The sequence below is a fragment of the Stutzerimonas tarimensis genome, assembly GCF_042648805.1.
In the GTDB taxonomy this organism is placed as follows: domain Bacteria; phylum Pseudomonadota; class Gammaproteobacteria; order Pseudomonadales; family Pseudomonadaceae; genus Azomonas; species Azomonas tarimensis.
In genome coordinates this window covers 1-54,119 of the sequence record NZ_JBHRXZ010000002.1, presented here as the reverse complement: position 1 = coordinate 54,119, position 54,119 = coordinate 1, and the positions used below count along the sequence as shown (strand labels likewise).

Here is a 54,119-nt window from a genome sequence, read left to right as displayed (position 1 = left end):
CGCCTATGAGGACACTGCGCTGCCGATCGGCCACAACCAGACGATTTCCCAGCCCTACATGGTCGGGAGAATGACCGAGCTCCTGCTCGCTGGTGGTCCGCTGGACAAGGTTCTGGAAGTGGGGACCGGCTCGGGTTACCAGACCGCGGTATTGGCGCAACTGGTCGAGCGGGTGTTCTCGGTCGAGCGCATCCAGGCACTGCAGGACAGGGCCAAGGAGCGACTCGCCGAACTGAAAATCCGAAACGTGGTCTTTCGCTGGGGTGATGGCTGGGAAGGGTGGCCCGCATTGGCGCCGTACAACGGGATCATCGTCACCGCGGCAGCCACGGACGTGCCACAGGCCCTGCTCGATCAACTGGTCCCTGGCGGCCGGTTGGTCATTCCGGTAGGCGCTGGCGAGGTCCAGCAGCTGTTGCTGATCATTCGCGAGGAGTCCGGTTTCACGCGGCATGTGCTCGACGCCGTGCGTTTCGTTCCACTGCTGAATGGCCCTGTCATCTAAATTAGCTACTTCATCAGCGGAAGGAACCATGAAAGACACCATTCTCCTGTACGCCAAGGGCTTGGCGATGGGCGCGGCCGACGTGGTGCCTGGCGTATCGGGCGGCACCATCGCCTTCATCACCGGTATCTACGACCGTCTGCTGGCTGCCATCGCGGCAGTGCCCCAGGCCGTCATGCACCTTGCCCGCGGCCGGATCGGGCAGGCCTGGAAGGCAGCTGACGCGACCTTTCTGATCACGCTGTTGGCCGGTGTACTCACCAGCATCTTCAGCCTCGCGCGCATCATCACTTATCTGCTTGAAGAGCACCCGATACCGGTCTGGTCGTTCTTTTTCGGCCTCATTCTGGTTTCGGTCTATCTGGTCGGCCGGGAGGTGGAGCAGAGGCGGCTATCGCGATTGGTCTGCTTCGCTGCCGGCCTGCTCTTCGCCTACTGGATCACGGTGATGGCGCCGATGCAGATGGGTAGCGGTCCGCTGAGCATCTTCATGGCCGGTGCCATTGCTATCTGCGCAATGATTTTGCCGGGTATTTCCGGAAGCTTCATTCTTGTCCTGCTCGGCCTGTACCCTGTGGTACTCGGCGCGGTCCGCAGTCTGGATTTCGGGCTCCTCGGTTTTTTCGCTGCCGGCGCGCTGCTCGGGCTGGTGAGCTTTGCCCGCCTGCTGAGCTGGATGCTCAAGCACTACCGGGACGGTACGCTGGCGTTTCTCACCGGGCTGATGGTGGGCTCGCTGAACAAGGTCTGGCCATGGAAGGAAACCCTGACCTGGCGGACCAACAGCGCAGGTGAGGAGGTGCCCGTGCTGCAGCAGAACCTGCTTCCGGGTGCCTATGGTGAGCTGACCGGGCAGGATCCGCAGATGTTCATCGCTCTGCTGCTCGCGGTGTCCGGGGTCGCGTTGGTACTCGGGCTGGAGTGGGTTGCTGGCAGGGTGCGCCAGCCGGTGGCGTCCTAGCGTCCGCCCCTCTGGCGTCACGAGGTTCAAGCCGGGTCGGTTACCCGGAAGGCGGCCTGCTACAACGGGCTGGACAGTAGGATTACGATCAAGGGAGTAGGCATTGAGCCTTGCAGCCTTCCAGCGGTGGTTCAGTAGTACCCCGGCCAAGGGGCTTTTGTTGTTCTGCAGTCTGGCTGTCACCCTGGCAGGTTGCACCAGTACGCCTGGCGGCAGCGCCCAGGTTGTGGACCGTTCAGCGCATCCGCGGGTTACGTCCGGCCAGTACACGGTGCGCCAGGGCGACACCCTGTGGGCGATCGCCTTCCGCTTTGGCTGGGATTGGCAGGACCTGGCACGTCACAACGGTATCGCTTCGCCTTATGTGATCTATCCGGGTCAGCGAATTCGTTTCGATGGCAGCGCGTCACGCTCCGTCCAGGCTCCCGCACCTGCTCGGCCATCCAGTCCGGCGGCCACCCAGTCCACTGTGCCGCAGCCGGTGGTGCGGGCGCCCGCACCGCAACAGCCGGCGGTTGTCAGCCCGAGTACCCCGGCTACTACCCCGGTCACGCCTGTTGCGCGTTCCGCTTCAGGATGGTCCTGGCCTCACAATGGCACGCTGATCAGTCGCTTCTCGTCAAACAGTAGCTTGAACAAGGGCATTGATATCGCCGGCGAATTGGGACAGCCTATCCTTGCTGCTTCGAATGGCACGGTCGTCTATGCAGGTAGCGGTCTGCGTGGTTATGGCGAGCTGGTGATCATCAAGCACAACGACACTTATGTGAGCGCTTACGGTCATAACCGCAGGCTGCTGGTACGTGAAGGTCAGGAGGTCAAGGCAGGGCAGGCCATTGCAGAGATGGGTTCCACCGGTGCCGACCGGGTGAAGTTGCATTTCGAGATCCGGCGTCAGGGCAAACCCGTCGACCCGTTGCAGTACCTGCCACGTCGCTGATCCCCCGGCGAACGTCCCGGCATACAAGTGTTCGGCGGTGTCCTGTTGTTGCACAGGGCCTGCCGGGCCTGTCGAACTCAGCAGGGGACAAGAATAATGGCACTCGAAAAAGAAGCGCCGGAGTTTGACCAAGACGATACGGTTCTACTGACGGAATATGGCGAGGCGGATCGCTCGCCGAACCCCATTGGTGACGAACCCATCGGCAGCCGTCCGCTCAAGAGCGGCTCACGTGATCGAACGAGCGATTACACGCGGGCGCTGGACGCCACTCAACTCTACCTCAATGAAATAGGCTTCTCGCCACTGTTGACGCCGGAAGAGGAAGTCCACTTCGCCCGTCTTGCTCAACGCGGCGACCCCGCCGGCCGCAAGCGCATGATCGAGAGCAATCTGCGACTGGTGGTCAAGATCGCCAGGCGTTACCTCAATCGGGGGCTTACGCTGCTGGACCTCATCGAAGAGGGCAATCTCGGTCTCATCCGCGCGGTCGAGAAATTCGATCCGGAACGCGGATTCCGCTTTTCGACCTACGCCACCTGGTGGATTCGACAGACCATCGAGCGGGCGATCATGAACCAGACCCGCACTATTCGATTGCCCATCCACGTGGTCAAGGAGCTCAACGTCTACCTTCGAGCAGCTCGCGAGCTGACCCAAAAGCTGGACCACGAGCCTCGCCCGGAAGATATCGCCACCCTGATGGAGAAGCCTGTCGATGAGGTCAAGCGAATGCTCGGCCTCAATGAGCGGGTCACCTCTGTCGACGTGGCCTTTGGCCCTGATTCGGACAAGACGCTGCTCGATACCCTTACCGACGATCGCCCGTCGGACCCCTGCGATCTGCTTCAGGATGATGACCTCTGCGCGAGCATGGACGAGTGGTTGTCCGAACTCTCGGACAAGCAGCGAGACGTGGTGATCCGCCGCTTCGGATTGCGTGGGCACGAGAGCAGCACCCTGGAAGAAGTAGGACAGGAAATTGGTTTGACCAGGGAACGGGTCCGCCAGATACAGGTCGAAGCCCTCAAGCGACTCCGGGGTATCGTGGAGCGTAATGGTCTGTCCAGTGAGGCGCTGTTTCAGTGACCTCCATGCCGGCTCGGCGATGCCAAGCCGGCTTTTCCTGTTTCCCCTTACGCTTTGTGAGCATTCTCTTACAGGTGATGTAAGTCTTTGCTTAAAAGACCGCATATCATGTAGGATTAATTGCTTGCTGATTAGCTAATGCCTTGATTTTAAAGGCATATTATTTCAGTCCTTTGCCTGGCTGGCTTCGGCCACCGTCCTGGGTGCCCTTGCAGCCGGTGGTGAGCCCATTAACATCAACCCTGTGTTCGGGAAGAACGCGGCGGGCAGGACGCTGGTCAGGACCATCGCAGGATGCGATGCATCAGGACGATGCGTTTGGAAACAGGGACTCATGGATGATACCGGGCGGGGGAGCTTCCCCCGCCCCTTATTTTTTTGCGCGCCGATTCTTCCTTTTCTTTTCTCGCTTCCCTCTTTTGCTTCCCGCTCGGCTCGAACTCATTTCATTGCGCACGGCCTAATCGTTCATACACAGCCAGCCATTGGGAGCTCGACTATGAACGACAGACAGCCTGAACAATTGGAAGAGACCGCCTCCGAGGATATCGAGCGCGATCCCAGCGAGGCCGACGAGGATCAACTGGACGAAGCTCTCGAAGAAACATTTCCTGCAAGCGACCCCATCTCCCCATGATCGCTCCGACGGCGGGGCTACAGCTCCGCCGCCGGCACCAGTCAACGGCTTTTTCGATTGCCTCACCGGACTGCAGCCCTTTCCTGACCAGGGTCAGCTTTGTTGTGACTAGCGCTGGCATATTGCGTCGACTCAGCCAAACTATTGTCAAGCTCGAACGACAGAGGAGGCAGGGCGATGCGTACGGTACTGATGGCATACGATGGTTCGGACAGCTCGAAGCGAGCGCTCCAGTATCTGGTCGATTTTGCCAAGGACAATCAAGGGCCCTTGCAGGTCCACGTGCTCAACGTCCAGCAGGAGCCGCTGCTGTTCGGCGAATACGTCACAGGAGACATGATCGACGAGTTGACTCGAAGCCTGATGACCAAGGGTGATCAGGTCTCCGAAGAGGCTATAGCGCGGCTGCGTAGCGCTGGCATCAATGCCGAAGCACACGCGGCCTTGGGTAACGTTCCAGAGCGCGTCCGGGATGCAGTCGCTCAGCTTGGTTGCGACACGGTAGTGATGGGCACGCGCGGGCTGAGCAGCTTCACCGGCTTGCTGTTGGGCTCGGTGGCCACCCGGGTCATTCACGAAGTGCCGGTTCCCGTCTTGCTGGTGAAGTGATCAGCCCTCTACCAGATCACGGAGGAAGTGCTCCAGCGCGGCTCCCGGTTCGTCGTCCTCAGAGGCGATCATCCGGATGCCCCACTGACTGAGTATTTCTTCCTGAACCGGATTGGGTTTGTGCGAGAACACGTAGGAAATCGGTCGGACGCCGAGCGATTCGTGCTTGCTCCAGATCTTGGATAACTTGTGGAACAGCAGCCGGATGTTGGTATCCGACAGGCTATAGCCGATGAAGAGCACCGCTTTGCTCAAGGTCTCCGCGCGCAGCTTGATGTCCAGAGGCGTTTCAAACTGAAGGCGCTCGTAATAGCTGGTCTCGTCCATGACCAGTGAAGCGTCATCGTCGAAATCCCCATGGAACTTGATGATCTGGCGCACGCCGTCGCGGGCCTTGGCCAGGTCACTGGCGTTGGCGATCTTGACGTAGCCTACCTGGTAGGCGTCATGGGCATATTCCAGCCAGCGATCGTAGTTGGTGGTATAGATCGACGGAAACCGCCCCTGGACGATGAGTCGGTGGATTTCCGAGTTGCGAATCTCGATGCCCTGATGCCACTCTCGATCCATCCAGCTGCGCAAAGCGCCGATATTGCCTTTTCTGATCCGGTAGAACTCGGCGAGCGACAGGAAGTTGCCATAGGTTGCAAACACCTCGGGGTCGTAGTCGAGCTGCATCGCGATCTCGTCGATGAGCTGGCGCCAGGGGGGTAGGCCAATGCTCGCGGAGACACCGGAGCCGACGAAGAGGATCAGGCGTTTCTGCCGGTAGGCTTCTTTCAGCTGGTCGATCATCGGTGCTCCCTGAGAAAGGCGACCAGGGCGTCCACGGCCTGCTTGCGCGGCAGGACAGGCGCCTCCGGCCCGGCGAGCTCGGCCAGGGTGCGTTCGCTGCCATCAGGAACGAACACACTGCTCCAGTCCCCGCTGGTACCGGCCGGTTCCGGCGCGATTCGACCTTCGAGGCAGGCCTCGAAATAGTGTCGCTTGCGCCCGTCGCAGTAGCCGATCACAGTGCGCATGCGGGCGCTGGGGTCTTCGAGTCGGCCGATGAAGTGGGCAAAACGATCCTTGAGCAGCGTCTCCCAGAAGAGCCGCGTCAGGCCGGCAGGGAAATCGTTCAGGCTTCGCACTTCCAGGCCGGTGTGCTCGATGAATACCGGCTTGCCGATCAGCTTGAAGGCGGTCAGCAACTGGTCACCCACCAGTCGATGCGGGTCGCCGGTGTGGGGTTCCTGCAAGGGGACACAGCAGGGTACGACAGTGATGTCCCCAGCCGGGAGCAGGGCGCATATCTGCTGGATGACCAAGGTGTCGCTGGAGACGAAGCGGATCTTCATGCCGTTCCTTGTAGCCGGGCGGGATGCCTGCGGTAACCCTTGCGACGTTGGTGGTCTCTGTTCGACGCGGTCAGCACGGCTCAGTTCTGATTGTCGAGCGCGCCCTGGTCCTTCGCCACGAGTCATGCCACTTGGAGCCGGGCCCAGAGGCGGGTAGGCTCGCTTCAGGGAAGCGGAGACCAGCCTTGAATCTTAAATGTAGCATTACGCCCCGGCGCCCCAGCGATTCCGCCTCGCCGGCCGAGCGGTCATTCGATCTGGCCGAGCTGGTACATCAGTTCGAGAGTGACCGAGGCCGCATCATCAATTCCGCGGCTATCCGCCGCCTCCAGCAAAAGACCCAGGTCTTTCCCCTGGAGCGAAACGCAGCGGTTCGTAGCAGGCTGACCCACTCGCTGGAGGTGCAGCAGACGGGCCGCTATATCGTGCGAAGGCTCTACCAGGTCCTGGGTGATGAGGCCCGACGTTATGGGCTGGACGGTTTGGAAGGTCCTGTGGAGACACTGGTGGAAATGGCCTGCCTGAGCCACGACATCGGTAACCCGCCCTTTGGTCATTTTGGCGAGTTCGCCATCGGCCAATGGTTCGAGCGGTCGGTGGACGGGCTTTTCACCACCGCGGTAGCTCGACACCTGGGCGATCCCTCGTTACGCCAGCGAATGCTATTGGACCTCAAATGCTTCGAAGGCAATGCACAGGCGATCCGCCTGGCGGTCAAGCTGCTGCGTCTGAATCTCACCTATACCCAGACAGCCTGTCTGCTCAAGTATGTCCGCCCGGCTTATGTCGAACGCCCACCGCGCGGTTCGGCCGGGGCCTATCTGGGCAAGAAGCCCGGCTACTACCTGTCCGAGGAGGCCTATGTCTCGGACCTGCGCGAGGCCCTGGGCATGGCGCCTGGCTCCCGTCATCCGCTGGTGTACATCGTGGAAGCGGCCGACGACATCGCCTACTGCCTGGCTGATCTGGAGGACTCGGTCGAGAAAGGCATCCTCGATCTGGATCGCCTGGCCGAGCTGCTGCTGAGCAAGTTCGCCGAACATGCCTCGATCGACGAACCTATCCCGGTAGCCGGCAAGAGCTTCTCGGAGCTGGTCGCCAAGGCGAGCGCGAAGGCGCGTAACGAACCGATCAACCGGGTCGGTGAGTTCTTCATCAGTTTGCGGGTCAGCATGATCCATCCGCTGGTACAGCACGCGGCCGAGCAATTTGTCGAGCATATCGATGCGGTGCTGCAGGGCACCCTCGACCGGGCGTTGCTTGAAGACGGCAGTCTCGCCCATGCCATCCTGCTGGCGTTCAAGGGCGTCGCGGCAGCGCATGTGTTCTGTCACCGCGAAGTGGAAACCCTGCATCTGCAGGGCTATCGCATTCTCCAGGGACTACTTGAACTCTACGCGCCGTTGCTGCAGGTCGATCCTGATACCTTCCTCGCACTTAGCCGGGGCCGTGCCCCCGGCGAGCCCCATCTGCAGATGCTGGCCAGGCGACTACCCAGCCAACTGAACAAGGCTTATCACGAGGCGCTCAAGCCCATCGAACGAGACGATCCTGACTGGCCGCTCTGGGAGTTCTACTACCGCTGCCGCCTGCTACAGGATTTCGTCAGCGGCATGACCGACCAGTTGGCCCACGACGAATACCGGACGCTCTCGGTGCGATAGCGGCGATCCGGTTCGGTGGAGCCCAGGGTTTACCGCAATGAAGAGGTCTGCGCTTATGAGCAAGGCCCGGTGGGCGCCGACGCCCACCGCAGTGCCTCGTCGTGAGCTACCTATCGGTGGCGGTTGTCATTCCGTCTCCGTTTCCATCCCCCGAAAGATGCTGCAGCGTTCGAAGACCGCCAGGGTGGGCGCCACCGATTTATGGTTGCAGTACTTCGAGACCAGCTTTGACAAGCCCTTGATGTCTCGTCCGCTGGCTTCGGGGAAGATCACGGCCAGTCGGTCGAGCAGGGCCGGCTCGACTTGCAAGCCGAACTGCTCGGTCATCACCCGCCAGATCCGGCGACGGTCCTCGACCCCGGGCGGGTGATACCTGATCAGTGCGATGCAACGCGAGATGACGGCCTCGTCGATGTCATCGACCCGGTTGGTGGTGAGAAACAACAGCCCATTGAAGTATTCCAGCACCCGCAGGAACACCCCGACCACCGCGTTGGCGGTGATATTGTCGTCGCGTCGCTTGATGTAGACGTCCGCCTCGTCGATCAGCATCACCGCGCCCCAGCGCTGGGCGCGGGTCAGTGTGGCCTTGAGGGTCTGTTCCATTTCCGCCACGCTGAGCCCCAGTTGCCCGGAGTGCACGCGGTACAGCGGGCGCTTGATGATCTCTGAGTACACCTCGGCGGTCAGCGTCTTGCCGACCCCGGGTGGGCCGGCGCAGAGCACCGTGGTGCCGCCGGACTTGCCCTCGACGATGTCATCCATCAGCACGTCCATCTCGGCGGTGAGGATATCGATGAGGTCGGTCTGCTCGGGCGGCAGAATGAGCTTTTGCTTCAGGTCCGGCTGGTACTCGTAGGGCTGCATGTCGTCGACATGGACCCAGAGGTGATGGTGCAGCTCCAGGTGGAACATCAGGATGTAGGCGTGCACCGGCAGTTCCGAAAACGTCCCGGCCGGGATATCGGCCTGGAGGCTTTCCATCGTCTTTTCCACGCCTTCGTCGTAGCGCATGCTGCGTCCGGCCTTGCGCAGGTATTTGCCAAGCAGATCCCCTGAGGCGTCCTGTACCAGCGCCCGCTCCTTGAGGATCTCCTCGTCGTTGACCAGGCGTGCGCTGCCGCCGGAAGAGGAAAGCACCACCAGGTCCTTGCGTGCCCAGTCGTTGCTGCGGTGGGTAGCGGTCGGGTCCTCGGCGAAGACGCCGGTGCCGCTGGCGGAGAACTGTCTTCCGTAGTCGGAGCGCCACTCGAAGAAGTAGCCGGTGGAAAGATCGTAGGCCGTGATCAGCTCGCGGGTTTCCTTCAGAAAGCCTTTCGCCAGGAAGATTTCCGGAACGCTCTTGCCGAGGATGTCGCGCTCGACGATCTGCAGCGTGAGCGAGACGATCCTGGCCATGGCGTTGGCCTTGAGCTCAATGAGGATGCGACCGGCTTCCTCGTCGCCCGGTGGGGTGAAATCGATGCGTGACACCAGATAGGCGATCGGCTTGCCGGCCACATTGAGCTTGAACAGCCAGCCGCGAATCGCGTGCTGGATCAGGAACACGGCCACGTCTGGCACCATGCGCTCTAGGTCGCCTTCCCCATAGCGTTCCCCCTGGGCAGCGAGCACCTTGCCGATGGTGTCGAGCTGCGCCGCGCGCAGCCTCATTGCCGGCCCTGCCGCCTGGTAGAGCTGCTGCAGGTACCCCAACTGATTCTGGGAGATCTGCTCGACCTGAACCTCAGCCTTGTTCCCGAACTTGAGCTGGGCGGACAGGCTGGCCAACTCCGGGAATTTCTCTACCAGCGCTTCGACGTAAGGTCGATCAATCACGAGTTTCATCAGCGATACCCTGCATGGTCGGTGTCGCTGGCGAAGCAAGGCTTGAGCCATTCCTTAAAAGATTGATTTTAAAAGGCTTCCTTGACTGATCATCAGGCCGACACTGGACAATGGCAGGGAGGCTTGTGCGCTTTGCCACAAAGTGTCCTGTGCGCAGGACGACCCGGTTGCCACCGAGTCAACCGCGCGGTTCTATGTCACTTAAGCGCCCTCCAGCTCGACCGGCTCATCGGCGGCGGCGCATGCCCCTCACTCGCCGTTTTTCTTCAATAGATCGCCGAGTCCGGCCAAGGCCTTGAAGGTGGTTTTCGGTCCCGCATCGCTGCCGGGTTTCGCCTCGGCGAAGTACTGGTTGTCGGTATACCGGGAATGCTCATTGTCATGACAATAGAGGCATAGCAGTTCCCAGTTGGAGCCGTCCTCGGGATTGTTGTCGTGGTTGTGGTCCTTGTGATGCACAGTAAGTTCGCTCAGGCGTTTGCCCGAGAACTCACGGGCGCAGCGCCCGCAGACCCAGGGATACATCTTCAGTGCTTTCTCCCGATAGCCCTGTTCGCGCTGGCTGTAGGGAATGGTGGGTTTCTGCGTGCTCATGCGGCGGCCTGTTCCAGTTCGCGAATCGAGAGGGTGGAAGCACAAGTGTGGCCGCTGCTTCCTGAGCTCGCAACTGCAGTGCGCCGGGGGGCCTGGTGGCAAAAAGCATCCGCTCTGGCGGAAGCCTCATGCTACTCTCGCGCGATTCCGTCCAGCAGTACGTAACATGACTGAGTTCACGCTTCTCATCTGCGACGATTCGAGCATGGCGCGCAAGCAACTGCTGCGCGCGCTACCCTCCGGCTGGCCGGCGCAGGTGTTTCACGCTGCAGACGGTCAGGTGGGGCTCGAACTGTTGCGGCAGAAGTCGATCGACCTGGTGCTGCTGGATCTGACCATGCCGGTGCTCGATGGCTACGGCATGCTCGCGGCCATCCGCCGCGAAGGGCTGTCCTGCCAGGTCGTCGTGGTCTCCGGGGACATCCAGGACGAAGCGGTGCGCCGGGTCACCGAGCTGGGGGCGCTGGCGTTTCTGCAGAAGCCGGTCGATCCGGCGATCCTCATGCGAACGCTGGTCGATGTCGGGCTGTACGATCCGGCTGCGCGGTCGGGCTTGGCACAGGGCGCCGAGGAACCACAGCCCTCGTTTCGTGATTCCTTCCAAGAGGTGGTCAACGTCGCCATGGGGCAGGCAGCCGCGCTACTGGCCAAGGTGCTTGGGGTCTACGTGCGCTTGCCAGTGCCCAACGTCAATCTGATGGAGGTTGGCGAGCTGCAGATGGCGCTGGCCCAGGCGGGCAACGAAAAGCGGCTGGTCACTGTCAGTCAGGGTTACATTGCCGGGGGCATCAGTGGGGAGGCGTTGCTGATCTTTCACGACTCCGAGATCGCCGATGTCGCTCGTCTGATGCACTGGCAGCCGGACCAGTCCTCGCCCATGGAGCTTTTGCTGGATCTGTCCTGCGTGCTCATCGGTGCCTGTCTGCGTGGTATCGCCGCGCAGCTCAACCTGCCGTTCTCCCAGGGGCACCCGCAGATCCTCAGTCATGACGGCGAGCTGGCCCAGTGTGCGCAACTGGAAGGGGTGCGCTGGCAGAGAACGCTGGCGGTCGAATTGTGTTACGGCATCGAAGGCTACGACATCCACTTCGACCTGCTGCTTTTGTTCAGCGAAGATTCGGTGCCGCTGATCCAGCGGAACATCGCCTACCTGATGGAGTGATGCCTTGGACGAGAGCGACCTGAACGAACTTCATCGCTTGCTGGCGATCCTGCAAGGCATCGACGTGGGCGTGGTGATGCTCGACCTCGACCTGCGGGTCAAGGCCTGGAACAGCTTCATGGAAAACCATTCCGGACGCAGCGCGGCGCAAGCCTCCGGCCAGTCATTCTTCGAGCTGTTTCCAGAAGTGCCGCAGCTGTGGTTCCGACGCAAGGTAGAGAGCGTGTTGACGCTCGGCACGCCGGCGTTCACCGTCTGGGAGCAGCGACCCTATGTGGTTCGTTTCAAGAACTACCAGCCGATCCTCGGGCAGGAACCGCTGATGTTCCAGAACACCACGCTGATGCCTGTGGTGTCGATCAACAGCGAGACGCAGCACGTCTGCCTGATCATCTATGACGTCACCAGCGTGGCGGTCAACCGGCGTCAGCTACTCGAAGCGAACGCCCAGCTGGAACAGCTTTCGCGCACCGATCGCCTGACCGGCCTGAGCAATCGTGGGCACTGGGAAGAAGAGCTCAAGCGTCAGTACGCGCGCCACCGACGCTACGGCAGCATGGCCTCGTTGATCATGTTCGACATTGATCACTTCAAGCGCATCAACGACACCTATGGCCACCAGGCCGGCGACCGGGTGATACAGACACTGGCGCGTATCACCGCCGACTCCATTCGCGACGCCGACCTGGCTGGCCGCTACGGAGGAGAGGAGTTCGCCGTATTGCTGCCGGATGTCAGTGCGCCGGGCGCGCGCCTGCTGGCCGAGCGTTTGCGCAAGACAGCCGAGGCCACCGAGGTGATGCACGAGGGCCAGTCGATCCGATTCACCATCAGCATCGGCGTGGCCGATCTGAGCGAACCCTGCGCCAGCCACGAACACCTTATCCAGCGTGCCGACCATGCGCTCTACGCGTCTAAGCACGCTGGCCGCAACCGGATCACCGTACACGGCTGTTGATCGTCGGCTGGAACCGCCGCGGCAACCCGGGCCTCTATCCTTACAGACCATAACGTTTGAGGAGGTAACCGTGGAAATCATCAACAAGGATCTCACCACCCTGTTCGATCAGCTCGGGCTCGATTCGGACCAGGAAAGCATCGATGCCTTTGTTGCCAGCCATACCCTTCCCCAGGGCGTGAAACTGTCAGAGGCGGACTTCTGGAACCCGGCGCAAGCCGCATTGCTCCGCGAAGAACTGGCTGAAGACGCCGATTGGGAGCCGGTGGTCGATGAGTTGAACGTCCTGCTGCATCAGAAAAACGACGTCTGACCCCCAGGTGCCCCCGCCCTGCGGGGGCACCTGCCGTGCCGGATGCCTCAGCCTGCCAGCTCAGGCGGAACGCTTCCGCCATGCTCCACCAGCTTGCGCATGACCTCCGTGTGCAACCACATGTTCATCTGCGCCGAATCGCCCATCTTGTCCGCGGGGCAGCCCAGTTCTGTCGCCAGCTCCTTGCGCGCGCCCAGACTGCTATCGAGGTCCAGCAGCTTCAGCAGATCCACGATCGAGGTGCGCCAGTTCAGTTTTTCCGGGTGGCTGGCGGCCTTTTCGTCCAGCTTGGCGGCGACGTCGAAGACGGTGGTTCGCGCGCTATCGGCAGCCGGAGCCGGAGCCGGAGCCGCAGCCGTTGGCGAGGCGCTGCCCTCGTCCGTCACGGGCCGTCCCGGTCCGGTTGTCGCATTGTTGGTGGTCGAAGGGCGCTCGTCCGGGAATACCGACTCGGGGCCGGCAGTGGCGCCGGCAACCGGCGTGTCCTGCTTTGCGTCCTGATTCATGCCGAGCTTGTCTTTGATCTTGTCGAACAGTCCCATGGGAGATCCTCTGATGCGAATGACAGGGTTTGGACTGCCGATGGGCCTGGAGCATTCACCCCGCAGGTCGGCGAACTGGAGACTCGGCCCACGGTGGCATAGCATGCGGGCAAATCGCCTGAGGAGCATCCCGTGACCACCACCGACGAAGGGCTCGACGCCCGCTACGATTACGCCAGGACCATCGCCCTCGAGGCCGCTCGGATGGGCATGGAGTACTATCGCAATCGCAGCGGGTTGACCATCGAACACAAGGGAAGTGACCGCCAGGATATGGTCAGCATCGCTGACAAGCGTCTGGAAGAATTCATTCGTAGCAGGCTCGCGGAGCGTTTTCCCGAGGACGGCTTCGTTGGCGAGGAGGGCGGCACCTTGGACCTCCAAGCCTGCTGCCTGTGGGTGATCGACCCCATTGACGGCACCGCCTGTTTCCTCAACGGCCTGCACAACTGGTGCGTGTCGATTGGACTGGCGATAGCGGGGGAGCCGGTCATCGGCGTCATCGCCGATCCCAATCACGACGAACTGTTCCACGGCTGCCGGGGGCGCGGCGCCTTCGTCAACGACACGCCGTTGCGCGTCAGCGAGGCGACCCATGTCAGTCAGGGCCTGCTGGGTACCGGCACCTTTCACAAGGAAGGCAAGCACCATTTCATTCCCTTCCTCGAACGGCTGCTCGCCGAGGGCGGCATGTTCTTTCGCAACGGCTCGGGTGCGCTGACCACCGCCTACGTGGCGGCAGGACGTTTGATCGGCTATTACGAGACCCACCTCAAGAGCTGGGACTGCCTGGCTGGGCTGGTGCTGGTGAAAGAAGCCGGCGGGCTGGCCAACGATTTCCTCGCAGGCGACGGGCTGCTTCAGGGCAATCCGTATCTGGTGGCCTGCCCGGGTGTATATGCTCAAGTCGAGGCTCTCATAGGGCCCTCGATTCGGATCGGCCAACCCGAGCGCATTCGTCGGAACTCTTAATCCCTACCGTGCAGAGGCTGCGGGCACTGCTATACCTATGGGTGGGACACGGATGCCATGGACGACATCATTCCAGACCTGCCGCTCGGCGGGAGCCGGCTCTTGCCAGGAGCCTGACGAACCTCCGTCGAACCTGGCCAGCGCCGCCAGATAGTGAGGCTCTTACAATGACAGTAATGCAGTGCAGCTACCGCGACTACACCATCACCACGGAGATCATCGAGCATCCGGGCAACCCGACGCCCTGGGCAGGCGGGTGCCGTCTTACCGATGGCTCGGGCCGAACCACGCGCCGGTTGGCGTTGCCGGTCGATCATGCCTTCATGGCCGACCTGGAAAATGCCCAGAGGGCATCCATTGCGCATGGCAAGTGGCTGGTGGATCAATGCGTCGACCATGGCCGCAATCTGTTTGCAGAAGCGGCCTGATCACCTGAGCGCGTAGAGCGGCCTTGCCCGGGCTGGCCCGCGCGCGTTTGCTCGCCTGCTCCGGCTGTCCACCCGCACGAGTTCTCGACCGCCTCCCGTTGTCCATTGGCAAACCATGACACGAAAGGTAACCCAATGGCCCGCAAACATTTCAGCCAGTTCGAAGCGCTTTCTTCTGCCGTGCCTGCCGGCGACGCCTTCGAAGCGGTCATTGCAATAAAGCGCCGCGACACCGACGAGAGCGCCCGCGTCCATCAGGTGGCCAATGGGCAGCGCTATGATCTGGCCTCCGAGGCCGACGCAGCGGCCGAAGCGGCTTTGACCAAGGTGGTCGAGGTCAGCGATGACGGCAATCTGATCTGGGAAAGCGACCTCGGCTGAGAGTTGCCTCCTGGCTTGGGCGGCCACGGTCTATCCCGGAGTCAGGAGGCGTCACCTCACTCAGATCCCTGTTTTGCGCCGATATCGATGAAGGCGTGCCGTTCGTCGGGTCTGCGGGGTAAAGAGGCAGGTCCCGCGCCTCACCTGGGCGGCGAGGCGCAGATGATCAGTGTGCGTTCAGGTGTTGCTCGAGGTTTTCCCGAACCATCTGGTTGAACTGATCGGTGTACCAGGTCTCGGCCTTTTCCTTGTCCAGCGCCAGATCGCCCGAGCGGCAGGCCGCTTCGTGGGCGCTGAAGCGCGCCGCCGCAAAGCGGATCGCGGCGCTGATATGGCCGAGGTCCTTTCCCTGCTCCTCGAGGAGACGGTTGGCGACGGCGATGAACTCGTCGGCCATATCGAGAATTTCCATTTCTGCCGGATTGTTGGACATAGCCAATTCCTCAAGGATCGTGTGTGTATGGTTGGCCGTTTATACGACGATGGGCCACGCAAGTAAACGCTTTGTCCCTTGGCGGTCCCGGCCGATGATCGACCTCATGTCTCAGCGATCGACGTTTACCACCACACGGCCGCGAACCTGCCCATCCAGCAAGCGGCCGGCCGCGTCGATCGCCTCGCTCAGGCCGATTTCCTCGGTGATGGCGTCGAGCTGGGCCAGGTCGAGATCACGCCCCAGGCGCGCCCAGGCCTCGATGCGCTCGTCATAGGGGCGGGTCACGCTGTTGATCCCTAGCAGGCTCACCCCGCGCAGGATGAACGGGGCAACCGTCGCCGGAAGGTCCATCCCTTGGGCCAGGCCGCAGGCGGCCACTGCGCCGTCGCTTTTGGTACCGGCGCAGACATTGGCCAGGGTGTGGCTGCCGACCGAATCGATCGCGGCGGCCCAGCGTTCCTTGCCGAGAGGTCGGCCCGGTTCGGAGAGTTCAGCACGGTCCAGGATGGTGCCTGCGCCGAGCCGCTTGAGGTACTCGGCTTCCTGCGGGCGGCCGGTGGCGGCGATCACCTCGTAGCCGTTGCGCGCCAGCAGGGCGATCGCAAAACTGCCGACACCACCATTGGCACCAGTGACCAGCACCGGCCCCTTTGTGGAATTCAGGCCGTGCCGTTCCAGCGCGAGCAGGCAGAGCATGGCGGTGTAGCCTGCGGTACCGATGGCCATCGCCTGACGTTCGCTGAAGCGCTCGGGAAGCGGAATCAGCCAGTCGCCGTCCAGACGTGCCTTTTGCGCCAGCCCGCCCCAATGGGTTTCGCCCACGCCCCAGCCGTTGAGCACTACCTTGTCGCCCACCCTGTAGGAGGGGTGGCTGCTCTGCTCCACCGTTCCGGCCAGGTCGATACCCGGCACCATGGGGAATTGCCTGACCACCGGGCCCTTACCGGTGATGGCCAGGCCGTCCTTGTAGTTCAGAGTGCTGAAACCGACCCGCACCGTCACGTTGCCTTCGGGCAACCGGGCCTCGTCGAGCTCAGTCAGGCGAGCCAGGTAGCCGCTGTCGTTCTTGTCGATCAGGATGGCGTTGAACATGCAAATCTCCTGTTTAGACCGGTTGTCTTCAAATGGTGGGTATCAGTTGACTGGGCCGTGGTTGCCATCGGGGCGCCAGACCTCGGGGTTGACCAGGTCGCGGGGGCGGTGGCCTTCGAGGGCAGCGATCATGTTCTCCACCGCGCGGTCTGCCATGGCCAGGCGGGTTTCATCAGTGGCCGAGCCTATGTGCGGAAGGGTCAGGGCGTTGGGCAGGGAGAACAGCGGTGACGCGGACAGGGGTTCGCGTTCGTAGACATCCAGCCCCGCGCCGCGAATACGGCCTTGCTCGAGCGCGGCGATCAGCGCCTGCTCGTCCACCACCGGGCCGCGGGAAACGTTGACCAGGATCGCGCTGGGTTTCATCAGCTGGAGCTCGCGCTCGCCGATCAGATGGCGGGTGTTGGCATTCAGCGGAACCACCAGGCAGACGAAATCGGCGTTGGCCAACAGCTCGTCGAGGGGCACGAAGCGCGCGTCGAGCGCATGTTCGAGTTCCGGTTTCGGAGTGTTGCCGCTGTAGAGAATGTTCATCCCGAACCCCAGGCGACCACGGCGCGCCACCGCCGAGCCGATGTTGCCGAGCCCGACGATACCCAGGGTCTTGCCGAACACGTCGCAGCCGAACTGGGCAGCCTCCAGGGTACGGGTCCAGTTGCCGGCCTTTGTCCATGCGTCGAGTTCGGCGATTCGCCGGGCGCTACCGAGGATCAGGGAAAAGGCAAGGTCGGCGGTGCTTTCGGTGAGCACGTCCGGGGTGTTGGTGAGCATGATGCCGCGCTCGGTGAGGTAGCCCAGGTCGTAGTTGTCGTAGCCCACCGAGACACTGGAGACCACCTCGAGCCGCTCGGCCGTGCATAGCTGCTTGCTGCCCAGCTTGCGTCCGGCACCGATCAGTCCGTGGGCCTCGGGCAAGGCCTTTTCGAACTGCGTGTTCAGGTTGCCCAGGGCGGGCGAGGGGATGATGACTTCGTAATGCTCACGCAGGCGATCGGCCATGGCAGGAGTGATGCGGCTGAAGGCAAGGATGGTCTTTTTCATCGGGGTCCGTCTTGTTGTGGTTGGGAAGACCGGCTAGCGCGGCGTGGCGAAGACCTGGGTCCAGTAGATCGCGGCATCGCTCTGGGGCTCCAGCGCATAGGCGGCGCCCATTTCCTGATAGTTCGGGTTCATGATATTAGCGCAATGCCCCGGGCTGGCCAGCCACCCGGAAATCGCCTGGCTTGGCGAGCCCTGGCCGGCGGCGATGTTTTCCCCCACTTGGCGCCAGGTGTAGTCCTCGCGGTTGATCCGGTCGCTCACCTGCGAGCCGTCCCGCCCTTGGTGGCTGAAGTAATTCTTATCGGCCATGTCCCTGCTATGGGCCAGTGCGGCGTTCGCCAGCTGCTCGTTCCAGCGAAGCGGGGGGGCCGCCTCGAAATGCTCGCCGCCGCACCGCCTGGCCGCGCCGCGCGTCTCATTGACCTGGCGCAGGATCTCCTGTCCCGCCTGCTGCCAGTCGCCGAGGCCGTCCTCCAGCAGGGGGCGAGCGAGCACCAGGTGCCAGCTGTTTCCCTCGCGGGAGACGCCGATGTCGGCAAACTGAGGGTCGAGCAGCAATTGGCAATAGTTCTGGTGTAGCGCGCCCATCGTGGCGCTGGCGTCGCGCAGCCCGGACAGCACGACGGCCTGTGCACTGGCGGCTTGGTAATCGATCTCTTGCAGGGCAGCGCGCCAGTCGTCACCGGAGGCAAGACGTAGCCTGGAAAGGTCGTCGTCAGGCACCAGCGGGCCCATGGACTCGACCCTTCGTCCCTCGCACTCGCCTGGCGCCTCGCGGTAGTCGTTGATCAGGGTGATCAGCTCAAGTGATTCATCGGCGTGCGCCGCGCCTGCCTGCAACAGCCCGCAGTAGGCCAGCAGGCAGGCGGTTCGGAAGATTTGCCTGTTCATCGTCGCTCCCTCGCGTTGGGCTCTCTCACTGCTGACCGCGAATCGCCGCCGTCGGTCCCTGCCGACGCGCCTCAGTCCTCCTCCTCAGGGCAGCGCGCGCGGGCCAGCACCTCCGCGTAGGCGTCGCTCATGTGCAGGGTGTTGTGCCCGCGGTCGGGGATCACAGCGAGGCTGGCCAGCCCATCGCTGAAGCGGCCTAGCAGCGCCTCGGTGCTCTGCCGGGGCACGATGCGGTCGTTTTCGGCCGCCACCAGCAAGGTGGGCGCCGCTACGCCTGGCGCGTCCCGCCAGGTGTGATACCTGTCCCTGAGCAGCCAGTGCACCGGGATGAAGGGAAACTGGCGCGCGGCCAATTCTTCGAGGCTGTTGAAGGGGGTAATCAGAATCAGGCGTGACACCTCGCGCTGGGCGGCCACGTGGGTGGCTATCGCGCTGCCCAGGCTACGGCCCATGACCAGCACGCAGCGGTGATCCCCGGCGATCGCATCGAAAAGGCTCAGGGCATCCTGGCGAATGGCGATCTCGCCGGGCGATCCGTCGCTTCCGGCGAAACCCCGGTAGTGCATCAGGTAGAGCGCGTGGTCGGGAAAACTCTCGGCAAAGTCCGGCAGGTTCAGCGAGACATCCTCGGCGTTGCCACCAAAGTAGATCAGCGCATTGGGACCATCGTGAGGCCTCAGGGTGACCATGAGTTCACCCGCGTCGTTGGGCAGCCTCAGCGCGGCTGCCTCGCTGGCAGCGCGCGGCTGGGGGAGGTAGATGAGCGAGCGCTGGAAGACGAAGAGGATCGCCGTGAACAGCAGGTAGATCACCAGGATCAGGCCAGCGAACCAGAAGATACCGCGCGCCATGCTGGCTCCAGGGTCGGATGAGGCTCGTGCCGGTTATCTGATGACTTCGATCTTTACCGGAACGATCCCCTGGCGGGTGTCGGCAATGCGTGCGAAAGCCCCGCGGGACAGGTCGATGATGCGGCCCCTGACGAACGGGCCGCGATCGTTGATGCGCACGGTCACCTGCTTGCCGTTGTCCAGGTTGGTCACCCGCACCTTCGAACCGAAGGGTAGCGAGCGATGCGCGGCGGTCATTGCACGCTGATTGAAGCGCTCGCCGTTGGCTGTCTGGTTGCCGTGGTGCCGGGCGCCGTAGAACGAGGCCTGCCCGGTCTGGGAATACCCTGACGGCCCCTTAGAGGCGCAGCCGGCGAGCAAGGCAAACAGCAGCAACAGGACAAGCGGGAGGCCTCGAGGAGGATGCATGCTTCTCTCTTGGGTCATCTCGGGTGCGCCAGCCAGGCCTCGGCTTCGACTTCCTGCGCATGGGTGAAGGCCTTGATGCTCAGCCCCGGAATCATCGCGCCCTCGATCTCGCTGGCGCGGCGCAGCCAGTCCTGCTCGGCGAGTACCGCCACTCGGTCGAAGCGGCGGATGAAACGCAACAGCCGCGGGATGCGTGCGAGTTCGACGCCGATCGCCCCCAGCGTCGGCAGGTCGAACTCGCCGATCCGGTAGTGCATGACACCGTGCTCTATGCCCTCGGACTTGAACAGTAGATCGTCGAGCGCGGCCTTCATGGCATCACTGTCGAGCTTGCCGGAAAAATTCACGTCGATCCGGTCAGTGCCGCGGCGGGTTACCTCAAACATGGCTGTGTCTCCGTCGGTTCAGGGGCTGGATGCCCGTTACGCTGAGTCTAGGGCCTGTAGAAAAAGTCAGCCGAGCGAAGGTCAAGCAAGGCGAAAAGCGGCGAGAAAGCGGAGTTTACTAGTCGTAAATGAGCATTCCGAGCCGCTTTTCAACGCAGCATGACCGAGCGCAGGCACTTTTCGCTGGCGACGGACGGAGTCAGGCACCAAGGCCGACGTAGACGTTCTGTACATCGTCATGGGCATCGAGCGCTTCGAGAAAGGCTTCAACCTCCTCGAGCTCGGCGGCAGACAGGCTCACCGGGTTCCTGGCCTTGTAGCCGAGCTGCGCCGAATTGACGGTAAAGCCGAATTCAGGGAGCGCGCGGCAGACCGCGTCCAGGTCGGTAGGGTCAGTGTAGAACAGCGTGGCGCCTTCCTCGGCGGGCTCGAAGTCCTGCGCGCCGGCCTCGATGGCCGCCAGTTCGGCATCGGCCTCGCCTTCAGGGCTTGCCTCGATCATGCCCAGATGGTCGAAATCCCAGCTCACCGAACCGGAAGTCCCGAGCTGACCCTTGCGGAACAGCACTCGGATTTCGGCGACGGTACGGTTGAGGTTATCGGTCAGGCATTCGACGATCACCGGCACCCGGTGCGGGGCGAAGCCTTCGTACAGGGTACGCTCGTAATTGACCACCTCGCCGGACAGTCCGGCGCCTTTCCTGATGGCGCGCTCGAGGGTGTCCTTGGGCATCGAGGCCTTTTTCGCCTGGTGCACCGCCAACCGCAGCTTGGGATTCATGTCCGGATCGGCGCCGTTGCGCGCGGCGATCATGATCTCCTTGACCAGCTTGCCAAAGATCTTGCCCCGGGCATTGGCCGCGGCTTCCTTGGGTTTGGCTTTCCATTGGGCGCCCATGTGTCGGTTCTCTCGCGATATCAGTCGACGTCCGGCCGGTCCGGACGTGAAAGCGCCGATTCTAGCCCCTCATGCGGGGTCAGGGCACCCATGCCTTGTCTTCGGCGGCCTGTATCCATGCGAGCAGTTGGAAGCGTCCGTCGGTGCAGCGTTGCGACATGCGGCTATGAAAAAGGCCTCCCGGCAGTGGCGCCGGAAGGCCTTTCGACAGGCGCAAGGGCTGTCAGCAGTAGCGGTCGATAAAGGTCACCTTTGGCGCGCTTTGCGAGGCCAGCCATTGCTGATGCAGCGTCTGGTACAGGCGGCCCATGAAGTCGCGGTCAGCCGCGGCCTTCTTGCCGACGTAGCCGCCGCCCCGACGGTAGGTCCGGAACCGTGCCCGCATGCTCGGGGTGCGCTTGACGAACTCATCCTCGGCGACCTCGGGCGGCAGAGTATCGAGGCGAACTTCGCCCGATTCGCAGACCCAGAGGATGTGGCTATCGTACTTGTCCTTGCGCTGGGCAAAGAGGCGAGCCAGGTCGTCCAGCGTGGGTTGTTTGTTCAGGTTCATAGTGCAGGGCCTCATCCGTTGATCTAACTGATTCGAGAAAAAGTTACGCTGTGGGTTGGGTTGCCCCGTCGAGGCGGTCTCATGGCGCATGAGCCTGAAGACACCGTCGCGGGGTCGGTCGAAAACGACCTGAACCTTTATGTAGCGCTGATCGAAGCGGACTACACGAAGCAGGGCCAGGAGCCTGGCTGATCCGAATCGTGAAGGAGGGAGAAGGGGGCGGACGTCAGTGAGCCGTGGAACTGCTGTACGGCGCATCGTGAAGACGTTTCGCCGGCTTCTCGCCGTCATTCGGGCGATGGGGCCAGTCAAACTCATCAGTCCGCCTTGTGGGCAGTACAGGTGCGAAACGGTTCGGCTGGTTGGCCTGCGCACGTTCCGAATACCCTTTACCAGGGCTCCCTGTTAGGGAAGCGTCTTCATCATGCAAGCGGGAACGGGATGTCGTCAACGGGTTTGTAGTAATTTTTTTGGACTACTACAAAAGTGCTGCTGCAGGCGATGAGGCTGCCCGCTGGCCGCTTGGAAGGCCTGCTGCCGGCGGGTCGGCAATGACGGTGGAAGCGCGTTCCGAGGGATGGATTGCCGAACGCGCCAGGGCCTGGAACGCGGCGCAGGCCAGGCCCTGGAGGGGAAGGATCAGTCCTGGCGGCTGGTCACTTCCACCAGGTGGTAGCCGAACTGGGTCTTCACCGGACCCTGGACTTCGCCCACCGGCGCGCTGAACACGACGGTATCGAATTCCTTGACCATCTGCCCCGGGCCGAACGAGCCGAGGTTGCCGCCGTCCCGGCTGGAGGGGCAGGACGAGTTGTCCTTGGCAACCTGGGCAAAATCGGCGCCGCCTTCGATGGCTGCCTTGAGTTCATTGCACTTGGCTTCGCTGGAAACCAGGATGTGACGGGCGGTGGCCTTGGCCATGATAGATACTCCTGTTTGGACGGACTGCGGAGCCTAACCCATAACCCCGATCAACCGATACGTCCCGCCGGGGCGCCCGAGATGAAAGCGCGGCCATGAAACCAGCCATCCTGTTGCTCACCTTGTCGATGACCGCCGCCTGCAATGGCAAGCCCGAAGCCGTGGTGCCCGGCGGATCGGCCGCCGCGCCGGCGCTGCACAGGGCCTATGTGGTGGACCATGGCCGACACAGCGGTGTGGCTATCGCCGCGTCCGCCGTGCAGGCGGCGATCCCGACGCTGGAGGCGCAGACCGCCGCACCGGCATATTTCGAATTCGGTTGGGGAGATGCCGGCTATTACCCGGCCGAGAAGGGCGGGCTGCGGCTGGCGGTCAACGCGCTGTTCCGGCCGAGTGAGGCGACGCTGCACGTAATGTCACTGCCAATGGAGCCGTCGCGCTACTTCGCGGGCGAGGTGGTGGAAGTCTGCCTCAGCGAACCGCAACTCAAGGCGCTGATCGCCTTCGTCGGCGCCAGCTTTCGTTATGACGCGGAGGGTCGTCCGATCCCTTCGGCAACCGGGCGCTACCCGATCAGCCAGTTCTACGAGGCCAGGGGGCGCTACCACCTGTTCAACACCTCGAACGATTGGACCGCACGGGCGCTGGAGAGCGCCGGATTCGAGCGCTCCCCGCGTTTCAGGCTGACCTCCACTCCGGTGATGCGTCTGGTCCGCGAGCAGGCCCAGCCCTGTCACGGCTGAGCCTGTACCTCGCCCTCAGCGGCTGACCAGCCGGACTCGCCCGGCGCTGTTCTTGCGCGTGGCGGCGGTGCGATTTTCCGCCTGGCCAGGAATGCCGCTCGCCTCGTTCTTGAGGTGCTCCGCCGTGGTCGTATCGGTTTCGGTCACCCCGGTAGTTACCGAACTGGCCTCAGGGTAACCGGTGGTCAATGTCTCGGTGGAGGCGGTCTCCGGCCGGCGGCTGCCATCGCCCCATTCGGCGCTGCGTTCGTCGATGTCGATGGCGCCCTTGTCGATCAGCAACTGCTCGATGCGCTCGATCCCGCTGGCGTCCGGCAGGCTGACGGTGAGGACGGTGGAGCCACGGCGAATCGCCTCGCGGTAGTCCGGATGGTCGTCGGTGTCGCGGCCGAACAGGGTATTGAAGAAATCGCCGACCTGGGCGCCGAGCTTCTCCGCGGCTGATTCCTTGCCCTCGACCGAAACGTCCACCTGGCTGCTGGCGACGGTGTCGGGATTCTTCGAGGCGGAAAGCTGGACGTCGTCGTTCGCCAGACCTTCGGCCAGCAGCGCCTGCTTGGCCTCTGCGGCGTCTTCGTAGCGGTCGAATGCGGCTATGAGGATCTCGGTCATGTCTGCACCTTGCTGTCGGTTGTACCTGGTAAGCATTGGGCGGAGCAGGCCGGCGGATGGTTCCAGAAGGATTGTTGCCAGGTGCCGCGCACCGTTTGTCGTCAAGGCTCGAACGGCTCTGGAAAGCGCATTGTGGGCGCTGTCAGGGCAGGCGTAGAATCCGCGCCGCTCGCCCTTGCCGTGCGTCGCCGCTGCGCTATTGCACGCTTTTCCCACTCCTGCCAGTTCGTTCGCCGGCCTGCCCGTCCAGCGCCGCGTGGGCGTGACGTGGCCGACTGTAGATACCGACATGACTGCCGCTGCGGATGCCCGTCCCGGTAGCTGGCTCAGCGTGATTGCGCTGGCGCTGGCCGCTTTCGTCTTCAACACCACCGAGTTCATCCCGATCGCGCTGCTCAGCGATATCGGCCAGAGTTTCGAGCTGCCTCCGGCGCGGGTCGGGCTGATGCTGACGCTCTACGCCTGGATCGTGGCGCTGATGTCGCTGCCGCTGATGCTGGCTACCCGCAACATGGAACGGCGGCGCCTGCTCGTCGTGCTCTTTGTACTGTTCGTGGCCAGTCATGTCCTCTCCGGCCTCGCCACCAGCTTCGGCATGCTGGTGCTCAGCCGGGTCTGCATCGCCCTGACCCATGCGGTGTTCTGGTCGATCACCGCATCGCTGGCGATACGCGTGGCGCCCGAAGGCAAGAAGGCCCAGGCGCTGAGCCTGCTCGCCACCGGCTGTGCGCTGGCCACGGTGCTGGGCATTCCGCTGGGTCGGGTACTCGGCGAAGCGCTGGGCTGGCGCACGACCTTCCTGGCCATCGGCGTGGTCGCCGGCTTCACCATGCTGTGCCTGATGAAAAGCCTGCCGCGCCTGCCAAGCCAGAACGCCGGTTCGCTCCGCAGTGTGCCAGAGCTGTTTCGCCGGCCGGCCCTGGTCGCGGTATATCTGCTGACTGCACTGATGATCACCGCGCATTTCACCGCCTACAGCTACATCGAGCCCTTCGCGCGTACCGTTGCCCGCCTCGGCAGTGACATGACCACCGGCTTGCTGCTGCTCTTCGGCGGTGCCGGCATCCTGGGTTCGCTGTTGTTCAGCCGCTACGCCAACCGCTACCCGAAGGGCCTGCCGCTGATTGCCATTGCGGTCATCGCCTGCTGCATGTTCCTGCTCCTGCCGGCCGCCAGCGACGCTTCATGGCTGGCGCCGCTGGTGGTGATCTGGGGCATCGCCGGGACTTGCTTCGCCCTGAGCCTGCAGTCGCGTGTGCTGTCGCTGGCCGAGGACGCCACCGACGTGGCCATGGCGCTGTATTCCGGAATCTTCAACATCGGCATTGGCGGCGGGGCATTGCTGGGCAGTCTGGTGACCGACGGGGTTGGCGTCGCCCAGATCGGCATGGCCGGGGGATTGCTGGCGCTCGGCGGGCTGGCGCTCTGTCTGGTCACCACCCTGCGCCTGGCGCGTCCGGTCAGCGCCGGAGCGCTGTAGCGCGGGTCGTCGCCGCGCTCTGAACGTCGCTTGCCAGGCGTCCTCCTACGCTGGACGGGCGCGAACGGCGCCCGCATAGAGAAGACGGAGCCCGAAATGATCGATAAAGACGACCCCCTCAAGGATGGTCTGACCCCGCCGGACTACGACGAATACGGCGACGGCCCCAACCCCGAAAACGCACCGGGTAATGTGCCGGAGCAGTTCGATGACCGGGACGAGGGGGTCAACCCTGGTGAGAGCCCGCTGGGCTGAGGGGCCTCGCCGGCTGATCGGCGCGGACGGCTAGCGCCGCTGCTTCCAGCAGGACTGGCAGAGGCGAAACTCCCGGCTCAATGCCGCCGGCATGGTTTTGCCGCACTGCTGGCACTGCCGGCCCTTGCCCGTTACCCGGCGCTTGTCCGACTGCCGTGGTCGACGCTGGCGGGAGAGTTCCCGGGTGATGGCATCGTTCAGCAGGCGGCGATGGTCTTCGCCCTTTTCCACGTCCGGAAAGTATGCCGGCAGCGTCCGGGCCAGGTGCAGGTAGGTTTCGATCACATGCAGCGAACCTTCCAGGGTGGCCAGGTCCGACTCGATCACCAGTCGCGGCAGCGGCACTGCCTGACCGCCGGCCACGCGCCGGAGCCAGGCCTGGGCGAACTCGCTGGCACGGCTGTCGAGGCCGCCGCGAATCGGCGTGCAGGCAAAGATCCAGCGCAGTGACAGGTCATACGCCGGGTCGTCGATCAGCTCGATCCAGGCCGCCAGTTCGTCCGGCAGCACCGAGACGAAGGCCTCGCCGTAGTTGATGTTGCGGTTGAAGGTCAGCCAGGCGCGCAGCAGGCTCGGCTCGTTCATCAGATGGGAAATGTCGCGCAGATGCTCGATCGAGGGCCGCACCTGAAACTGCGAGAGCGCCACCGGCTCGTCGGGACTGTTGAAAAGGCGCTTGATGGACTTCAGGGTCTGCGGGTCGAGGGTGGTGATGGTGCCGCTTTCATGGTGTCCGAAGCGCCCGGCGCGGCCGCCGATCTGCTTGACCTCCTGGATCTTCAGCTGGCGATTCTGTACCCCGTCGAACTTCTCGTCGGTGTAGAAGCAGAGGGTGTGCGCCGGCAGGTTCAGCCCCATGCCCACCGCATCGGTGGCGACCATCAGATCCGCCTCGCCTTCACGAAAGCGCCGCGCCTGCTCGCGGCGGACTTCCGGCGAGAGGGCGCCATAGACCACCGCCACCTGTTTGCCGGTGGTTTCCAGCAGGCCCTTTAGCTCCAGCACGGTGCGGCGGCTGAAGGCCACCAGCATCGAGCCGGGCTCGAGATGCTTGAGGGTGGTGGCATGGCGCGACACCTCCACTGGAGAAAGGCGCTTGGTGCGCACCACCTTCAGGCGATCCTCGCAGAGTTCGCACAGCGTCCTGAGCGACGGCTCGATCAGCGCCGGGCCGGTCATCAGCAGCTCGGGCGTGTGCGCGGCGACCAGCGCATCGACCCAGGCCCAGCCGCGCTGGGAATCGGCCATCATCTGCACTTCGTCGACCACCACCACGTCCCAGTGCTGATGGCGAAAGCGCGCGAATTCCTCCACGGTGCAGCAGAAGTGGGTGGCGCCTTCACGAATGATCTGCTCTTCGCCAGTGATCAGCGAGCAGGGCACGCCCATGGACTCGATGCGCTCCTGGTTCTCCAGCGCCATCAGCCGCAGCGGTGACAGGTAGATTGCATGCTTGACCGCCACCATCGCCTCGATGGAGCGGTGGGTCTTGCCGCTGTTGGTGGGACCGAGCAGGGCAGTCCACTGGCGGGTCAGATGACGCGCCGGGTACAGCTGGTGGTAGTGGACGAAGCGCGGGTTGTTCTCCAGCAGTACCGCGAAGGCGGCACGCTCGCGATGCTCGTCGCGGGCCTGGCGGACCGCCTTGCGCAGCTTGGCCGGCTCGAGCATGAGCAGCTCGAGCAGACGCTTGTGCCCCAGAGGCTGCAGATCGACCCCTTCGGCGGCGTCCAGCAAGAGCTCGAAGCGGGCCTGGAAGGTCTGGCGATCGCGGGTTTTCCAGGCCTCCACTTCGACTTCGCTCAGCACATGGTCCTGGCCAGCCGGCACGCGCCGCTGGATTTCCAGCGCCAGCGTGCCTTGCTGCAGTCCAACGACATAACGCAGCTCGTGCAAGGCCTCGTTCAGCGCGTCGACCACCCTGGGCAGTGATTCCTCCAGACGCGCAAGCTCCGGCCGCAGGCGGGCCAGGCAGTCCTGGCGCTCCTGTTCGGCGAGGCGCGCCAGCGGCGCTTCGAGTTGTGCCAGGCGGTCACGGACGACCCGCTCCACGCGCTGCTGCACCTGGGGCTCGAAAGCCTCGGCTGAATCGCTGTCGGGAAATGCCAATGCCCAGTCCGGCTCCATCAGGTTTTTCGCCGGGCCACAGTCCACCAGGATTTCGCTGCCGAACAGGTCCACGGGGCATCGGTAGTCGTTGAGGTCGCGGTTGACCAGTCGACCCGCCAGGCTCTTGGGGTCGAGCGCCGGCAGTGCCGAGGCTACCGCCGGCGCCTCGAAGCCGAGCCAGAACAGTTTCGCGGCGCGACCGATCTGCAGGTTCTGGTAGCCGCCGTAGGCGGTAAACCACTTTTCCTGATGGTTCTTCTTTGGTACGAACTCGGCCCAGGTCGCGGATGCCCAGTCGATGAAGCGTTGCAGCCGCTCAAGGCGAATCGCCTTGCGCTGCCGGGATTCTGCCTTTTGCATGAACACTGGACTCCCACTGCGTGAGCAGCGATTGGAACACGAACCCGCGCGAATGACCGACCCCGTGACCGGGCTATGGCCGGTTGAAGGGCGGGACGCGATCAGAGGACCGCTGCTCCGCCTGGGGCGGCTAGCGCCGGATGGTTTTCAGCAGATCCTCGGGGCTGATCTGGCCGACCACGCCGGCCCCGCTGCCGGGCTGGGGCAGGTCGAGGATGTGGCCCTTGATCCTGCCGATCACATGCATCTCGCAGGGCTTGCAGTCGAACTTCAGCGTCAGCACTTCATCGCCCTGGATCAGCTGCATCGGCTCGACCCTGGTGCGCACGCCGGTCACGCCCTTGGCCTGTTTCGGGCAGAGGTTGAAGGAAAAACGCAGGCAGTGCTTGGTGATCATCACCGGCACCTCGCCGGTTTCCTCGTGGGCCTCGTAGGCGGCGTCGATCAGCTGTACCCCATGGCGGTGGTAGAAGGCCCGGGCTTTCTCGTTGTAGACGTTGGCGAGAAACGACAGGTGCGATTCCGGATACGTCGGCGGTGGATCACTCTCGGGCTTGCGATAGCTTCGCGGGTGGGCGGCCACGCGCGCGGCCGTCAGCGCCTCGACCGCCTCCCGGCGCAATGCCTTGAGCTGCGAATTGGGAATGAAGAACGCCTGCGGTGCGTCCAGCTCGACGGCCTCGGCGTGATAGATCGTGGTGCCCAGCTGAGCCAGCAGATCGCCTAGCTGCTCCAGCGCCTGCTCGGGCTTTTTCGCCTCGCCGAAGGGCCCGTCCAGGCGCACGCTGGCGCTCGCGCCGTCCTCGCTGGAGGCGGTCAGTTCCAGCGTCGCTTCGCTCAGGCGCGCCTGCCAGCGCAGGCCGATGCGCCGCTCGGCGGAGGTCTTCTGCAGCGCCTGCTGCCAGTTGTGGTCGAGGTTGCGATTGAGCGGGTGGTTCGGGCGCAGCTTGGCGAGCGCGGCCGGCATCTCGTTGGGTTCGATGCGGTATTCGAAGCGCGGCTGGCCATCTTCCTCGAACTGCGCGAGCGCCTTCACCACGCTGGCGCGAAAGCCGACGACCTCGCGCTTGACCAGCACGTTCAGTCCGTCGCCGTTGGACAAGGGCTCTTGGGTGCGTGCAATCAGGTCGCGCTTGCCCACCTTGAGCACCTCGCCCACCGGCAGGCCGGTGAAGGTCGGCGAGTCGAAGGCGCCGATGTCCGCCTTGCGCTCGCTGACGAAGTAGTCGGTGCTGCCGCGGTGGAAGGTCTTGTCCGGGTCCGGCACGAAGAAGTGCTGGGTGCGTCCGCTGGAGGCGCGCGCAAGGTCTGGGCGCTCTTCGAGGATTTCGTCGAGGCGCTGGCGGTAATAGGCGGTGATGTTCTTCACATAGCCCATGTCCTTGTAGCGGCCCTCGATCTTGAAGGAGCGCACCCCAGCGTCGATCAGCGCGCGCAGGTTGGCGCTCTGGTTGTTGTCCTTCATCGACAGCAGGTGCTTCTCGAAGGCCACCACGCGGCCCTGGTCGTCCTTCAGGGTGAAGGGCAGGCGGCAGGCCTGCGAGCAGTCGCCGCGGTTGGCGCTGCGCCCGGTCTGCGCATGGGAGATGTTGCATTGCCCGGAGAAGGCCACGCACAGCGCGCCGTGGATGAAGAACTCGATGGCCGCGTCGGTGGCATCGCTGATGGCGCGGATTTCCTTGAGATTGAGCTCGCGCGCCAGCACCAGCTGCGAGAACCCGGCCTGATCGAGAAACCTGGCCCGCTCCAGCGTGCGGATATCGGTCTGGGTACTGGCGTGCAGCTCGATGGGTGGGATATCCAATTCAAGGATGCCCAGGTCCTGGATGATCAGCGCGTCGACGCCCGCGTCGTAGAACTGACCGATCAGCCGGCGCGCCGGCTCCAGTTCATCGTCGTGCAGGATGGTGTTGAGGGTGACGAATACCCGCGCGTGGTACTGGTGGGCAAACTTCACCAGCTCGGCGATCTCCCCCACCTCGTTGCAGGCGTTGTGCCGTGCGCCGAAGCTCGGGCCTCCGATATAGACGGCATCCGCGCCATGCAGGATGGCCTCGCGGGCGATGGCGACATCACGGGCGGGGGCGAGCAGTTCCAGATGGTGCTTGGGTAATGACATGGCGCGGGCGTCGGGTATCAGGACAGGGCGGTCATTGTAATGGCTTGCCCGGTAATGTCAGCGGTCCTCTGGTCTGCCGGTCGTTTCGACTTGCCTCTGTCCCGGCTTTTACCCGCCTGCCCGGCGCGCCTAGAATCAGCAGAGACAACGGTGGGAGACGTACATGGATGGTGGGGCAGTGCAAGTGAAGGGCGTGGCGCTTGCGTTGGCTCTGGGGTTGGTGACCGGAGCCAGTAACGCGGCCGAGGAAGGACAGCTGGCCGAGGCCATCAATGCCTATCGTGGCCAGCTGCAGAGTTGCCGGGACGCCGTCGGCGGAGAGCTGCCACCGCTGGCGTCCGACTCCCGACTGATGCTTCCGGCCGATGGCGCGGGGGATCTGCAGGAGTCGCTGGCCGAGGCGGGCTACCTGATGGCGCAGGTCCGTGCGATCAGCCTGTCGGGCCCGCGTGATGCCCAGGCGGCGATGGGCGTCTTGCAGGAAAGCTTCTGCCAGGTGCTGCTCGACCCGCGTTTCGTCGACCTTGGCGTCAGCCGGGCAGGGCGGGACTGGCGGATCGTGCTGGCGCGGCCGCTGCTGAGCCGTGGCCTCGGCGACTGGCAAGGCGAAGGCCAGCGCTTGCTGGACGAGGTCAATGCGGCGCGGCGTCAGGCGCGCCAGTGTGGTGAACAGGCCTTTGCTGCCGCGCCGCCGCTCAGCTGGAATCCGGCCCTGGCGATGGCGGCGGAGGCCCACAGCCGCGCCATGGCCAACGGCAATTTCTACAGCCATCTCGACCGTGACGGCCGTATCCCGGGTGACCGAGCCGACCTGGCTGGCTTCATCGGCGGGCAGGTGGCGCAAAACATCGCCGCTGCACGGGACCGGGCACCCTCGGTAGTCGCTGCCTGGTTGGCAACGCCAGGTGATTGCGCCCGCCTGATGAACCCGGCCTCCGGCGCCTTCGGCGGTGCCTATGCGGTCGATCCGCAGAGCGATGCAGGAATCTACTGGACAGCGCTGTTTGGCGAGTCGTGACCCTAAGCCGGCAGCGGCAATTCGCCGTCTACCAGAAAGGCTTCCAGGGCATAGCTCAGCACCTCCCGTGAGCCGACCTGCTTGAACGACACCTCCCGAGCGGTGGTTTCACAGAGCCACTGAGCCTTGTCCAGAGGCGCTCTGGAGGTGAAGGCTTCGGCGCTGAACAGCGCCGCGCAGAGCCCGCCGGCCGGGTCCCGGGCGGATCGGTATTCGAATGCCTGGACCCCGGCTTCGCGCATGGCCGTGCCGAGCGCCTGGCAGGCGGTGTAGTGACGGGGGTGGGTCAGCTCCGCCAGGTGCAGATGGAAGGAAGCGTCTTGCAGGCGGACCCCGTGTGGCGTCCTGTAGCCGACCGAGAACAGCGTGTGCTCGGTGCGCATGTGCGCCTTGATCGGCTCGCCATCCATCGAGAACCAGAACACCAGCCGGTAGAACGCCGACTCGGCCAGGGTCGTCGCCACCGAGCCGCCACCATAGAACAGGCTCGGCTCATGCACCCGGCCGAACCTTGAACCCCATTTCAGCGGCGGATAGCGAAAGGGCGTCCTCAATAGAAAGTGCAGCCCCTCATGGGCATCGCGATAGTCCGGCTTGGCGGCTTCGAGCATCTCCTCCAGCAGCGCCTGCTCCTCAAGCGTGTCGACATAGCTCAGCGTGGCGATCTGCTCCTGGCTCTCGACCAGACGAAACATGAGTCCCTCGATCGGCCCGATCCGCTCGGGGCCACGGCACTGCTCCCAGATCATTCACACTTTGCCTCGGGACGCATCGACAAACTGCAGCACGCTCATCAGCCCCTGGATGGTTTCGATCTGCTCCACCGGCACGCCACCGGTGACCTTGTTCGGGGTGCGCATGAAGTGCTGCATCCAGTCCCGGTCGCCGCCGGTCAGGGCAAACAGGGCGCGGGCCATGCGAATGAGCAGCAGGGCCAGCTCGCCGGTCTTGGAGTCGGGCGCCAGCGAAGGCTGGCTCTTCAGGCGACTGACCGCGGTGCGATGGACGCCCAGTACCGCCGCCAGCTCGGCCTGCTTCAACCCGAGCTGCTCAGCGGCGCGCAGCACGGCCTTGGCGAGTACGGCTTCCGGGGTAGGGCGGGATTGTTCCAGGGCGGACATGGCGGCCTCCATCTGTGCTGTATGCACAAATTATAGGCTTAATGTGCTCCGTAAACAATTTTTCCGAAGGGGCGGGGAAGACTGGCCCATTCAATGGTCCGGACGGATGCAAGTGCCAACGCCTGACTGCGGAGCGATAGGCCATCGATACTGTCACAATGGCGATTGCTCACCTTCACTGCGAATTCCCTTGTCCGACACCGCCGCCTCTGCCGATCCCTTGCCGCCCGTCATTGCCGGCCCGCTGTTGCGCCGGGTCGAGCCCGGGCGGCTGGTGTTCTGGCTGGTGGGGACGCGCCCGTTGGTACTGTCGCTGCAACTGGAGAGCGACGCCCAGGGGGCGCAGAGCCTGCGACTGGACGAGGCGTCATGCCGCACCCTGCGTCTCGGCAATCATGCCGTGCTGCACCTGATCGATGTGCGGCTCGACACACCGCTGCCCTGCGACTGCCTGATCCGCTACGACTTGCGCTTGCACCCGAGCCGGGACGAAGCCGGGAGCGCCGCCGAGCAGGGCATTGCCGAGTGGGCGCCGCACCTGCTGTATCCGGGCGAGTCGCGACCCGCCTTCGTCGTCAAGTCCAGGCTGGACCGGGTACTGCACGGTTCCTGCCGCAAGCCTCATTACCCGGCGGCGGACGGGTTGCTGTGCGTCGATGCGCTGCTGGAAAAGGAGCGGGACCAACCGCAGCGTCGGCCAGCCGTTCTGCTGATGACCGGCGACCAGGTCTATGCCGACGACGTGGCGGGCCCGATGCTGGTGGCCGTCCATGCGCTGATCCACCGGCTCGGGCTCTATGGGGAACGGCTCGAAGGCGCAGTGGTGGAGGACAGCGAGGCGCTGTTCGCCCATCCCGCCAGCTATTACCACCGCGAGGCGCTGCTGCCGGCGTTCAAGTCCAACGAAGCCCTGCGCGAACGTTTTTTCGGCGGGGTGGAAAAGCCGATCTTCACCACGGCCCATGGGCAGAATCACCTGATCACCCTGGCAGAAGTCTTCGCTCAATACCTACTGGTGTGGTCGCCGGTGCCCTGGTCGCTGATCCAGCCGGTCATGCCCGGCCTCGATGACGCCCAGGCCCGGCGCTACCGTGAGGAAGACGCCTGCCTGCAGCCCTTCTGCCAGGGCTTGCCCAGGGTCGCCCGGGCGCTGGCCCAGGTGCCCTCGTTGATGATCTTCGACGACCACGACATCACCGATGACTGGAACCTCTCGGCGCGCTGGGAACAGACCGCCTACGGCCATCCGCTGTCGCGGCGGATCATCGGCAACGCGCTGATCGGCTACTTGCTGGGTCAGGCGTGGGGCAACGAACCCGAGCGTTTCCAGGGGGTGATCGAGCAGACCTGCCAACTGCTGGCATCGGTGCGGGACGGCCAACTCGACGGCGGCGGCCAGGATCGGCTGATCGACGATTTGCGTCGCTTCGACGGCTGGGGCTACCAGTTGCCCACCGATCCACCGCTGGTGGTGCTCGACACACGCACCCGGCGCTGGCGCAGCGAGCGCAACCTCAGCCGGCCGTCGGGCCTGATGGACTGGGAGGCGCTCAGCGAACTGCAGCAGCAGATCCTCGACCGTCCGGCGGTACTCATCGTCTCGCCGGCGCCGATGTTCGGCGTCAAGCTGATCGAGGCGGTGCAGCGGGTGTTCAGCTGGGTCGGACAACCGCTGCTGGTGGATGCCGAGAACTGGATGGCCCATCGCGGCGCTGCCCACGTAATGATGAACATCTTTCGTCATTCGCGTACGCCGGGTAACTACGTGATCCTTTCAGGCGATGTGCATTATTCCTTCGTCTACGAGGTGCACATCCGCGCCCGCGACGGTGGGCCACGGATCTGGCAGATCACCAGCAGTGGGGTGAAGAACGAATTCCCGCGCCGGCTGCTGAACCTGTTCGATCGCCTCAACCGCTGGCTGTATGCGCCACGCTCGCCGCTGAACGGGCTGACCAAGCGTCGCCGGCTGGAAATCGTGCCGCGCATCCCCGACCGCAGCCACTCTGGCGAGCGCCTGTGGAACGGCGCTGGCATCGGCCTGCTGGTGCTCGACGCACAGGGCCGGCCCCGGGAGATCTACCAGCTCAATGCCGACGGTTCGCCGCCGACCACGTTTCCATAGATGGGCTGAAAAGCGCTTGGGCCGAGCGCCGGCACGGGCGGCAGGCTGGAGCCATAGGGTGTGGTGCGATGGGAACTCGCGATCCGGAAACCACGCCTCAGGGTGTATCCTTGCCGACCCGTTCCGACAGGCAGAAGCACCGTGAGAAAGAAGAAACCCGTCGACCCCGTCCGCCAGCAACAGAAAAACCATGCTTACCGGATCGGCTGGCTGATCGCGCTGGCCGGTATTGTCTGTGGGTTCGTGCTGCTGACCATGAATTCGGCCTGAACCAGACTGCGGCCCGCTGACGGCGAGCCGCGCGGTTTCAGGGTTGCCTGGGCCGGTTCAGCCGACATCTCCCCTAGGGTGGGCTGAAGGGAATCGGGGTCTGTCCCCGAATGGTTTTCTTCAAAGCTCAAGGCCTGCTTCGCCAGCGTACATGGCGCGCTGAAAGACGACGACGTGTTCTGCATCAATTTCGTCGAGGAAATCGAGAGGGAAATTGGGGTCTGTCACCGAATGCGGTCCCCGAATGCGAGACTGGCTGGTAGGGTTTTGTTCAGGCCTGGCCTCAGTGCTAAATTCCCTAATTCCCTTGGAAGCGGCGCTTGATCGCATCAACGATAACCGTGAGGACAAGAACATGAATGATGAGTCTGGAGAAAAGGCGGGTGGCGTCTGCCCATTCGGTCATGGCGCCGGCGCGCCCCGCAAACGCCCGACCAATCGCGACTGGTGGCCCGAGGCGCTCAGCCTCACCTCACTGAATCAGCACTCGCCGCGCTCGAATCCGTACGGTGGCGATTTTGACTACGCCGCCGCGTTCAACTCGCTCGATCTCGATGCGGTGATCGCCGACCTGCACGCCGTGATGACGGATTCCCAGGATTGGTGGCCGGCGGACTTCGGTCATTACGGCGGGCTGTTCATCCGGATGGCCTGGCACAGTGCGGGCACCTACCGGATCACTGACGGCCGGGGCGGCGCCGGCGGTGGCCAGCAGCGCTTCGCGCCGCTCAACAGCTGGCCGGACAACGCCGCGCTGGACAAGGCCCGGCGTCTGCTCTGGCCGATCAAGCAGAAGTACGGGCGCAAGCTCTCGTGGGCTGATCTGTATGTGCTCACGGGCAATGTTGCCCTGGAATCCATGGGCTTCAAGACGTTCGGCTTCGCCGGCGGTCGTGCCGACACCTGGGAGCCGGAAGAACTCTTCTGGGGGCCTGAGGGCACCTGGCTGGGCGACGAGCGCTACAGCGGCGAACGGCAACTGCACCCGGGCCTGGGCGCAGTGCAGATGGGCTTGATCTACGTGAACCCGGAAGGCCCGAACGGCAACCCCGACCCGAAGGCGGCGGCCATCGACATCCGCGAAACCTTTGGCCGCATGGCGATGGACGACTACGAAACCGTGGCGCTGATCGCCGGGGGACACACCTTCGGCAAGACTCACGGCGCGGGTGATCCCTCGCTGATGGGACCGGATCCTGAGGGCGCCGTCATCGAGGACCAGGGCCTGGGCTGGCGCAGCCGATACAAGAGCGGGGTAGGGGCCGACGCTGTCACCTCGGGCCTGGAAGTCATCTGGAGCCAGACCCCGACGAAGTGGTCCAACTACTTCTTCGAGAATCTGTTCAACTTCGAGTGGGAGCTGACCAAGAGCCCGGCGGGCGCCCATCAATGGCAAGCCAAGGACGTGCCGGAAATCATTCCCGACCCCTTCGACCCGAACAAGAAGCGCAAGCCGACCATGCTGACCACGGACCTGTCGCTGCGCTTCGATCCAGCCTACGAAAAGATCTCACGGCATTTCCTGGAAAACCCGGACGAGTTCGCCGACGCCTTCGCCCGCGCCTGGTTCAAGCTGACCCACCGCGACATGGGGCCGATCGGCCGCTACCTCGGGCCGCTGGTGCCGAAGGAAAGACTGATCTGGCAGGACCCGATCCCCGAGCGCGACCACCCCGTCATCGACGAGGCGGACATCGCCGCGCTCAAGCAGAAGCTCCTGGGCATGGGCTTTTCCGTCTCCGAGCTGGTCTCGGTGGCCTGGGCTTCGGCGGCCACCTATCGCGGCTCGGACAAGCGTGGCGGCGCCAACGGCGCACGCATCCGCTTCGCGCCGCAAAAGGACTGGGAGATCAACAACCCGCCGCTACTGGAGAAGGTGCTGCACAAGATCGGCGAGATCCAGGCCGAGTTCAACGGCTCGGCAACGGGCGGCAAGAAGGTCTCCATGGCGGACCTGATCGTGCTGGCCGGCTGCGCCGCCATCGAAAAGGCCGCCAAAGACGGCGGAGTGGACGTCACGGTCCCCTTCACCCCCGGGCGGATGGATGCCCTGGAGGAATGGACCGATGCCCAGTCCTTCGAAGCGCTGCGCCCGGTGGCGGACGGCTTCCGTAACTACTACCACGAGTCGCACTTCATGGCGCCCGAGGAAGCGCTGGTCGACAAGGCGCATCTGCTGCGCTTGAGCGCGCCGGAAATGACCGTGCTGGTGGGCGGCATGCGGGTGCTGGGTACCAATGCGGACGGCGGCCAGGAAGGCGTCTTCACCCAGCGCGTGGGCACACTGTCGAACGACTTCTTCGTCAACCTGCTGGACATGAAGAACGAATGGACAGCGACCGAACACAAGAACCGCTTCCAGGGCCTCGATCGCAAGACCCGCCAACCCACCTGGAGCGCCACCCGAGTGGACCTGATCTTCGGCTCGCAATCGGAGCTACGCGCCCAGGCCGAGGTGTACGGCATGGCCGACGGCAACGAAAAGTTCGTGCATGACTTCGTCGCCGCCTGGGACAAGGTGATGAACGCGGACCGGACCGATATCGGCAAGCCGGCGGATATTTTCAGCCAGAAACTCTCTGCGTGAGCCGAGCGGCGGCGCTCTTCGGGGCGCCGCTGCGTATTCCAGACAGGCGTAGGGTGGAAAACGGCGAAGCCTTTTCCACGCCTTTGCCAGCCTTCACCTAAGCATCCAAACAATCTCGTCGCCGCACCAGTCGCCGGAATAAACGCCAGCCCTGACCGCTCCGGGGTAATTGGTTATTGCGGGGTTCTTTCGGGTTCTTTCGGGGTCCGGGTTCTTTCGGGGTCTGACCCCGATTCTTTCCTCTGATTGTTCCATCCCGGTTATCTGGCCGCCCGCACCATGTCAAAGGTCTCGACTACGTCCCGCATGCGTATCCACCAGTCATCCTGCCAGTCCAGGATTTGCAACTGTCGGCCGAATAGATGCACCCAACTCGATTTGGGATTGCATAGCTGGGGCAGGAGACGGTGAGTAAGCCAGGCGGTAAAGCGGGGCGCATGTAAGGACTGGCTGGCAAAGGCCAGGCGATAGACATTCTCCAGATCCAGCCGTGGCTCGGGATGGTCGGCCTCGCCGAAGCTCAGGCCTTCCACCCGGCAGTACTGGTGGATCGCAAGAGCACCATCGGGATAGTCGAGCAGGCAGGCGACTTCGTTGCCATCGAACCAGAGACGACCGTCGTTTCCATGACGAATAGAAAGACGCAGTCCCTCGAAACGAGGGTAATGGGGAATTGGCATGTCCTTTTACCTCTGTATGAAAACAGCTTTCGCACTCAATCGGAGTCAGTTAATCGGGGTCTGTCCCTGGTCGTTCCCTTTCCCGGCGTTCTTGGATGTTCTTGCGAGCGAATGAAAGCATGAATTCAATTTTAAATACAATCGTATGTTCAATAAGGCATGGAGCTGGAACTTAACGTCCCCTCCATGAATGAAAAAATGGAATTCGCCGAACGCCTGCGCAGCGCCATGCTCGCCGCCGGCTACCCTGATCGCCCTGCCGTCCTGGAAAGGGAGTTCAATTCCCGCTACTGGGGCCGATCGGTCACCTTCCAGGCGGTTTCGCGCTGGCTGGGCGGAAAGTCCATTCCATCGCAGGACAAGCTCCAGGTCATTGCCCAATGGTTGAAGGTCGAGCCCCAGGCCCTGCGCTTCGGTGATCGTGCGGTATCGGCGATCCGCGAGCAGCGAGCGCAGTGGGAAGACCCGCGCTTCTATCGCGAGCGCGAAGCCATCGACGCCTTCCTGGCGTTACCGGCCGAGCAGCGCAAAGTCGTCCGCGATGTGATCAGGGCCTTTGCCAAGGCAGGCGACGGCGCATCTCCTGGCAAGGACGATAAAAAAACGCGTTGATGTTCGCCTGCGGGGAAAACGGGGGGAGACGGGGTCTGTCCCCCGTGTCCAGGCGATGTTCGACCATCAGTCGCACGGTCCCGGCGCGTCAGGAACAGTGCCCCAACGGCGGGTTCTAGTCTGGATAGACCCGCCACCGGAGACCCTCATGCCATCCTTCCTGATCCGCAGCGCCGTCGCCATGGCCGCGTCTGCCGCCTATCTCGTCTATCGTCAGCACAAGACCGAAGAAGAATGCCCGCCCACCGGCCAGTTCGTGGAAGTAGAAGGTGTTCGGCTGCACTACACCGAAAAGGGCAGCGGCCGGCCGTTGGTGCTGCTGCACGGCGCCGCCACCATGGGCGTCGATTTCGAGCTTAGTGGGCTGCTGGACAAGGCGGCCGGGCATTACCGGGTGATTGTCTTCGACCGCCCCGGTTACGGCCACAGCGACCGCCCGGTCGACCGCCCCTGGGACCCCACCGCGCAGGCCCGGTTGTTCCACGGCGCATTTCGCGCACTCGGCATCGAGCGGCCGCTGGTGCTCGGTCATTCCTGGGGCGCCATGCTGGCCGTCGCGCTGGGTCTGGATTACCCCGAATCGGTTTCCGGGCTGGTGCTGGCGGGCGGCTACTTCTATCCCGTGTCCCGCCCAGAAATGATGCTGGCCCAGCAGCCATCGATACCTGTAGTCAGCGATCTGATGCGCCATACCATCACGCCCTGGCTGGTGCGCGCCGCCTGGCCGATGCTGATCAAGCGCGTGTTCGCGCCTGGCGAGGTACCGGCCCGCTTCAACGAGTTCCCCACCTGGATGGCCCTGCGCTCCTCCTCCCTTCAGGCGGCGTCAGATGAGCTCGGCCTGTTGATCTCTTCGGCCACGGCCCTCAGCCCACGCTATGGCGAACTCAAAGTCCCCACCACCATTATCGTGGGACGCGAGGATGCCCTTTTGCCCATGGACAAGCATTCGGCGCAACTGCACGCCGCGCTGCCCGAGGCGGATTACCGTGAGCTGGAAGGGGTGGGGCACATGCTTCATTACCAGGCGACCGATGCGGTGCTCGACGCCATCGATAGCGTCGCGGTCAAGGCTGAATCATCAATCGGCACACCCCCAGCCATGCCTCCGAGCGATCCGCTGGCGGATGGCCCGAGGCCGGATGCCTAGCCGGAGAGAAAACGGGGCCGCGGGAATCGGGGGCCGGGAATTGGAGAGCGGGAATTGGAGCGAGCGGGAATTGGGGTCTGTCCCTCATTCCTGTTCAGAACAGGAGTACCCGCAGCACGCTGAACACCAGGACCGCGCAGAAGCCCAAGGCGATCAGCACCATGACCCCGTCCCGAGCCATCAACCCCAGCCCCAGTACGCTGAACACCGCGCCGGCCAGCGAACTGGTGAAGGGCAGGATCTCCAGTGGTGGCATGGTTACCGCAATGGCGAGACAGAGCAGGGCGACGACGCGCACGGCAGGCCCTGAGGCGAGAAAGACGAGGCGCCGGCGCGATAGCTTGTCCACCACCCGCGCGATCTTCAGCATGAAGTGCTGCGCCTTGTTGAACTTGGGCCGCGACGCGCTGCGCTTGAGCAGCCAGTTCGGCAGCCAGAAGCTGTGCCGGCCGATCAACAGCTGCACGCTGATCAGGGTCACCATCGCCGCGATAAAGGTCGGTATGCCTGGGATGCCCGAGAGCGGCGAGAGCACCAGCAGCCCGGGCACCATCAGCATGACGCCGAAGCTGCACTGGCCCGCCGCCTCGACCATCTCGCCGATGGTTACCCTGCGTTCGGGGTCGCCTGCGTCGCCGAGACGCTCCACCAGCTCGGTCATGGTCTGCGGATCATCTTGCTCTCTCATTTGTTCGCTACTCCGGGGGGAATCTCCAGTTTTAGAGGGGCGGAGCAGGAAAGCATTCGATAATGATTTTTCTCCAAGGAGAGGGATTCGGTGGTTTCGGGGGGGGTCGGGGTCTGACCCCGATTCTTCTCCTTATGCTCGATTCTTATGCGGGGTCTGACCCCGATTCTTTGTTTGCCGATTCTTCCTGATCGCGCTTCACAAGACCGTCAATGTCTAAATCGGTAAATCGGGGTCTGTCCCCGATTCCGCCTCGGGGTCTGACCCCGATTCTTACTCTTGACCCCGATTCTTACTGTCGAAGGTGGAGGCCGGTGACGCCTTTACCCGGGCCGTGCTCGACTTTCTCTTGCCGGCCGGTTCCCAGACTCTACAGGCCGGCATAGACGCACGCCCAGGCCAGGCCGCCGGCGGCCGGTAGCCAGAGCGCCAGGCGCGGCGCGTACGGCAGGAGCATGAGCAGCGCCAGTCCGCCGAGGGAGACCAGCCCGAACCAGGCGACCACTGCCATGCCGCCGGGCCAGACGAAGCTGGCCGCATGGATGGACAGGCCGAGCAGGCCGCCGCCCAGCGGTGCGCAGAGGCGTCGGCAGAAAGCCGGCAGGCGCGGGCTGGCGAGCTGTTTCCAGTGACGTTCCATGCCCAGGCAGAGGCCGAGCATGCCGGCATAGGCCAGCAGCAGGCTGGCGATCAATGCAAGATTCATCTCAATTGGCCTCCGCCAGGGTCTTGGCCGCGCGCCGTGCCGGGCGCTGCTGCGGCGGTTGGCCGACTTTCCAGCAGGTCCAGGCCAACAGCGCGCCGAGCGCCACGGCGCTCGCCTCCAGCCAGAAATGACTGCCCCGGACCATGCCCGCCAGGTTCAGCAACGGCAGGCCGAGGCACAGCGCCGCCGCCAGGCCGAGCTGTTCGCGCCAGGCCTGCAGCCAGGGGCGGACGATGGCGTGGCCGAGGGTCGCCAGCCAGACCAGGAAGAACACCCGCACCTCCCAGCCTCCACGCTGCGCCAGTTCCACCGGCAACAGGCGATTGGCCCAGAGCAACCCCACGCAGGCCAGCGCCAGCCCCGCCACCACGGCGATATTGAGGCGTTCGGCGACGCGGTACAGCAGGGCGCCGACGGCACCTTCGGCCTCGTGCCGGCGGCGGCGCTTGACGGTGAACAGCACCAGCCCGGTGGCGATCATCGCGCAACTGGCCAAACTGCAGAGGAAATACAGCCAGCGCATCGGGTAGCCGCCGAACTGGGCGAAGTGCAGGCCGGCCATGACGCGCTGGGTCAACTGGCTGGGGCGACTTTCCGTCGGCATGCGCAGTACCGCGCCGCTGACGCCATCGAACTGCATGCTCTGGCCCTTGGTCAGCTCGATGCGGTTGCCGAGCACCGGGCGCACCCCGATGCGCGCATCGCTGCGGCCGGGATTCTGGATCGACAGGCCGGCGACCGGCCCGATGACGCGCTCGGCCTCGGCCAGCAGCGGGCCCAGCGCCGTCAACGGTGCCGCCTCGGCCGCTGGCCTGGATTGCTCGCCGGCCCGACCGCCCTGGCCATTCGGGCGTTCGCCACGTCCGGCCGGGCGTTCGCTGGCGCCGTTCTGCCGTTCAGCGCGTTCGCCGGACTGCTCGCCGTGCTGGGCGAGGGTAGGCTGGCGTCCCGCTTCGGCCCGTTGTTCGGCCGGGGCGCCGCGCAATTCGCGGAACAGGGCATCGCGGTCGCCATCGAACAGCGCGTCCATCGCCGCCGGCATGTAGATGAGGTAGAAGATCACCAGGCCGGTGTAGGTGATCATCAGGTGGAACGGCAGCAACAGCACGCCGGTGGCGTTGTGCGCATCGAGCCAGGAGCGCTGGCCCTTGGCCGGCCGGAAGGTGAAGAACTCCTTGAAGATCTTCTTGTGGATGACGATGCCGCTGATCAGCGCCACCAGCATCGCCATCGCCGCCAGGCCGACGACCCAGATGCCGATGTTGCGCGGCATGTTGAGGGTGAAGTGGAAGCGGAAAAAGAAGCCGCCGCCGGCCGTTTCGCGCGCCTCGAGGGGCTCGCCGCTGTGCGGATCGAGATACTGGCCGCCGCCGCGACGCTGTTCGCCGGCGGACACGCTCAGGCTCGGCGAGCGCTCGGTGGGCAGGCCGATGTTCCAGGCGCTGGCGTCGGGGTGCCGGGCCGCCAGGTAGTCGAGGGCACGCTGGGCGGCCTCGGTCTGGTCGATGAGCTGGGTCGGCAGTTCCGGGCGCATCCAGGCGTCGATCTCCTTGTCGAACACCGCCAGGGTGCCGGTGAGGAAGATGGCGAACAGCAGCCAACCGAAGATCAGCCCGCTCCAGGTGTGCAGCCAGGACAGCGATTGGGTGAGGGTTTTCTGTTTCATCCCAGCGTCTCCAGCAATTGTGGCCAGAAGCCGATGACGGCCAGCGGCAATGCCAGCGCCAGCCCTGCCCAGGCCCGCCGGGCGCTGCGGCAGCCGAAGACCCAGAGAATGGCCAGGGTGTAGACGAGGAACGAGGCCAGGGTGGCGACCACCAGCGCGTCGACCTTCGCCAGCGGCAACAGGCGCGCCAGCGCCGCGGTGAACGCATAGGTGAACAGGTAGCCGCCGAGCACGGCGGCCAGGATGCGGGAAATCACCGGCCAGGGTGGGGTAGTGGCTTTCATCGGTCGTTCTCTTCGGTTATCAGGCGTAGCGCCGGCAGGATTGATGCCGGCAGCATCGGGCCATGGCCGAGGCCGGCGAGTTCGCGGTACTCGACGCGCATCCGGGGATAGGCGGACAGCCGCGCCGCCATCTGTGGCGCCGCATCGGCGGGGACGGCGGCCATGGCCTTGGCCCGAGCAGACGGCATGTCATCCGCTGCGCGCGGGCGCGCCTCATCGCCACCGCGCAGAATCAGCAGACGTGCCGCCGTATCGGTGGGCAGGCGCTGTTCGATCTGCAACAGCAGGCCGGACTGCCACCACAGCGAGGGGCTGGCCGCGATGTAGCTCTGGAATGCCTGCGGTCGGGTGAACAGGGTGTCGAGTACGAAGGCGCCGCCATAGGAATGGCCCCAGAGCCCCTGGCGCCGACGGTCTACCGGCTGGCGCGCCTCGACTTGCGGCTTGATGCGCGTTTCGATCAGTTCCAGAAACTGCGCGGCACCGCCCGCGGGGCGCCGCCGCTCGTCGTCCTCCAGCAACGGCTGGCCGGGCTGCGGCGCCGGCGTGTAGTCGTAGACACGGGCTTCGACATCGAAGCGCAGGTCGGTGGCATAGCCGAGCATGACCAGCAACGGCGGGCCACGCTCGTCCATTTCCTCCAGCCAGTCTTCCTCCAGCGCGGCCAGCGCGGCATTGCCGTCCAGCAGGTAGAGCACCGGATAGCCGGCAACCGGCGCGGCGCGCCTGGGAACGGCCAGATCGATGCGGTAGTGGCGGCGTCCATCGGCAGAGTCCAGTTCGAAACGCTCGAAGCGGTAGTACGCCGAGCCGCTGTCGGCCAGCGTCGGGCCGACCTTCTGGGTGAGGTCGGGCTTGGCCGGGGCGGTCAGTGGCAGCAATGCCGCCAGTAGCAGCAGGGTTTTCATCGGCCCACCACCCCGAGTCTCAGCCAGACGGCGAGGGTCTGCTCTTCGAAGTCGAGCAACTGCCTTACCTGCGTCTCGCCGGCCGCCTGCCCGGTGCGTCGTAGCAGTGCCAGTACCGTCTCGCGCAGCAGCTCGCCACGCAGTTGCGGATGCTCCAACAGCACTCGCGCTGCAGCCATCTCCAGCAGGCCGACGGCAATCGGTGCCCCGAGGCTTGGTGCGGCAAGATAACGATAGCCAGCTCCGTGCAGGGCTCCTTCGGCCAATATTCTGTTCAAAGCCTGGCAGCGTTCGATCGCAACGGCGCCGTTCAGCAAGGGGTGGATGTGGCCGGCCCAGGTCAGCATCTGCAAGGCCGTACTGAGACTGCCAATCTGCTCTGCCAGAGCTGGTCGACGCGCCAACTCGGCGAAGCTCTGGGGACCTTCGGCCAAAGCCGCGAGCAGTGGTGCGAAAAGTCGCTCGTCACCCTGCACCGGACCGATTCGGGTGTCGAAGGTCAAACCGCCGTTGGCCGGCGCTCCCGGCAGAGCGCTCCAGCAGCCAGCGAGCAATGCTCGGCGATGCTCGCCTGCCGACAATGCCCGGGGGTTGCGGAGGTACAAGTCTCGACGCTGTGATTGGTTGCGCGCCAAGTCCTTGACCGTTTCTCGCTGTGCAATGTCGGCGATGTCCGTCAGCAGTGGCAGGCAATGGCCGGGCAGCGACAGGGCGTCGATGTTTTCCAGCGGCGTCGCGCTGCCGACGAAACGACAGTCGAACTCGGCGAACTCATCGATCACCTGATCCGCCTGCATGGGGGTCCAGTGCTCGCAGAGCAGCTCGTGCGCCAGGAAGGCGAGATCCTCGTCGTCGGCACGTGCCAGTCGGCGTGCAACGTCCGGATGATCGACGAAGTAGCCGGCGCCCGCGTCCTGCCAATGGCGCAAGGCGTCCAGCCCGGCGCGCAGACGGCTCTGCGGATCGCCTGGCACGCGCTGCGCTGCTTGCCAGAGAAAACGCTGCGCACTGACCATGGCCGACATGCCCGGATGGCTCATGTAGGCGAGATAGATCACTCCGCCGGGCTTGATGTTGCGCTCGATGAAACGCCGGATAGCGGTGCGATTGGCCGGTGATACCCAGGAATAGACGCCATGCAGGACAATGAAGTCGAAGCCCTCGGCATCCGTCTCGTCAGCCAGTTCGCCGAAGCTCGCCTGGCGAAACTCCAGGTTGTCCAGCGCTGCTGCGGCGGCCTGGCGGTGGCCATGATCGATATGCCGGGTATTGAAGTCCACTGCGATAAACTGGCCGGCAGGATTGGCTGCAGCCAGCAGCAGGCTGTTCAGGCCTTGGCCGCAACCCAGTTCGCAATAGCGGAAGCGGGCGGCGATATCCGGCGCATGCTGGCCAAGAGCGGTCAACACTGCGCTCAGCCAGCTGGGCGACAGCTCGGCATGCACGTGGTGCGGGTAGGGGAGGTCGGCCAGGTAGCCGTCGGTCCATAACGTCATGTTCGACTCTTCGCGAAAAAACTCTGCCAGGCCAGGCCAGGCCAGGCTTGGCCTGGCAGAGCGAAATGCCCGTCGCGAACGGCAGGCAAGGAGCACGGTTGATCAGAACGAGGCGGTGACCGATGCGAAGTACGCGCGTCCTGGTTCGTTGTAAGTGGCGGCTCCGGCGCCACCAGAGTTGTTCTCCCGATACAGGCGCTTGTCGAACAGGTTGCTGACACCCGTGCTGAAGCTCCAGGTTTCGTCCAACTCGTAGTTGGCGGTTACGCCGTAGAGGGTGTAGCCGCCGCGAGTCTTCAATTCATCGCCGGTGGCCGCCGCGCCGCGCGAGGTCAGGTTGCGCGGCTCCTGCTCGCCGTAGTGGGTCATGCTGAAGGACAGATCGAACGACTGGGTGACCGCCCAGTCGAGCATCGAGTTGATGGTGTATTTGGGAATCACGGACAGGGGCTCGTTGGTCTCCTTGTTATGATTCTCAATCATGTAGGTGAAGTTGTTGTTCCAGCTGAGGATCTCGCCTGTGGTGCCGAGTAGTGGCACGTTCAGGTTGCCCTCCCAGCCGGCCACCACTGCCTTGGGTGCGTTTTCCCATTTGAAGATGCGACCGTCGACGCTGGTCTGTCCGACCGGCTCCATGCCAGCGGTGATCTTGTTCTTGTAGTCGTTGTGGAAGTAGGTGATCCCCGCGTTCCAGCCATCCTTGTCGTAGGCGATGCCGAGTTCCTTGTTGATACTGATCTCGGCGTCCAGGTTGTCGTTGCCCTGTACGTAGCACCCGGTGCCCAGGCTGGGGAAATCGACCGGGCAACCGTTACCCATGGTGTAGTAGAGATAGTTGGGGTTCGACTGATACAGATTCGGCGCCTTGAATGCGCGGGCAACACCACCCTTGACGGTGATGGCGTCGGTGACCTGGTAGGAGCTGTTCAGGCTCGGGCTCCAGTTGCCGCCGAATTCGCTGTGGCGGTCGAAACGCAGGCCTGGCGTGACGATCCAGCGCGGGTCGATCTCGATGTTGTCTTCGATGAACAGCGCATAGTTGTCGGCATCCGACTTGCCGTCGCGCACGCCGGTATCGGCACCTGGCACCGCACCGCCGGTGCCGGTGCCCTGGGTCATCGAGAAGGGGTCGTTCAGCTCGTCCCGGGTGTACTCGGCACCGACGGTGACGACCTGGTTGAAACCCAGGTTCAGAGGAATGTTCAGTTCGCCGGCCAAGCGATAGCTGTCCAGTTCGGAAGTGGACATGGCAGTATCGGTGTTGATGCTGCCTTCGGAGGCACCGGCCAGGCCTTCGTTCAAACGGCGGTTGCGGGTGTTCTCGTAGGCGGCAACCAATTGCGAGCTGCCGAAATCCCAATCGCCGCGATGGGTCACCGAGGCGGACTGACGATACATGATGTTGGTTTCCTTACCGCCCTCGGCGAGTTCGGTAAGCAGGTCTGAACCCGTGCCCGAGACTGCGCGGTCACCGGCATAAATGTTGCCTTGGCGGCTGAATCCGCCTTCGAACTCAAGGACCTGTTGCGGGTCGAGCTCCCAGCGCAGCAAGCCATTGAGGTCTTTATTGCGTACTCCCTCACGGCCGGCCGGTGGAGTGGCGCCGGTTGCGAACTCTTCATTCAGTGACAAGTCGTCGGCGTCGGTCTTGTTCAGGTTGCCATACAGGCGATAGGACAGCGTGTCCACCAGCGGACCGGCGAGACTGAAGCCCAGGCGGCGGGTATCGCCTTCGGCGCTGTCCTCGGGGATATTGGTGTAGGTGGTGATCGAGCCGGTGTGGTGATCGCTTGGCGCCTTGGTGATGATGTTGACTACGCCCCCCGCAGCGCCCGAGCCGTAGCGCGCCGCCGCCGGGCCGCGCAATACCTCGATGCGTTCCACGGCATCGACCGGCACCCAGTTGGTATCGCCACGCGTGTTGCGCTCGCCGCTGCGCCCCATGCGCACGGAGTTACGTGAACTGACCGGCTTGCCGTCGATGAGGATCAGCGTATTTTCCGGGCCCATGCCACGCAGGTCGATCTGCCGGTTGTTGCCATACTGACCCGTGGCGCTGTTGCCGGTGAGGTTGACGCCGGGCATCTTGCGGATGACGTCGGAGAGGTCGTTGACTGGCGGGCGTTTCTTGATGTCTTCGGCGGTAATGATCGAAACGCCTGGCGCCTGCTTCAGCTCTTGTTCGGCGGTGCCCAGTACATAGGTATCCTGCAACTGCAAGGCATTGTCGGCCGGTTCCACCCTGGCACCTTCGGCTTCTGGTTCCGAGGTTTGCGCCAGCAAGGCCGGAGAAGCGGCCATCAGAGCCAGGAAAAGGGGGCTGAACTTGAATCGTGGATGCATCGACAACGCTCCTGGTTGCAGTGTGGAACATGCGTAGGGAGCGGAACACTGTTGGGCTGACAGAGTTAACGCGCTCACAACCTACGCGGGTTGAGCGCAAATGATAGTCATTTTCATTAGCTAGTAAAGATCATTTACAAACTATGTATCTCGCAACTGGATGACCACGTAGCCAGGGGGCGCCCTTCTCCGGTCAGATCACGCTCCACCCGATCGCGCATTTCGCTGTCGCGCAGGTCGCTTTCGCAGGCGACCCGCAGGGCTCAGCGGCGTGCGCAATTCATGGGAGAGGGCGGTACCAGCGTGTCGAGAGCGCTGCCACGCACGGCGTTGGCCTGTCGGAGCAGCCGTTCGAGCGGAGAAATCAGCAGCGTATAGAGAGGCCAGCAGAGCGATCGCGGTTCGCTGACTAGTGCCCCGGGTCTGCATGCTGCGCGACTCCCATCCTGATATCGACCTGCGCTTTCACACCTCGCACGAGCCAGTCGCGCTGGATGGCGTCACGGCCGATGTCGCCATCCGCTACGGCGATGGCCGTTGGCCGGGGCTGGTGGCGTCCCGGTCTGCAGCCCACACCTCGGTCTGCACGCTGCGGCCGACCTGCCCAGGCACTCGCTGATCCACTTTCGTAACCAGGCCGCTGTTTCATCGCCCCGCGATTGGGCGGCGTGGCAGAAACTGGCCAACGTGCCAGGGCTGGATGTCAGCGCCGGGCTGGTCTTCTCCGACGAGACCCATGCCATCTCGGCGGCCATCGGCGCACAGGGCGTGGCATTGATGAGCCGTCAGTTGATCGAGGATGCGTTGAGGGAAGGGCGGCTGGTGCAGCCGTTCGGGCCGGAACTCGAGGGCAAGCCGTTTCACCTGGTTTATCCGGAGAGTCGTCGGAATGATCCGACAGTTCTGGCGGTGAGGAAGTGGGTGATGGGGGTGCCGGGTGGGTTGTATGAGGTGATGGACTGATGTCTTGTCCCCGATTTCTCCTGGCAGGTCCCGCCGCTGGCTGCCGGGCTCGATGGCGCAATGCTATTATCCTGCGTTTCAGCCCCGCCGTGGCCGGAGTGTCGATGAACCCTTCAACCCTGATCGGCATTATCGCGAGCATCGGGCTGCTGACAGTCGTGATGCTGTTCGCAGCGGAAGATCCGTCGCTGTACATCGATCTGCCCAGCCTCGGCATCGTGCTCGTCGGCACCCTGGCCGCGACCTTCATCAGCTACCCACTGCGGGAAGTCATGCGGGTGTTCGGGCTGATCTGGACGGTGCTGCGCAACGAGCGCCTGTATACCCGCCAGGATCTCGAGGAACTGGTGCAGATCTCCCGGCTGTGGATCCGCGGCGACCTGCCGGCGGTCGAGCGCGCCGTGGAAAAGGTCGGCAATCCGTTCCTGCGCACCGGGGTGCAATTGGTGATCGACAATACCCCGGAAGAAGACATCCTTGACCTGATGCAATGGCGCATCGCCCAACTGCGCGCCCGGGAAAATGCCGAGGCGCAACTGTTCCGGGCCATGGCCAGCTATGCCCCGGCGTTCGGCATGATCGGCACGCTGGTCGGGCTGATCAACCTGATGTTCATGCTCGGCAGCGGCGACATGGAACTGATCGGTCGCAGCCTCGCCGTGGCGCTGATGACCACCTTCTATGGCGTACTACTGGCCAACCTGATCCTCAAACCGGTGGCAGTGAAGCTCGAGCGTCGTACCGAACAGCGTGTCGCATTGATGAACCTGGTGATGCAGGGCATCTCGATGATGTGCAACCGCCGCAGCCCGGCGTACATGCGTGAGACCCTGAGGTCCTTCATCGCCCATCACGATGACGAGATCCGCGACGGCAGCGCCGGCGCACAGCGTATCAAGCAGCAGGACGCCTGAGGTGAACGGGCAATCGCACGGTCGTTTTGCGAAGTGGCATATCGAGCCGCGCCAGGAAGAGGAACAGGAAGCCTGGCTGCTGACCTATCTGGACATGCTCACCCTGCTGCTGGTGATGCTGGTGGTCATGCTCGCCCTGGCCGGCAAGGGTGACGGCCAGCACGCCCGGGCCGCCACAGGCGCCGGTGCCCAGGACCAGACCCTGAGCGACCAACCCCTGGAGCTTGCGGCCTCGGCCCAGCCGATACCCCCGATCGTCGCCAACCCGGCAATCGTCACACCTGCCGAGGTGGATGCACGCGAGGCGCTGGCGATGGATCTGGGGGAAGACATCGAGGTGATCGTCAACGACGGCAGCATCAGCTTTCGCATCAACAGCGAGATTCTCTTCGGTTCCGGCCAGGCCGAGCTGGAAAATGCCGGGCTGGACGTGATCGACCGCCTGATTCCAACCCTGGTGGCGGGCCAGCACCGGATACTCGTCGAGGGTCATACCGACAACCTGCCGATCCAGACCGAACGCTTCCCTTCCAACTGGGAACTCTCGGCCAGCCGAGCCAGCAGCGTGGTGCGCTACCTGCAGCTCGCCGGCATCGACGCGACGCGCATGAGCGCCACCGGCTACGCCGACATCCGCCCGCTCGGCGACAACGGCAACGAACAGGGGCGCGCCAGCAACCGTCGCGTCGAACTGATCATGCAGACCCAGCCGGACAAGCGTTGAGGAAGCCTCAAGCCTCAAGAGCATGCAGTCCCGCAGGGTCAGCCCAGAGCCCAGGATAAATCGGGGTCTGTCCCTGAGGAATCCAGCACATCATCATTAACGCAGGTTACGAGATCAGCTGGTGGCCGGCCGACGAAGGCGAATGGATTCAGGCCAACATCGATGCTGTTGTCTGTGATTATCGAGCATTGACGGAAATCTTCGAGCGCTGCATCGGCAAACGCAATCGGGGTCCAACGCAATCGGGGTCTGTCCCCGATTCCGCCTAGCGATTGGCAGCGCTGCCATATGCCTTGCTTCGTTCCCGCTTGCCCACAGCGATTACCGTGACAACCAGACAGCTGTCGATCACTTCATAGACCAAGCGGTAGCCGATGGAGCGAAGCTTGATCTTGTAGCAGTTGGGCATGTCCCGGAGCTTGTCTGCCTCGATTCGGGGATTCTCAAGGCGTTCTCTCAGCTTCTTAGCGAACTGCAGCTGGATGGTGTTACCCAGCTTGCTCCATTCCTTGAGTGCCTGAGCGTTGAACTCCAGGGCGTACTTAGTCGGCTCCGCCGGCTTGCGCGATGAGGTCATCGATCTCTACTCGTACAGTAGGTTCACCAGCGCGAGCGCGTACGATTTCAGCCAACCTTAGATCGTCAATCAGCTCCAGCATGGCTTCATAGCGTGCGGGCGGCACGGCATAGAACGCTGGTTCGTTTCGATTGAGGATCACGACCGTTTCGCCGCCACCTTCGCGGATGGTGCCCATTGGGTCCTTTTTTAGTTCTGTCACCGACGCCGCAACGTCAGCCAGTACCGTGTAAGTCATCGCCATATCCACCTGTTCTCTGCTATCCGCGCTTCTAGGGTGCCTGAGCTCTATCTGTGGGCCGAACCGTCAAGCTTCGTTGAGCTAATGTGGGTTCTCTACTGTGGGCCGAGCTGTCTTGATTAAGGTCTTCGTAAGGTCATTGTGCGAACGAGGTAAGCGCGCATAGCGTAGCACTCTGAAAAGCACTCGGTAAGATGTTTTTTGATGTGCTTTGTGATTTTGCGCTGTGCCGCGATCAGGTGCCCAAAAAGGCCAAAATCTACAGCAAGCGGGGGAGAGCGATGACGGGGACGAGCTGGAGGCCCCGGTTTTACTGGCTTCCAGCTTCTGCGATGGCAGGTGCCGATCTTTCACCGTACGCTGTTCGCCGATCGGCAGCGCAATCGGCTAGCTCGCAGCCTCGGGTGCCGACGGGTAATCATGTTGAATGAGCGGCCCGGGCGCGCAGCAATAATCCTGTCCCTTTGTTGATCGTCTTTCATGCTGCTGGAAGACGGCGGCGCCTTCTCGCTGAGCGCGCTTCACAAGACCGTCAATGCAAGCGCCTGGCTGCAGCGTATGTCTCGATCAGGTGAACGGCCTGTTGGGCCATCTGGTCGAGCAGGCGATCACGCTTTTTCTCGGCGTCGCTCATGGCTTTGCGCCCGTGCTGCTGCACTAGGTAGCTGTGAATCTGCCGAACCTCCTTCGATTGAAAGATCGGCTGCAAGTCCTGCACCGCCACCATGCCGTTGGACGCCTGGGGCCGCGTATTCATCACCACCTGCGGGCCGCGCACCGTCAACGGCTGAAAGCCCAGCGCGGTGAAGTACGGTACCTTGCCGGCCACGCACGCCACTTCCGCATGGGAATAGCGCGCCACCATCGCTTCGACCATGGCCCGGCCGATGCCAAGCCGGCGATGGCTGGCCTGGACCGCGAGATAGACCAGCGCACAGGCATCGGGATCATCGACATACGGCAGGTATAGCGCAAAACCGTGCAACACGGCCGGGTCGTCGGCATCCAGCGCCATGATCAGTCCCGGCTTGCCGGCCTGGGCGCCCTCCATGCTGTCCAGATAGCGATGCACCTCGAAACCCACCACGTACTGATACAGCGGATATAGTGGGTTGCTGGGTGTGAGCGATACCGGGCTGATGTCGCTGAGGTAGTCCACCACCATCTGCAGCACCTGGCTTTTCATGGCTTCCGGCGGCGGTGTGTCCAGGTGGGCGAGGGTGAACATGGACTGGGGGCTCCGGGGGCCGTGAGGCGAGAGCCGTATTGTAGCCGGCACCGCGCCCCGAGCGGGGGGAGGTCTAGGTCGTTTCGGCGTTTGGGCTGAGAATAATCGGGGTCTGTCCCCGATTTCTACCCCCGCTTAGTTAAGCTCGAACCTTCAGGCGACTCGGACTTCGATCCCCGTCAGGAGGCCGAGTGTAGGTGTTGCGTAGGGGGACGCGAGGCATGGACGCCGAGCGAGGAGCGAAGGGACAGGGATGTCCCTTCGTGACGGCCCCCGGAGCGGCACCGGAGCGAGGGAAGTCTGGCCGAAGGCCAGACCCGGATGTCGGGGTGGCCTTCTCTTTGGTTACTTTCTCTTGGCCAGACAAGAGAAAGTGACTCGCCGTGCAAGGCGAAACCTGTCGGTTGCGGCCGGGAAAGTGTAGAGGTTGGTTGCGCGATTTTAATCGTGGTCTGTCCCCGATTTCTCCCTGCATGAGGCTGTCGAACAACTGGCAGATCTGCTCCGGCCACCAGACGAATTCCCGCTGGATGGCCGGCAGGATGTATTCCCTGGCGGCGACCTTGTCCAGAAGCTGCTTGATGGTTCCACCCGGTTTGTACATGAAGGTTCCTTGGGGACGGGCTGGGAAAGGAATCGAGGATTCGTCCCTGATTCTGACGGGAACGCGAGTGCGGCGGTAGCCGGGCTGCTGCGCGTCCGGCCAGGGGGCGGGTGGGTGAACGGAATCCTGGTTGGCTATCTGATCTGCGCATCCGGCGGCAGCTCCGCCGGGGGGCGCCGAGGTCGCGGACAGGTCGACCGAAGCCCGTCGATATGCTCGTTGAGCCCTTCGGCAACCGAGCGCCACATCGGGTCGAGAATGAAGTCGATCCCTTCGCGCCGCGCCAGCTTCGCGGCCGGGACGAAGTCGGCATCTCCGGCGATCAGGACGATCTGGTCGACCTGCTTCTTGAATGCCAGGGCGGCGACATCGACACCGATGCGCATATCCACGCCTTTCTGCCGCGTCTCGACCTTCACATCGTCTGGTCCGAGATCCTCGAACCGGAGCCTGCCCTTGAGCAACTGTTCGATCTTGTCCGGCTTGATGGTCCAGCGGGCGTCGCTGGAAAGGTGGCCGAGCCGCAAGGCGACCTTGCGTTTGGTGAGCAGGATTCGGTGCAGTTCGATACGGAAAAGCGCCTCGTCCGATTTGGCGAAATCGATGGCTCGCTTGCTGATGGGGTTGTGCAGCTTTTTCGCCAGGGGCGGGCAGTCGTAAAAGAAGATCCGATAAAGCTCCCGCTTCGGAACCTGTACAGGCGGAAGATTGCCCGTTGTCGCTGCACGCCTCGGCCGGGGAGGCACCAGGTGGGTGACCGCCCAGCGATGCAAGCATTCCGCCGCACGCTGCGCGTTGTAGGCGTTCTCCGGCTCCAGTGCCCTGAAGCGCTTAACGAAGAAACCGCCGTCCACAAGAATTGCTGTCGCCATCCGTGACTCCAGAAACAAAAACGCCCAGGGGGTCGGCACGTCCGGGATAGGTGGGACGGCTTACTGCCAAGGGCGGGATGCACGGAGGATAGTGCTGCAGGGCAAAGGCGTCAATGATCGGCCGCGAGGCACGAAGCGACTTCCCCCGCGCAGCGCTTATTGAGCCAGCTTCGTGTCTTGCACCGCCGTAAGCGCTCCATAAACCCCACCTTCAACTGAGCTATCCGTTTCCGGATGCTGGGCTCCCTGTTTTCCCCAGTGGAGC

56 protein-coding genes and 1 pseudogene (1 of these 57 running past the window's edge) are annotated in these 54,119 nt (G+C 63.6%); 25 read left to right on the top strand and 32 right to left on the bottom strand.

The features are described 5' to 3' along the window. The 6 genes from ACFOMF_RS01150 to ACFOMF_RS01125 all read left to right on the top strand — a co-directional run. Nucleotides 1-505 carry the 3' portion of a protein-L-isoaspartate(D-aspartate) O-methyltransferase gene (locus tag ACFOMF_RS01150; protein ID WP_386360655.1) on the top strand. Its footprint begins 131 nt before the window's first position, so the window shows 505 of its 636 coding nt (coding positions 132-636); the start codon falls outside the window, past its left edge; its stop codon occupies nucleotides 503-505. A gap of 28 nt (nucleotides 506-533) precedes the next feature. Next, a complete protein-coding gene (locus ACFOMF_RS01145; RefSeq protein WP_386360396.1) occupies nucleotides 534-1,466 on the top strand; it encodes a DUF368 domain-containing protein in 933 nt (310 codons plus the stop codon). Nucleotides 1,467-1,569: 103 nt separating this feature from the next. Continuing rightward, nucleotides 1,570-2,406 carry a peptidoglycan DD-metalloendopeptidase family protein gene (locus ACFOMF_RS01140; protein ID WP_386360394.1) on the top strand — a complete coding sequence of 279 codons (837 nt, stop codon included), beginning with the start codon at nucleotides 1,570-1,572 and terminating at the stop codon, nucleotides 2,404-2,406. A gap of 96 nt (nucleotides 2,407-2,502) precedes the next feature. Continuing rightward, nucleotides 2,503-3,495 carry an RNA polymerase sigma factor RpoS gene (rpoS, locus tag ACFOMF_RS01135; RefSeq protein ID WP_386360392.1) on the top strand — a complete coding sequence of 331 codons (993 nt, stop codon included), beginning with the start codon at nucleotides 2,503-2,505 and terminating at the stop codon, nucleotides 3,493-3,495. Between the two features lie 499 nt (nucleotides 3,496-3,994). Then, complete coding sequence (locus ACFOMF_RS01130) at nucleotides 3,995-4,132, top strand: hypothetical protein (protein WP_386360390.1); 138 nt, start codon at nucleotides 3,995-3,997, stop codon at nucleotides 4,130-4,132. Nucleotides 4,133-4,309: 177 nt separating this feature from the next. Further along, entirely contained in the window at nucleotides 4,310-4,741 is a 432-nt protein-coding gene (locus ACFOMF_RS01125; protein WP_386360388.1) for a universal stress protein, read from the top strand. On the opposite strand, the gene ACFOMF_RS01120 is transcribed toward ACFOMF_RS01125, so the two are convergent. Together ACFOMF_RS01120 and ACFOMF_RS01115 are read right to left on the bottom strand one after the other, a co-directional pair. Further along, on the bottom strand, nucleotides 4,742-5,533 hold the full coding sequence (locus ACFOMF_RS01120) for an SIR2 family protein (RefSeq protein WP_386360653.1): 792 nt from the start codon (nucleotides 5,531-5,533) through the stop codon (nucleotides 4,742-4,744). After that, on the bottom strand, nucleotides 5,533-6,207 hold the full coding sequence (locus ACFOMF_RS01115) for a non-canonical purine NTP pyrophosphatase (protein ID WP_386360386.1): 675 nt from the start codon (nucleotides 6,205-6,207) through the stop codon (nucleotides 5,533-5,535). Before ACFOMF_RS01115 ends, ACFOMF_RS01120 begins: the two co-directional genes overlap by 1 nt. Before the next feature lie 59 nt (nucleotides 6,208-6,266). On the opposite strand from ACFOMF_RS01115, the gene dgt reads away from it, so the two are divergent. Then, entirely contained in the window at nucleotides 6,267-7,745 is a 1,479-nt protein-coding gene (gene dgt / locus ACFOMF_RS01110) for a dGTPase (protein WP_386360385.1), read from the top strand. 126 nt (nucleotides 7,746-7,871) lie between these two features. Here the strand turns inward: dgt and ACFOMF_RS01105 are convergent, their stop codons facing one another. Together ACFOMF_RS01105 and ACFOMF_RS01100 are read right to left on the bottom strand one after the other, a co-directional pair. After that, on the bottom strand, nucleotides 7,872-9,572 hold the full coding sequence (locus tag ACFOMF_RS01105) for an ATP-binding protein (RefSeq protein WP_386360384.1): 1,701 nt from the start codon (nucleotides 9,570-9,572) through the stop codon (nucleotides 7,872-7,874). Between the two features lie 249 nt (nucleotides 9,573-9,821). After that, a complete protein-coding gene (locus ACFOMF_RS01100; RefSeq protein WP_386360382.1) occupies nucleotides 9,822-10,166 on the bottom strand; it encodes a YajD family HNH nuclease in 345 nt (114 codons plus the stop codon). A 166-nt stretch (nucleotides 10,167-10,332) separates the two neighbouring features. On the opposite strand from ACFOMF_RS01100, the gene ACFOMF_RS01095 reads away from it, so the two are divergent. From ACFOMF_RS01095 to ACFOMF_RS01085, 3 genes are all read left to right on the top strand, one after another. Then, entirely contained in the window at nucleotides 10,333-11,328 is a 996-nt protein-coding gene (locus tag ACFOMF_RS01095) for a response regulator (protein WP_386360381.1), read from the top strand. Nucleotides 11,329-11,332: 4 nt separating this feature from the next. After that, a complete protein-coding gene (locus tag ACFOMF_RS01090; protein WP_386360379.1) occupies nucleotides 11,333-12,286 on the top strand; it encodes a sensor domain-containing diguanylate cyclase in 954 nt (317 codons plus the stop codon). Nucleotides 12,287-12,356: 70 nt separating this feature from the next. Beyond that, complete coding sequence (locus ACFOMF_RS01085; protein WP_386360377.1) at nucleotides 12,357-12,599, top strand: DUF2789 domain-containing protein; 243 nt, start codon at nucleotides 12,357-12,359, stop codon at nucleotides 12,597-12,599. A gap of 47 nt (nucleotides 12,600-12,646) precedes the next feature. Here the strand turns inward: ACFOMF_RS01085 and ACFOMF_RS01080 are convergent, their stop codons facing one another. Further along, a complete protein-coding gene (locus ACFOMF_RS01080) occupies nucleotides 12,647-13,141 on the bottom strand; it encodes a DUF3597 domain-containing protein (RefSeq protein WP_386360375.1) in 495 nt (164 codons plus the stop codon). Nucleotides 13,142-13,273: 132 nt separating this feature from the next. Between ACFOMF_RS01080 and ACFOMF_RS01075 the strand changes: the two genes are divergently transcribed. From ACFOMF_RS01075 to ACFOMF_RS01065, 3 genes are all read left to right on the top strand, one after another. Then, nucleotides 13,274-14,113 carry an inositol monophosphatase family protein gene (locus ACFOMF_RS01075; RefSeq protein WP_386360374.1) on the top strand — a complete coding sequence of 280 codons (840 nt, stop codon included), beginning with the start codon at nucleotides 13,274-13,276 and terminating at the stop codon, nucleotides 14,111-14,113. Nucleotides 14,114-14,280: 167 nt separating this feature from the next. Further along, entirely contained in the window at nucleotides 14,281-14,541 is a 261-nt protein-coding gene (locus tag ACFOMF_RS01070; RefSeq protein ID WP_386360372.1) for a hypothetical protein, read from the top strand. Between the two features lie 135 nt (nucleotides 14,542-14,676). Beyond that, nucleotides 14,677-14,922 carry a hypothetical protein gene (locus ACFOMF_RS01065; RefSeq protein ID WP_386360370.1) on the top strand — a complete coding sequence of 82 codons (246 nt, stop codon included), beginning with the start codon at nucleotides 14,677-14,679 and terminating at the stop codon, nucleotides 14,920-14,922. 166 nt (nucleotides 14,923-15,088) lie between these two features. On the opposite strand, the gene ACFOMF_RS01060 is transcribed toward ACFOMF_RS01065, so the two are convergent. The 10 genes from ACFOMF_RS01060 to ACFOMF_RS01015 form a co-directional block, all read right to left on the bottom strand. Beyond that, the gene (locus ACFOMF_RS01060; protein WP_386360369.1) at nucleotides 15,089-15,355 is read right to left on the bottom strand and encodes a DUF3144 domain-containing protein; all 267 of its coding nucleotides are present in this window, start codon (nucleotides 15,353-15,355) and stop codon (nucleotides 15,089-15,091) included. Between the two features lie 111 nt (nucleotides 15,356-15,466). Beyond that, nucleotides 15,467-16,450, bottom strand: coding sequence for an acrylyl-CoA reductase (NADPH) (gene acuI, locus ACFOMF_RS01055; protein ID WP_386360368.1), 984 nt, complete (start codon nucleotides 16,448-16,450; stop codon nucleotides 15,467-15,469). A 42-nt stretch (nucleotides 16,451-16,492) separates the two neighbouring features. Further along, nucleotides 16,493-17,491 carry a 2-hydroxyacid dehydrogenase gene (locus ACFOMF_RS01050; protein ID WP_386360366.1) on the bottom strand — a complete coding sequence of 333 codons (999 nt, stop codon included), beginning with the start codon at nucleotides 17,489-17,491 and terminating at the stop codon, nucleotides 16,493-16,495. Nucleotides 17,492-17,524: 33 nt separating this feature from the next. Next, on the bottom strand, nucleotides 17,525-18,382 hold the full coding sequence (locus ACFOMF_RS01045; RefSeq protein ID WP_386360364.1) for a CAP domain-containing protein: 858 nt from the start codon (nucleotides 18,380-18,382) through the stop codon (nucleotides 17,525-17,527). A 71-nt stretch (nucleotides 18,383-18,453) separates the two neighbouring features. Beyond that, the gene (locus ACFOMF_RS01040) at nucleotides 18,454-19,233 is read right to left on the bottom strand and encodes an alpha/beta hydrolase (RefSeq protein WP_386360362.1); all 780 of its coding nucleotides are present in this window, start codon (nucleotides 19,231-19,233) and stop codon (nucleotides 18,454-18,456) included. Between the two features lie 33 nt (nucleotides 19,234-19,266). Continuing rightward, nucleotides 19,267-19,641, bottom strand: coding sequence for a septal ring lytic transglycosylase RlpA family protein (locus tag ACFOMF_RS01035; RefSeq protein WP_386360360.1), 375 nt, complete (start codon nucleotides 19,639-19,641; stop codon nucleotides 19,267-19,269). Nucleotides 19,642-19,655: 14 nt separating this feature from the next. After that, nucleotides 19,656-20,027, bottom strand: a complete 372-nt coding sequence (locus ACFOMF_RS01030; protein ID WP_386360358.1) for a SpoIIAA family protein — start codon at nucleotides 20,025-20,027, stop codon at nucleotides 19,656-19,658. 199 nt (nucleotides 20,028-20,226) lie between these two features. Next, entirely contained in the window at nucleotides 20,227-20,925 is a 699-nt protein-coding gene (locus ACFOMF_RS01025; RefSeq protein WP_386360356.1) for a YebC/PmpR family DNA-binding transcriptional regulator, read from the bottom strand. Between the two features lie 223 nt (nucleotides 20,926-21,148). After that, nucleotides 21,149-21,478: a hypothetical protein gene (locus ACFOMF_RS01020; RefSeq protein WP_386360354.1), complete on the bottom strand. Its 330-nt coding sequence runs from the start codon at nucleotides 21,476-21,478 to the stop codon at nucleotides 21,149-21,151. A 639-nt stretch (nucleotides 21,479-22,117) separates the two neighbouring features. Then, a complete protein-coding gene (locus ACFOMF_RS01015) occupies nucleotides 22,118-22,399 on the bottom strand; it encodes a peptidylprolyl isomerase (protein WP_386360353.1) in 282 nt (93 codons plus the stop codon). Between the two features lie 95 nt (nucleotides 22,400-22,494). Here ACFOMF_RS01015 and ACFOMF_RS01010 point away from each other — a divergent pair, with 95 nt between their 5' ends. After that, the gene (locus tag ACFOMF_RS01010; protein ID WP_386360352.1) at nucleotides 22,495-23,142 is read left to right on the top strand and encodes a DUF2459 domain-containing protein; all 648 of its coding nucleotides are present in this window, start codon (nucleotides 22,495-22,497) and stop codon (nucleotides 23,140-23,142) included. A 15-nt stretch (nucleotides 23,143-23,157) separates the two neighbouring features. Here ACFOMF_RS01010 and ACFOMF_RS01005 read toward each other — a convergent pair whose 3' ends face one another. Further along, entirely contained in the window at nucleotides 23,158-23,754 is a 597-nt protein-coding gene (locus ACFOMF_RS01005) for a hypothetical protein (protein WP_386360351.1), read from the bottom strand. Nucleotides 23,755-24,043: 289 nt separating this feature from the next. On the opposite strand from ACFOMF_RS01005, the gene ACFOMF_RS01000 reads away from it, so the two are divergent. After that, nucleotides 24,044-25,234 (top strand): sugar transporter, encoded by a 1,191-nt coding sequence (locus ACFOMF_RS01000; RefSeq protein WP_386360349.1) that lies wholly within the window; start codon nucleotides 24,044-24,046, stop codon nucleotides 25,232-25,234. A 96-nt stretch (nucleotides 25,235-25,330) separates the two neighbouring features. Beyond that, complete coding sequence (locus tag ACFOMF_RS00995; RefSeq protein ID WP_386360347.1) at nucleotides 25,331-25,489, top strand: hypothetical protein; 159 nt, start codon at nucleotides 25,331-25,333, stop codon at nucleotides 25,487-25,489. A 30-nt stretch (nucleotides 25,490-25,519) separates the two neighbouring features. Here ACFOMF_RS00995 and ACFOMF_RS00990 read toward each other — a convergent pair whose 3' ends face one another. Then, complete coding sequence (locus ACFOMF_RS00990; protein ID WP_386360345.1) at nucleotides 25,520-27,958, bottom strand: DEAD/DEAH box helicase; 2,439 nt, start codon at nucleotides 27,956-27,958, stop codon at nucleotides 25,520-25,522. A 130-nt stretch (nucleotides 27,959-28,088) separates the two neighbouring features. Continuing rightward, nucleotides 28,089-30,077, bottom strand: coding sequence for a peptidase U32 family protein (locus ACFOMF_RS00985; RefSeq protein WP_386360344.1), 1,989 nt, complete (start codon nucleotides 30,075-30,077; stop codon nucleotides 28,089-28,091). Between the two features lie 163 nt (nucleotides 30,078-30,240). Here ACFOMF_RS00985 and ACFOMF_RS00980 point away from each other — a divergent pair, with 163 nt between their 5' ends. Then, nucleotides 30,241-31,095: a CAP domain-containing protein gene (locus ACFOMF_RS00980; RefSeq protein WP_386360342.1), complete on the top strand. Its 855-nt coding sequence runs from the start codon at nucleotides 30,241-30,243 to the stop codon at nucleotides 31,093-31,095. Between the two features lie 2 nt (nucleotides 31,096-31,097). Here ACFOMF_RS00980 and ACFOMF_RS00975 read toward each other — a convergent pair whose 3' ends face one another. Beyond that, entirely contained in the window at nucleotides 31,098-31,844 is a 747-nt protein-coding gene (locus ACFOMF_RS00975; protein WP_386360340.1) for an RES family NAD+ phosphorylase, read from the bottom strand. Next, nucleotides 31,845-32,216, bottom strand: a complete 372-nt coding sequence (locus ACFOMF_RS00970; protein ID WP_386360338.1) for an MbcA/ParS/Xre antitoxin family protein — start codon at nucleotides 32,214-32,216, stop codon at nucleotides 31,845-31,847. A gap of 190 nt (nucleotides 32,217-32,406) precedes the next feature. On the opposite strand from ACFOMF_RS00970, the gene ACFOMF_RS00965 reads away from it, so the two are divergent. From ACFOMF_RS00965 to katG, 3 genes are all read left to right on the top strand, one after another. Beyond that, entirely contained in the window at nucleotides 32,407-34,341 is a 1,935-nt protein-coding gene (locus ACFOMF_RS00965; RefSeq protein ID WP_386360336.1) for an alkaline phosphatase D family protein, read from the top strand. Nucleotides 34,342-34,482: 141 nt separating this feature from the next. Next, the gene (locus ACFOMF_RS00960) at nucleotides 34,483-34,611 is read left to right on the top strand and encodes a hypothetical protein (RefSeq protein ID WP_386360334.1); all 129 of its coding nucleotides are present in this window, start codon (nucleotides 34,483-34,485) and stop codon (nucleotides 34,609-34,611) included. A gap of 355 nt (nucleotides 34,612-34,966) precedes the next feature. Then, nucleotides 34,967-37,198, top strand: a complete 2,232-nt coding sequence (gene katG / locus ACFOMF_RS00955; protein ID WP_386360332.1) for a catalase/peroxidase HPI — start codon at nucleotides 34,967-34,969, stop codon at nucleotides 37,196-37,198. A 260-nt stretch (nucleotides 37,199-37,458) separates the two neighbouring features. On the opposite strand, the gene ACFOMF_RS00950 is transcribed toward katG, so the two are convergent. Further along, complete coding sequence (locus ACFOMF_RS00950) at nucleotides 37,459-37,878, bottom strand: BRO family protein (protein ID WP_386360330.1); 420 nt, start codon at nucleotides 37,876-37,878, stop codon at nucleotides 37,459-37,461. A 186-nt stretch (nucleotides 37,879-38,064) separates the two neighbouring features. Between ACFOMF_RS00950 and ACFOMF_RS00945 the strand changes: the two genes are divergently transcribed. Continuing rightward, complete coding sequence (locus ACFOMF_RS00945; RefSeq protein WP_386360328.1) at nucleotides 38,065-38,490, top strand: transcriptional regulator; 426 nt, start codon at nucleotides 38,065-38,067, stop codon at nucleotides 38,488-38,490. 148 nt (nucleotides 38,491-38,638) lie between these two features. Beyond that, a complete protein-coding gene (locus ACFOMF_RS00940) occupies nucleotides 38,639-39,640 on the top strand; it encodes an alpha/beta fold hydrolase (protein WP_386360327.1) in 1,002 nt (333 codons plus the stop codon). Between the two features lie 94 nt (nucleotides 39,641-39,734). On the opposite strand, the gene ACFOMF_RS00935 is transcribed toward ACFOMF_RS00940, so the two are convergent. The 7 genes from ACFOMF_RS00935 to ACFOMF_RS00905 form a co-directional block, all read right to left on the bottom strand. Then, entirely contained in the window at nucleotides 39,735-40,328 is a 594-nt protein-coding gene (locus tag ACFOMF_RS00935) for an exopolysaccharide biosynthesis protein (protein ID WP_386360325.1), read from the bottom strand. Nucleotides 40,329-40,698: 370 nt separating this feature from the next. Further along, on the bottom strand, nucleotides 40,699-41,034 hold the full coding sequence (locus tag ACFOMF_RS00930; RefSeq protein ID WP_386360323.1) for a DUF3325 domain-containing protein: 336 nt from the start codon (nucleotides 41,032-41,034) through the stop codon (nucleotides 40,699-40,701). Nucleotide 41,035: 1 nt separating this feature from the next. Then, on the bottom strand, nucleotides 41,036-42,700 hold the full coding sequence (locus ACFOMF_RS00925; RefSeq protein ID WP_386360321.1) for a PepSY-associated TM helix domain-containing protein: 1,665 nt from the start codon (nucleotides 42,698-42,700) through the stop codon (nucleotides 41,036-41,038). Beyond that, nucleotides 42,697-42,984, bottom strand: coding sequence for a DUF3649 domain-containing protein (locus ACFOMF_RS00920; RefSeq protein WP_313025285.1), 288 nt, complete (start codon nucleotides 42,982-42,984; stop codon nucleotides 42,697-42,699). Before ACFOMF_RS00920 ends, ACFOMF_RS00925 begins: the two co-directional genes overlap by 4 nt. Further along, complete coding sequence (locus ACFOMF_RS00915; protein ID WP_386360319.1) at nucleotides 42,981-43,892, bottom strand: alpha/beta hydrolase; 912 nt, start codon at nucleotides 43,890-43,892, stop codon at nucleotides 42,981-42,983. Before ACFOMF_RS00915 ends, ACFOMF_RS00920 begins: the two co-directional genes overlap by 4 nt. Then, entirely contained in the window at nucleotides 43,889-45,388 is a 1,500-nt protein-coding gene (locus tag ACFOMF_RS00910) for a class I SAM-dependent methyltransferase (RefSeq protein WP_386360317.1), read from the bottom strand. Before ACFOMF_RS00910 ends, ACFOMF_RS00915 begins: the two co-directional genes overlap by 4 nt. 102 nt (nucleotides 45,389-45,490) lie before the next feature. Next, nucleotides 45,491-47,731, bottom strand: a complete 2,241-nt coding sequence (locus ACFOMF_RS00905) for a FepA family TonB-dependent siderophore receptor (RefSeq protein ID WP_386360316.1) — start codon at nucleotides 47,729-47,731, stop codon at nucleotides 45,491-45,493. 409 nt (nucleotides 47,732-48,140) lie between these two features. Here ACFOMF_RS00905 and ACFOMF_RS00900 point away from each other — a divergent pair. From ACFOMF_RS00900 to ACFOMF_RS00890, 3 genes and pseudogenes are all read left to right on the top strand, one after another. Further along, a pseudogene (locus tag ACFOMF_RS00900) lies at nucleotides 48,141-48,694 on the top strand (LysR substrate-binding domain-containing protein); the annotation flags it as partial. A gap of 104 nt (nucleotides 48,695-48,798) precedes the next feature. Continuing rightward, the gene (locus ACFOMF_RS00895) at nucleotides 48,799-49,608 is read left to right on the top strand and encodes a motility protein A (RefSeq protein WP_386360314.1); all 810 of its coding nucleotides are present in this window, start codon (nucleotides 48,799-48,801) and stop codon (nucleotides 49,606-49,608) included. Nucleotide 49,609: 1 nt separating this feature from the next. Then, complete coding sequence (locus tag ACFOMF_RS00890; RefSeq protein WP_386360312.1) at nucleotides 49,610-50,332, top strand: OmpA/MotB family protein; 723 nt, start codon at nucleotides 49,610-49,612, stop codon at nucleotides 50,330-50,332. Between the two features lie 265 nt (nucleotides 50,333-50,597). Here the strand turns inward: ACFOMF_RS00890 and ACFOMF_RS00885 are convergent, their stop codons facing one another. The 4 genes from ACFOMF_RS00885 to ACFOMF_RS00870 form a co-directional block, all read right to left on the bottom strand. Further along, nucleotides 50,598-50,909: a type II toxin-antitoxin system RelE family toxin gene (locus tag ACFOMF_RS00885; protein ID WP_386360310.1), complete on the bottom strand. Its 312-nt coding sequence runs from the start codon at nucleotides 50,907-50,909 to the stop codon at nucleotides 50,598-50,600. Next, the gene (locus ACFOMF_RS00880) at nucleotides 50,875-51,147 is read right to left on the bottom strand and encodes a type II toxin-antitoxin system Phd/YefM family antitoxin (protein WP_386360308.1); all 273 of its coding nucleotides are present in this window, start codon (nucleotides 51,145-51,147) and stop codon (nucleotides 50,875-50,877) included. The genes ACFOMF_RS00885 and ACFOMF_RS00880 overlap by 35 nt, the downstream gene beginning before the upstream one ends. Nucleotides 51,148-51,682: 535 nt before the next feature. Continuing rightward, entirely contained in the window at nucleotides 51,683-52,378 is a 696-nt protein-coding gene (locus ACFOMF_RS00875; RefSeq protein ID WP_386360306.1) for a GNAT family N-acetyltransferase, read from the bottom strand. A 738-nt stretch (nucleotides 52,379-53,116) separates the two neighbouring features. Next, nucleotides 53,117-53,854, bottom strand: a complete 738-nt coding sequence (locus ACFOMF_RS00870; RefSeq protein WP_386360304.1) for an NYN domain-containing protein — start codon at nucleotides 53,852-53,854, stop codon at nucleotides 53,117-53,119. Nucleotides 53,855-54,119: the final 265 nt, after the last annotated feature.

Excerpts from the sequence above, each read along its gene's own strand:
- ACFOMF_RS01145 (WP_386360396.1), top strand. The coding sequence starts at position 534 with ATGAAAGACACCATTCTCCTGTACGCCAAGGGCTTGGCGATGGGCGCG.
- rpoS (WP_386360392.1), top strand. The coding sequence starts at position 2,503 with ATGGCACTCGAAAAAGAAGCGCCGGAGTTTGACCAAGACGATACGGTT.
- ACFOMF_RS01130 (WP_386360390.1), top strand. The coding sequence starts at position 3,995 with ATGAACGACAGACAGCCTGAACAATTGGAAGAGACCGCCTCCGAGGAT.
- ACFOMF_RS01125 (WP_386360388.1), top strand. The coding sequence starts at position 4,310 with ATGCGTACGGTACTGATGGCATACGATGGTTCGGACAGCTCGAAGCGA.
- ACFOMF_RS01115 (WP_386360386.1), bottom strand. The coding sequence starts at position 6,207 with ATGACTCGTGGCGAAGGACCAGGGCGCGCTCGACAATCAGAACTGAGC.
- ACFOMF_RS01105 (WP_386360384.1), bottom strand. The coding sequence starts at position 9,572 with ATGAAACTCGTGATTGATCGACCTTACGTCGAAGCGCTGGTAGAGAAA.
- ACFOMF_RS01100 (WP_386360382.1), bottom strand. The coding sequence starts at position 10,166 with ATGAGCACGCAGAAACCCACCATTCCCTACAGCCAGCGCGAACAGGGC.
- ACFOMF_RS01095 (WP_386360381.1), top strand. The coding sequence starts at position 10,333 with ATGACTGAGTTCACGCTTCTCATCTGCGACGATTCGAGCATGGCGCGC.
- ACFOMF_RS01080 (WP_386360375.1), bottom strand. The coding sequence starts at position 13,141 with ATGGGACTGTTCGACAAGATCAAAGACAAGCTCGGCATGAATCAGGAC.
- ACFOMF_RS01070 (WP_386360372.1), top strand. The coding sequence starts at position 14,281 with ATGACAGTAATGCAGTGCAGCTACCGCGACTACACCATCACCACGGAG.
- ACFOMF_RS01065 (WP_386360370.1), top strand. The coding sequence starts at position 14,677 with ATGGCCCGCAAACATTTCAGCCAGTTCGAAGCGCTTTCTTCTGCCGTG.
- ACFOMF_RS01060 (WP_386360369.1), bottom strand. The coding sequence starts at position 15,355 with ATGTCCAACAATCCGGCAGAAATGGAAATTCTCGATATGGCCGACGAG.
- acuI (WP_386360368.1), bottom strand. The coding sequence starts at position 16,450 with ATGTTCAACGCCATCCTGATCGACAAGAACGACAGCGGCTACCTGGCT.
- ACFOMF_RS01050 (WP_386360366.1), bottom strand. The coding sequence starts at position 17,491 with ATGAAAAAGACCATCCTTGCCTTCAGCCGCATCACTCCTGCCATGGCC.
- ACFOMF_RS01045 (WP_386360364.1), bottom strand. The coding sequence starts at position 18,382 with ATGAACAGGCAAATCTTCCGAACCGCCTGCCTGCTGGCCTACTGCGGG.
- ACFOMF_RS01040 (WP_386360362.1), bottom strand. The coding sequence starts at position 19,233 with ATGGCGCGCGGTATCTTCTGGTTCGCTGGCCTGATCCTGGTGATCTAC.
- ACFOMF_RS01035 (WP_386360360.1), bottom strand. The coding sequence starts at position 19,641 with ATGCATCCTCCTCGAGGCCTCCCGCTTGTCCTGTTGCTGCTGTTTGCC.
- ACFOMF_RS01030 (WP_386360358.1), bottom strand. The coding sequence starts at position 20,027 with ATGTTTGAGGTAACCCGCCGCGGCACTGACCGGATCGACGTGAATTTT.
- ACFOMF_RS01025 (WP_386360356.1), bottom strand. The coding sequence starts at position 20,925 with ATGGGCGCCCAATGGAAAGCCAAACCCAAGGAAGCCGCGGCCAATGCC.
- ACFOMF_RS01020 (WP_386360354.1), bottom strand. The coding sequence starts at position 21,478 with ATGAACCTGAACAAACAACCCACGCTGGACGACCTGGCTCGCCTCTTT.
- ACFOMF_RS01015 (WP_386360353.1), bottom strand. The coding sequence starts at position 22,399 with ATGGCCAAGGCCACCGCCCGTCACATCCTGGTTTCCAGCGAAGCCAAG.
- ACFOMF_RS01010 (WP_386360352.1), top strand. The coding sequence starts at position 22,495 with ATGAAACCAGCCATCCTGTTGCTCACCTTGTCGATGACCGCCGCCTGC.
- ACFOMF_RS01005 (WP_386360351.1), bottom strand. The coding sequence starts at position 23,754 with ATGACCGAGATCCTCATAGCCGCATTCGACCGCTACGAAGACGCCGCA.
- ACFOMF_RS01000 (WP_386360349.1), top strand. The coding sequence starts at position 24,044 with ATGACTGCCGCTGCGGATGCCCGTCCCGGTAGCTGGCTCAGCGTGATT.
- ACFOMF_RS00995 (WP_386360347.1), top strand. The coding sequence starts at position 25,331 with ATGATCGATAAAGACGACCCCCTCAAGGATGGTCTGACCCCGCCGGAC.
- ACFOMF_RS00990 (WP_386360345.1), bottom strand. The coding sequence starts at position 27,958 with ATGCAAAAGGCAGAATCCCGGCAGCGCAAGGCGATTCGCCTTGAGCGG.
- ACFOMF_RS00985 (WP_386360344.1), bottom strand. The coding sequence starts at position 30,077 with ATGTCATTACCCAAGCACCATCTGGAACTGCTCGCCCCCGCCCGTGAT.
- ACFOMF_RS00980 (WP_386360342.1), top strand. The coding sequence starts at position 30,241 with ATGGATGGTGGGGCAGTGCAAGTGAAGGGCGTGGCGCTTGCGTTGGCT.
- ACFOMF_RS00975 (WP_386360340.1), bottom strand. The coding sequence starts at position 31,844 with ATGATCTGGGAGCAGTGCCGTGGCCCCGAGCGGATCGGGCCGATCGAG.
- ACFOMF_RS00970 (WP_386360338.1), bottom strand. The coding sequence starts at position 32,216 with ATGTCCGCCCTGGAACAATCCCGCCCTACCCCGGAAGCCGTACTCGCC.
- katG (WP_386360332.1), top strand. The coding sequence starts at position 34,967 with ATGAATGATGAGTCTGGAGAAAAGGCGGGTGGCGTCTGCCCATTCGGT.
- ACFOMF_RS00950 (WP_386360330.1), bottom strand. The coding sequence starts at position 37,878 with ATGCCAATTCCCCATTACCCTCGTTTCGAGGGACTGCGTCTTTCTATT.
- ACFOMF_RS00945 (WP_386360328.1), top strand. The coding sequence starts at position 38,065 with ATGAATGAAAAAATGGAATTCGCCGAACGCCTGCGCAGCGCCATGCTC.
- ACFOMF_RS00940 (WP_386360327.1), top strand. The coding sequence starts at position 38,639 with ATGCCATCCTTCCTGATCCGCAGCGCCGTCGCCATGGCCGCGTCTGCC.
- ACFOMF_RS00935 (WP_386360325.1), bottom strand. The coding sequence starts at position 40,328 with ATGAGAGAGCAAGATGATCCGCAGACCATGACCGAGCTGGTGGAGCGT.
- ACFOMF_RS00930 (WP_386360323.1), bottom strand. The coding sequence starts at position 41,034 with ATGAATCTTGCATTGATCGCCAGCCTGCTGCTGGCCTATGCCGGCATG.
- ACFOMF_RS00925 (WP_386360321.1), bottom strand. The coding sequence starts at position 42,700 with ATGAAACAGAAAACCCTCACCCAATCGCTGTCCTGGCTGCACACCTGG.
- ACFOMF_RS00920 (WP_313025285.1), bottom strand. The coding sequence starts at position 42,984 with ATGAAAGCCACTACCCCACCCTGGCCGGTGATTTCCCGCATCCTGGCC.
- ACFOMF_RS00915 (WP_386360319.1), bottom strand. The coding sequence starts at position 43,892 with ATGAAAACCCTGCTGCTACTGGCGGCATTGCTGCCACTGACCGCCCCG.
- ACFOMF_RS00910 (WP_386360317.1), bottom strand. The coding sequence starts at position 45,388 with ATGACGTTATGGACCGACGGCTACCTGGCCGACCTCCCCTACCCGCAC.
- ACFOMF_RS00905 (WP_386360316.1), bottom strand. The coding sequence starts at position 47,731 with ATGCATCCACGATTCAAGTTCAGCCCCCTTTTCCTGGCTCTGATGGCC.
- ACFOMF_RS00895 (WP_386360314.1), top strand. The coding sequence starts at position 48,799 with ATGAACCCTTCAACCCTGATCGGCATTATCGCGAGCATCGGGCTGCTG.
- ACFOMF_RS00885 (WP_386360310.1), bottom strand. The coding sequence starts at position 50,909 with ATGACCTCATCGCGCAAGCCGGCGGAGCCGACTAAGTACGCCCTGGAG.
- ACFOMF_RS00880 (WP_386360308.1), bottom strand. The coding sequence starts at position 51,147 with ATGACTTACACGGTACTGGCTGACGTTGCGGCGTCGGTGACAGAACTA.
- ACFOMF_RS00875 (WP_386360306.1), bottom strand. The coding sequence starts at position 52,378 with ATGTTCACCCTCGCCCACCTGGACACACCGCCGCCGGAAGCCATGAAA.
- ACFOMF_RS00870 (WP_386360304.1), bottom strand. The coding sequence starts at position 53,854 with ATGGCGACAGCAATTCTTGTGGACGGCGGTTTCTTCGTTAAGCGCTTC.